Below are 57,671 nucleotides of genomic sequence, written 5' to 3'. Positions count from 1 at the left end.
AGGCTGCAGCATGGCTAAATCAAAGGTACCCAAAAGACCTACCAGAGATGAGTTTGTACTCGAAGAACTCGGAAATCAGCTTACAGAGGCGTATAACGAGAAGTCAAAGATTGTGCTTACAGTTTGGGGCTGGGAAGAAACCGTTACAGGGACGATCGTAACGATGGACCCAAGAACAGGCAGGGTACATATTCAAACTAATGAAGGATTGGTTAAAGTTCCGTTTATGGATATCATGGAAATGAATTATCCAAGGTATTAAACAAGCAAAACCCGCTCGCTGAGCGGGTTCCAGGTATAAAGGCGAGTCATGATATGATTGCTTTCACCCTGCATATTCGCTATTACTAACGTGTGGTTTTTGTTTGATTAGGACTTGTATTCGCTATAATAGGCAGCATTTTCTCGCTTTTCTCCATCAAGGCATTGCACTGGCCGCATACCGGTTGAACTAGAAACACAAAGTTATCTCTCATCCATCCGTTGCACTCTTCATTAGTGCATGACCATATCGTTGTCATTTCCTCAGGAAGATCCACCATCGGTCTTTTCCGCGAATAGTACAAGCAGCATCCCTCTTTCTCTTTTGGAGTCATGAAGTGAGTAAAAAAAAGCCCCAAAACTAGGTTTGGGACTTTCTAACCGTGATTTACAGTTTAACAACGTTCTCGGCTTGTGGGCCGCGGTTGCCTTGTACTACATTAAATTCTACACGCTGACCTTCGTCAAGCGATTTGAAGCCGTCGCCAGTAATGGCACTGAAGTGCACAAATACGTCGTCTCCGCCTTCTACCTCGATGAAACCAAAACCTTTGTCTGCATTAAACCACTTTACTGTTCCTTGCTGCATGATTCATTACCTCCATATATTTGATTTTTACAATTCCAAAAAAAAATCACATATTGTACAAGGTTATCATCAAAATCATAACCCTCTACAATATGTGAGTTCAGGTTGAAATTCTAACTATTTAAGATTATCACAGCTGTTATTAGAATGTCAAGCTTTAGTGTGTCTCTTTATTTAGAAACGGAGAGCATGGATTTAAGTCAGACAAGGAAGGACATAATGGTAACAAAAAAGAGGTGAACAAATGCAGCATCCTATTGAACAGCAAATACTATGGGGCTACGCAGCGGTGATGGCAGCAGGTGCCGTTATTTTCGCGGTATGGTCTTTTAACCGCAAGCAGGTTCCACGCTACGAATACCTGATAGCCTTTATCATTCCAGTGTGGTCCGGGGCCGCCTATCTGTCGATGGCTATGGGACAAGGTCATATCGTCAAAGACGGCCATCTGATTTACTTTGCACGGTATCTGGATTGGATCGTCACGACGCCTCTTTTGCTGGTTGCCCTTGCGACCACCGCTATGAGCACCGTTCCCAAGGACCGAGTCATCCTGTGGGGCCTTGTCGCTGCAGATGTATTTATGATCCTTACGGGATTAATTGCAGACCTGTCCCCGCGACCGGAGCAATACGTGTGGTACAGCCTGGGCTGCGCCGCGTTTCTGATCATTATGTATGTCATATGGGTGCATTTGCGCATCATTGCCCGAAGCCAAAACCCGAGTCTATACAAGCATTTTCTCATGACTGCTTCTTATCTGACTGTTCTGTGGTTTGGGTACCCCACCCTGTGGATCATTGGGCCTTCAGGCTTCGGATGGACCTCCCAGGTTACAGATACTCTGATGTTCTGCCTGCTGCCCATCTTCTCCAAGGTGGGATTCAGCTTATTAGATCTCAGCGGTTTGAGAAGATTACACGGCAGGCCAGCCGGGAAAAAAGGGAACAGCCGCAAGCAGTCAGCAGCCGTCCGTTAAGCCTTCCTTTTCTTCCGTGCCTTGTCTTTTCAGCGATCTGTCCGAGCGAATCAAGGCCGCCCGGGGCGGCCTTATTCGTGTTACCCTCTGTAGCTTGAATGCTTTATTTGCGGAACTTGTGCACGTTAAGTGCACCGAGCAGCCCTGTTACGCTAACGGTTGCTAGAGTGCTTATTGCGGCTAATTTGCTGATTACGTAACTCTAACGGTTGTGACAGAGCTTATGTGCCTGATTAGGTGCGGTTTGGTCCCCAATAGACTCAATTAGCGTGTCTCACAACCATTAGAATGGGGGCGCTCCCGAAAAGGACTAAATAGCACCTGTGACAACCGTTAGCTTGCGGCGCACCTCGGGCGCCCCTCGATCCGCACTTCGAGGCGCCCCTTATGCGCAAGCCCTAGATGGTTTATTCTGTAGTTGCCGCCTATTTTTACAGCTAAACGCTTTCAGATAGGGTATGATAGACAGGAATACTACACCTAGTCAAACCCAAAGGAGCGATAGCCGATGCTGGCATTGAAATGCACTCAAAAGCTGCTTAAAGATATGAAAACAGCTCCGGTGGAGCTCGAGCATATCTATCCATTCTTTAGCTGGCATGCGAATCTATTACAGCTGCAAAAAAAACATATCATTTTTGTCAATGACGCAACCCGGTTGGGCTTCCTCGTTGACGGAATTCGAAGCGGGCAAGTGGCAAAGCTGAAGGAGACATTCGTCACTGGAGTCAAAGAGTATTTACAGCTAGAGGGTGTGAGAAGAGGGCTGGTAGAGCAGTATTTTCTGGAGGCTGGAGAGATCAGCATGGGGAAAACGAATGACCGAAGCGTCCTCGGAACCTTGAATGAAATGAGCTTTTATAGCCAAACTATGAGATTTGATCACACCCATGACCTCAGTGCAATGTTAAACAGCATGATCTATAAACCGATTGATTATGAAGAGCCGATTCAAGTCTTTAAAAAAGAAATAATGAACAGGTACTCATAAGCTGTCAAATATGAACTTCATCTAACATAGAACTGCGGCAATTGGAATCAGATTCATACATAATGAAAGGAGTGTTGCCTAATGGGTAAAAGCAATCCTCAATCAGATTTTCAATCAGAAGCAGAGTCCCAAAAGACATTAATACACTTGCCGGGATCCGGGCGTAATTATGTGATGGGGCCGATGCGTAGTGTGTTTCTTGCCGATGGTTCTGAAACAAATGACCGCTACTGTGTGTCTGAATGGTGGCTGGATGCTCAAAGTGATGGCCCCGGTCCGCACTGTCATGAAGAGCACGAGGAGCTGTTCTATGTGATTGAAGGTGTAATGTCTTTTTTGGTAGGAGATGAGAGTCTGGACGCACCGAAAGGAACGTTCATCCGTATTCCACCGAATGTTATGCATGATTTTATGAATAAAAGTAAGGCGCGCGCAGGGGTGCTTAATTTTTATATGCCTGGCGGTTTCGAAGAGAAGATGCCCAGCCTGGTTCAGTGGTACGAGCAGCACAACCAGCAGAACAGGGATAGCCAATGAACCTGGCAGTTGATTAGACCGCTCTATATGATGCTTGATGTTACCATCCAAGGATAGGAGAAATGATACATGGCAAATCATAAAAGTATATACGATAATGAGTCGGACATGTATGAAGACATGATTGCTCGGCAGCCGGATATGTTGGAAATCATCAGGGACATTCGGTCTGTAGAAGGGCTGGACGTGCTGGATCTCGGTGCAGGTACAGGCAGACTGGCCGCGACCATCGCGCCCCGGGCACAATCGGTGGTCTGTACCGATGTATCTTCAGCAATGCTGGAGCGGCTGGACCAGAAACTAAACAATCTGTCTATCCCCAAAAACTGGAGCACGTGCGTAGCCGATCATCGCGAGCTTCCGTTAGCTGATGCCTCTGTAGACCTGGTCGTTTCCGGGTGGAGCATCTGCTATTTGACTCACTCCGGCATTGAGGACGGTCCGAAACAGTTAGAGCGGATTCTGCAAGAGATTGAGCGAGTGTTAAAACCGCAGGGCACCGTGATAATTATTGAAACGCTGGGCACAGGCACCACCACACCTGCTCCACCCGATTTCCTGAAGTCCTATTTTTCCTTACTAGAGAAGCACTACGAATTCTCACACCGCTGGATCCGTATGGATTACAGCTATGATCACCCGCAGCAGGCTGTGGAGATGATGACTTTCTTTTTCGGAGATGAGCTCGCAGCCCGGATCAAAGAGCATCAATGGTCGACCGTTCCAGAATGTGCAGGCATTTGGTACAAGCATTATAAATAGTCTGAGATACATCTCGCAAGAGAGGATGAGAGAAATGAATTTTGTTGTCATTGTTCTAATCATTGCCTTCGCCGGAGTAATTAGCAATCAGTACTCGGGACTCCAGCAGATGAGAAAGCTGCAGAGTTCGTTAGATTCGATCAACCGGAAGCTGGACAGGATCACGAAGGAGAAGCTTCATGATAACGATTAGAAGTGCAGAGATCGAGGACATTTCACAGATTCAGCGAATTGCCCGAGAGGCTTGGCTGCATACGTATAAAGAGCTTTACTCTCCAAGCTTTATCGATCATTTCCTGCGCCATGCTTACGCTGAAGACAGTCTGAGGAGATCTCTGGAGAAGGACAAGCAGCAGGAGCTTCCTGGATTTCTGGTGGCGGAATTGGATCACCAGCTTGCCGGCTTTGCACAGCGAAGGCAGCTTCAGGAGGGAGAGCATGAAATCCTGAGAATGTATGTGCTGCCCCGGTATCATCAGCGTGGGATTGGCCGGGCATTCCTGAGACAGTATACTCATGATCTGAAGTCAGGCGTGCTGATTGCCTGGGTGGCGAAAGAGAATCGTATAGCCATCCCTTTTTATGAAAAATCCGGCTTCTATGCTGCGGAGGAGAAACATGAAATGCTCGAAGGTCAAAGCAAAACACAAGTTAAATATGTGCTTAAGCTTTGAGAAGGCTCAGCCGCACGTTCAGATTAGTATTCTAGAGTGGGTGAATCACACAAGCAAGGAGGGTGGAAGCGATGGAGCTATCCACGGTCATGCAGGAGCTGTCGTCTCTTGGCAAAGAACGTACCCGAAATATCTATTTGTCCCAAGGCGCTCGCGAGCCGCTGTTCGGGGTGGCAACAGGTGCCATGAAGCCGCTGGCCAAACAAATCAAAATCCATCAGTCCCTGGCTGACGAGCTGTACGCTACAGGTAATTACGATGCGATGTATTTCGCTGGCATCATTGCTGATCCTGCTGTCATGACAGAAGCGGATTTCGAGACCTGGATAGAAGGAGCGTATTTTTATATGCTGTCGGATTATGTTGTTGCCGTCACGCTCGCCGAATCTGAGCGGGCTCAAACGGTCGCTGACCGCTGGATCCAGAGCGGAGAAGAATTGAAAATGTCTGCAGGCTGGAGCTGTTACTGCTGGCTGATGGGCAACCGTCCTGATGATGCCTTTGACCGGCTCAAGCTGGCAGGTCTGCTTCAGCAGGCTCAGGATTTCATCCACAGCTCGCCGGAGAGAACCAAAGCGGCAATGAACAATTTCATTTATACAGCAGGAATTTCGTATGTGCCGCTGCATGCTGAGGCTGTAGAAACAGCCCGGCAGGTGGGCGTCGTAGAGGTCAAACGTGGCAATTCCAAGACGAGCCGTCTTGATGCATATCACAGCATTCAGAAGGATGTTGAAAAAGGCAGGCTGGGCTTTAAACGCAAATATGTCCGTTGTTAGCTAATGAGCTATGGAGATTTTTCAGACAGTGCCGGAGGGGATCATAGCCGGTGCTGTTTTTATTTGCTAAAAAGATGGTATAATATATAGCTGGTTAACAACCCCGACTGTGTCTTATTTTTTCAAAAAGGCTGAATAAGAGCATCAGCCCTGTACATACTGTGAACACGGACAGCGGGAAGAACGGAGGACAGCTATGGTACTTACCATCACGATTATTATTGCAGTGCTGTTTGCATTGTGGGGAGCCATTGCTCCCGACCAGCTAGCTAGCGTAGCCGATCGGGCATACGGGTTCTCGATTCAGAACTTCGGCTGGTTTTATTTGATTGCCACCTTGTTTTTTCTCGTATTTGCATTGTATCTGGCGTTCAGCCGCTTCGGCAATATCAGGCTGGGCGATGATGACGACGAACCGGAATATTCCACGTTGTCCTGGCTATCCATGCTATTTAGCGCCGGGATGGGAATCGGGCTCGTATTCTGGGGCGTGGCTGAGCCCCTGTCTCACTATCTGGCTCCGCCGGAGGGCGCGGTTGGAGGGACGGTAGAGGCCGCCCGTTTAGCAATGAGATATTCCTTTTTCCACTGGGGTCTGCATCCGTGGGCCATTTATGCAGTCATTGCGCTCGCGCTGGCTTACTTTCAGTTCCGCAAGAATTATAAGGGTCTGGTCAGCTCCACGTTCATTCCTCTTCTGGGGGAGCGTGTCGTCAACGGCTGGGTCGGCAAAGCGATCGATATTCTCGCCGTTCTGGCTACCGTGTTTGGAGTTGCGACCTCGCTGGGTCTGGGCGCACTGCAAATTAACGGCGGCCTGAATCATCTGTTCGGAGTGGCCGATTCCACGCGGAATCAGGTGATCATCATTCTGATCGTAACGGTGCTGTTCCTGATCTCTGCGAGTACAGGCCTGAACAAGGGGATCAAGATTTTGAGTAACACCAATCTGGTCATTGCCGTGCTGCTCATGCTGTTTGTATGGATCGCGGGACCGACTGCGTTTATCTTCGACACCTTCACGACGACGCTCGGAAATTATGTCCAGAATATCATTGTCATGAGCCTGAGGCTGACCCCCTTCTCGCAGGGAGCCTGGGTCGGGATGTGGACGCTCTTCTACTGGGCATGGTGGATCGCCTGGGCACCCTTTGTGGGCACCTTTATTGCCAGAGTATCCAAAGGCCGCACGATTAAGGAGTTTGTTATTTATGTGATGCTGGTGCCAAGTGCCTTCGGCTTCATCTGGTTCTCGGTGTTTGGCGGAACCGGACTGCATCAGGAATTGTTTGATCTTGGGAACGTTGCCCAAGCCGTGAAAGAAAACACGACCACTGCTTTGTTCATTACACTGGAGCATCTGCCCCTCGGTGCAGTCATTGCCTTTATCGCAACGCTGCTCATCATGACCTTCTTCATTACCTCGGCAGATTCCGCGACCTTTGTGCTTGGAATGCTGACCTCGGACGGAACCTTGAATCCGACGCTGAAGGTAAAAATGACCTGGGGCATCCTGCAGTCCTTCATTGCGATCGTGCTGCTGCTAAGCGGCGGGCTAAGCGGTCTGCAGACCGCCTCTATTGTGGCCGCGCTTCCGTTTGCGCTCGTCTTGATCGGGATGTGCTTCTCCCTCCTGCGAGCCCTGCAAATGGAGGACAAGGAGCGGAGGCGTAAAGAGAAGCGTATACAGCAGAAGCTGCGCCGGATGATGGAAGCAGAAGAGAACGGACAAGCCTAATAGAGCATCAAGAGATCATTCGATGGGAAGAAGCCTGAGCTTGCTTGGCTTATCTTCCCTGGAATGGTCTTTTTTTGTTTATCATGACAAAGTGGGTTAGTATTATTCCTATCATAGCTTCAGAGGGAGTGAACATGCATGTTCAACACACGACCCAAAAAGATAGTCTGGGCACTTCTGGCAGTGTTCCTGGTGATTGTTAGTTTAAGCTTTTATGAATACGTAACCATAAAGGTATTTCAGCCTAATGCCAAACAATTCGACCAAGCGCTATTGACCGCTGTAGATCAAGGAGATACGTTCAACATGTCCGAGCTTGTTGCATTGGAGTGGGATACACTGTATGTCTTTCCTCCATATACGTCCAAGCAGCAGATGGAGGAGCTTGTGGGCACTTCATGGACAACCTCTTCCTATCTGGGCTATTATGTTGTGGATAAGAGCTCCTTGGGACAACATCCGCTTGATGATGAATCCTTCAATAACTTGGTGCTTGTACAGAAGGGGAACGTAGTGCTGGATCGGACGTTTACCCGAAGAGAGGTGGATTTGACGCATTTATCTTCCAGAATTTCTCGAGAATATGCGCGCTTCGAGGTGCAGGACCGGGTATTGAAGCAGGCAGACATTGAATCATGATAGGACTGGCTAGATACACATCTAACATAAGGGAGTGAGATGCTTGCAAAAAATCGCGATCATTACAGGCGCCAATTCAGGTATGGGCTTGGCGTCGTCGGTAGAGCTGGCAAGGAAGGGCGTTAAAGTAATCATGGCATGCCGCAGTCTGGAGAGGGGACAATCCGCGCTGAAAGAAGCGAAGGAGCGAAGCGGATCGAATGATCTGGAGCTGATGCTGTGTGATCTGGCGGATCTGAACAGCATCCGCGCTTTTGCTGCGCAGTTCCAGGAGAAATATCACGTGCTGGATGTGCTGCTCAACAATGCTGGCGTAGTAATGACCCGCCGGAAGGAAACGGCTCAAGGATTCGAGATGGATCTTGGAGTGAACCACCTGGGGCATTTTCTGTTGACGCATTTGCTCCTGAAATCGCTGCTGGCAGCAGAGCAGGGGCGGGTGGTTACAGTAGCCTCGGGTGCATATAAGGCGGGGAACATCCGTTTTGACGATCCATTTATGACCCGAAGATATCATCCAATCAAGGCGTATGCCCAATCCAAGCTGGCGAATGTTTTATTCACCAAAGAGCTGGCCGACCGACTGCAGGGCAGCCGGGTGACCGCGAATTGCGTTCACCCCGGCGCCGTAGCGACACAGATGGGGGTCAATCGTGAAACGGGATTCGGAAAGACGGTAATGAAGCTGTTGAAGCCATTTTTTCTCACGGCAGAGCAGGGAGCAGAAACGGCAATGTATCTCTCGCTCGCTCCCGAGCTTAGAGAGGTGTCAGGCCAATATTTCTACCAGAAGAAACCTCAGCAGCTGATATCCAAAGCCAGAAACAAGCAGGATGCGGTGCGTTTGTGGGAATGGAGCTGTGAACAGGTTGGCGTGGAATACGAGCTGCCGAGAGTGTGAGGCATTCCTGCAGCAGGGGGATGAGCAGGCTATGTCCGCTTCAGGCGCTGTCTGGCAGAATCCTTATTCGGAGTCATCGGCTCATGGCTGCCCGCTCTTGCCAGCCCGTATACAGGCATGTTACTATACATCGTTTCGTAGGAGCCATTGTCCACAAGATACGTTTCATGGTAGATGCCGACCGTATCACTGGCTCCTACCTTAAGGTTGAAATTTCTCCATGCCTTGAGATGAGATGCACCGTTCCGGGCATAATGCTCCAGCTGTTCGAACGACCGCCAATACTGAACAAGCATCACTTCCCGCCAAGACATGTAATAAGACGCGTGCAGGAAGCCGAGGCTTTTATTGCGGTACAGCTCCTGTAGCATGGGGCTCATTGCAAGTGTAACGGGCAGCCACTTATGAATAGCCCATGCTTTGTTAATCCGCACTCCAATAATAAAAACCACAAAAGGGCCTTCAATCTGTGCTGTAAACCGTCCGGGATAAATGGTTCCCATATTCTCACTCCTCTGATGAATGTTCGAGAAGCCGGAGATGAATTTCGTAGAAGCCGATAACATCTGCCGAAGCATACTGCTGAGCAGTCAAATAAGACCCATAAAATATAGTGAAAAGAATCTTGACCGCATCTTCTGCCGATACATCCTGCCTTAGAGTACCTTCTTCTTGAGCCTCGTTCATGCTGCGCAGAAAGAACCGGTACAGATCCGGTGTTGCACTTCCAATTTCTTCATTGCCAGGAAACAACAGCTTGATCTCAGCCTGACTTAATTCCTGCAAGTGAGGATGCATCTTCATTTCTGCCAGAAAAGAAATCAAGCTCGGCAAAATACCCGGCATGTGATGGGACTGCTCGGCGACCTTCTGCAGAAGATAGCGGATGGAAGCGAAGCCGCGTCTATGATCCCGCTCGATCTCAATGATACGTCCGGTCAGCCAAACACGCATGAAATAGACAAGCACGTCTTCTTTTTTAGGGTAAAATTTAAAAAACGTAACTCGTGACACTTCTGCCTTTCTGCAAATATCCTCCACCATCACCTCGTGAAACATTTTGTCTTCCATCAACGACAGACTAGCCTCATACAATGCAATCTTCGTACGGGCCTTCTTGATTTCTCTTAACGACGTATCTGTAAGCATCTGGGATGACCACCTCTTTTAGTTAACTCATGTTAATAACTTAACTCAAATTAACTAAAGTGTCAAGATGACCAATTGTGATTGATTATGCAGTTAATTATGCAGAGATTGATTTGCTCCATTTTACATAAAAACCAAGCTTTTTTAATAAAATTTACAAAGATAAATATATTTACTCAAGTACACTTTGTTGCATATAATGGAAGTGACTATTTATACAAAAAAATGCCAGAAAGGGGAAGTGTATGTCGAAGAGTCATGAGCTTCATGTCGTTGTCGGTACGGGACCGCTAGGTTTAGCTGTGATGGAGGAATTACTGCATCGGGGACATGTCGTTCGCATGGTTAACCGGAGCGGGCAGGCGACGGTGCCTGATGGCGTGCAGGTCGTCAAGGGTGATGCCACTAACGCGGTAAGTATTTCTCAAGCCTGCAAAGGGGCATCCGTTATCTACCATTGTGCCAAAGCTCCTTATACAGAATGGCCGGAAAAGTTTCCGCCTATTATGGAAGGCATAATCGGAGCAGCGGCGGCAGAACAAGCCAAATTGGTATATGGCGATAATTTGTACATGTACGGAGTGAAGCGCGAGCCATTGACGGAAAATTTACCGAATGCTGCAACAGGGCGCAAAGGCAGAACAAGAGCTCAGATGTCAGACCGATTAATGGCCGCGCACCGCGAGGGTGTGGTTCGAGCTGTCATTGGCCGCGGCTCCGACTTTTACGGTCCAGGTGTGCTGGATTCTGCATTGGGAGAGCGTGTTTTTAGGGCCGCACTTGAAGGCAAGCCGGCAGAGGTGCTCGGAGACATCGACACCCCCCATACCTATATTTATATCCGTGACTTCGCAAGAGGACTCGTGACGTTGGGCGAACGTGAGGAGGCACTCGGACAAATCTGGCATGTGCCCTCCGCAGAAGTGATCACAACCCGGGAGTTAATAACGATGGCCTACAAGTCAGCAGATCAGCAGCCAAAATTTCGAGTGGCACCTAAGGCCTTTGTATCGATGATGTCACTGTTTAATGCCAACATGAGGGAGCTAAAGGAGATGCTTTATTTGTATGAGCACCCCTTCGTCGTGGACAGCAGCAAGTATGAACGTGCTTTCGGCAAATTAACGACCCCTCACCATCAGGCTGTCCTCGAGACCATGAATTGGTTTAAGCTCACAAACGTTGTTGCAGGAGCAAGATAATATATATCTAGGGGTGAAAAATGATGGTAGAAGTCGGTCAGAGGATGAGCAGCGGTGACAGCGGTGACAGCAGTGAAGTCAGAGAGCCGATCGCAGTGATTGGCATGGGCTGCCGTTTTCCCGGTGGTGCGCGTAATCTTGAGGACTTTTGGAGCATGCTGTGCCAAGGGGTGGATGGCATTGGCGAGATCCCTGAAGATCGCTGGAATATTTCCAGCTATTATGATCCTGATCGGTCAAAGGCTGGAAAGACGAACACGCAATGGGGTGGGTTTCTAGAGCAGATTGATCAATTTGATGCGGCTTTTTTCGGGATTTCACCTCGTGAGGCATCGTTGATGGATCCACAGCAGCGGCTGCTGCTGGAGGTTTGCTGGGAGGCGCTGGAAAACGGCGGACAAGTGGCTGAACGATTGAAGGGGACGAAGACCGGAGTCTTTATGGGAGGCTTTACGCTGGACTATAAGCTGCTTCAATTTGCAGAGAGCAATCGGCATCTGGTTGACTCCCACACAGCCACAGGAGCGATGATGACACTGCTCGCGAACCGGATTTCTTACTTCTTCGACTTTCGGGGACCGAGCATCTCTTTAGATACGGCTTGTTCCTCATCGCTAGTTGCTGTTCATCTGGCCTGCCAAAGCATCTGGAGCGGTGAGAGCTTGCAGGCTCTTGCAGGCGGCGTGAACGTAATGCTAAAGCCAGATTATTTTATTGCCGAATCCAAGGCGGGGATGCTTTCACCGGACGGTCGCTCCAAAGCGTTCGACTCCAGAGCTAATGGTTATGTGCGAGGCGAAGGAGCCGGAGTCATCCTGCTGAAGCCCTTGACGCAGGCTTTGAAGGACGGAGATCCCATTCATGCACTTATTCAAGGAACCGGTGTAAACCAGGACGGTCACAGTTCTGGCATTACCGTTCCACGCGGGGAGTCTCAGCGACAGCTCATGCAAGATGTATACAGGGAGGCGAACATTGCTCCATGTAATGTACAGTATGTGGAGGCTCATGGCACAGGCACCCCTGTTGGCGACCCGATTGAGGCAAATGCACTGGGTTCTGTTTTATCCGAGGGCCGCGGTGAAGGAAATGTCTGCTACATAGGCTCTGTCAAAACAAACATTGGCCACACGGAGGCAGCTGCCGGTATTGCAGGGTTCATCAAAACTGTGCTGTGCCTGAAGCACCGACAAATTCCGCAGCATCTTCATTTGCGGAAGGGAAACCCGGATATTGAATTTGACAGGCTCAGGCTTCGTATTCCACAAGAGCTTACTCCGTGGCCAGAATCACAAGGACCGCGAATCGCTGGTGTCAATTCCTTTGGATTTGGCGGAACGAACGCCCATGTCATATTACAGGAGGCGCCGGAGGCATCCTCACTGTGCTCACGCCTTGTACAGAATCAGGGAGAGGTTATCGAGGACTATCTGATCCCGTTATCGGCACGGAGTGATACAGCGCTTCAAGCGTATGCCAGTCATCTCCTTGACAGCGTCCGAGATCAAGAGTCCCCGGCCTCTGTGAAGCAGCTGGGCTACGGACTGGCGCTGCGTCGTGAACACCATAGCTGCAGAACAGCTATCGTTTCAAGCTCTACGGAAGAATGTATTGCAAAGCTGAACGATTTGCAGTCCGAAGAGTTCCCGCTTGCGGCCTCAGCCTCCAGCTTAAATCGAGACGGATCCGCAGCATCCCCTCCGCGTATTGTGTTTGTATATACGGGGATGGGGCCGCAGTGGTGGGCTATGGGACGCCAGCTTTTTGAACAGGAATCCATATTCCGGGAAGCAGTCATCCATATTGATGACATCTTTAGGTCCTATTCCGGCTGGTCACTGCAGGATGCCATGCTGGCGGAGGAACAGGATTCACGGATGCAGGATACCGAGGTAGCCCAGCCTGCCAACTTTGCCGTGCAGATCGGCCTTACAGCGCTGTGGCGCTCATGGGGCATTGAGTCAGCAGCTATTGTGGGACACAGTGCCGGTGAAGTTGCGGCAGCTTATGCTGCAGGTGCAATGAGTCTTGAAGAAGCAGTCCGGGTTATCTATCACCGCAGCTCTTTACAGCAAACGACTACAGGACAAGGTCGGCTTGTGGCGGTCGGCCTTCCGCTTCAGCAGGCCAGATCCCGAATTCAAGGCATTTCTCAATCGGTATCCATTGCTGCGATCAATAGCCCGGGTTCAGTAACGCTAGTAGGCGACCCTGCGATGCTGCAGCCGTTGACTGAGGAGCTTGAAGCTGAAGGTGTTTTTTGCAAATATCTGCAAGTCAATGTTCCTTACCATAGTCACTATATGGACCCGCTGCAGACAGAGCTTATGGATGTGCTGCATGATCTGGAGCTGCGGCCTGAAAGCGTTCCTATGTACAGTACCGCAACGGGGCATAAAGTAGCAGGTAGCGATCTGGATGCCGAGTACTGGTGGCGAAATGTACGTGAGCCCGTTTATTTTGCTTCTGCTGTTCAGGATATTCTGGAAGACGGATATCGATGGTTTCTTGAGGTCGGTCCTCACCCTGTGCTGGGAAGCTCTATTAAAGAATGCTTACAGAAGCAAGGAGTGGAAGGATACGTATTGCCGTCTCTTAGACGCAGCACGCCGGAACGCAGAACCATGCTGGAATCACTGGGCCTGTTGTATGCACACGGCTGTCATGTCCGCTGGGATGTGCTTTATCCGGATCAGGTTCCATTCATTCCGTTTCCGTCCTATCCGTGGCAGCGGGAACGCCACTGGCAGGAGTCTGCTGCCTCAATTCAAGATCGGATTGAGAAGGAGGTTCATCCCTTATTAGGACGGCGTATTCCATCGCCTGATCCTACCTGGGAAGTGGAGCTGGATCTTTGGAGACTGTCTTACCTCAACGATCACCGGATCCAGAACGCTATAGTATTCCCTGGCGCAGGCTATGTAGAAATGGGTATGGCTGCCATGCGGGAATGGTACGGAAAAGCTGCACATGCCCTGTATACCGAGAATATCAGCTTTGTGAAAGCGTTATTTATCGACAACAAAAGCACCGTTAAACTCCGGATCATTGTGGATCCACAAGCGTCCTCCTTCAGCATATACAGTAATCCGCAAAACTCGGAATGGACTTTGCATGCAGAAGGGAAGGTAAGACCTTTCCGGGGCAAGAGAGATGCAGAACGCCTTCATATTACAGATTTGCAGCAACGCTGCCGTAAAGAAGTGGACAGTGACGTATGCTACGAGCATTTCAAGACGATGGGCTTGGAATACGGGAAATCATTTCAGGGTATACGCCAGCTGTGGCAGGGAGATGGAGAGGCACTGGCCAGCGTGAATGTCCCTCTCGACATAAGTAGTGACCTGACCTCTTATCGGATTCATCCGGCTGTGCTGGACGTGTGCTTCCAGGTGATGGCGGCCGCTTTGCCTATATCCACCCAATCCTCTTCAGTTTACATGCCGGTTCGTGTCGGTGAAGGCTTTGTTTTCGGTGATCTTACCCCTACGATGTGGATTTACGCTAAAATCACACAACAGAATGAGCAGGGTCTCGAAGGTGATATTCAGCTATTGGACGAAGCAGGGCATGTGATTCTGGAGATTCGTGGCTGTCACGCGGTATCACTTCGGGATGAGCAGGAGCCGGCTTCAAAAAAGCAAAGTCATTACGAGCTTCGATGGGAATTACAGCAGCGGGACAATGACATAACGCCTTTATCAGCCAACACAGGACGATGGATCGTACTGCAGGATCGTCAGGGTGCTGCGGATAAACTGGTAGCGGAGCTGGAGCAGAGAGGGCACTCGTGTATACGAGTATATTCAGATCCTGATATGCGTTATCGATCGGACCTTGCGCTCGGACGATATTGGGTCAACCCGCTTACCCCCAATGACTTCTCATCATTGTTACAAGATATTATGGATGCAGATGATGCCGATCCAGCCGGTATTGTCCACTTGTGGAGCCTGGACGCAGCATCGGCGGGTTCCCTTGATCTGGAAGGTCTCCAAAAGGCACAGGACGAAGGTGTTCTAGCAACGATGCATCTGGTGCAGGCAATGTCAAATCGTATCTGGCGGAAGAAGCCCAAGCTGTGGCTTGTGACGCGAAACTGTCAGCCAGTTCAAGATCACGGTCAGCCCTTAGAGATTGCCCAGTCCATGATATGGGGATTAGCACGTACTATTGGACATCAGGAGCACATGGATATGTGGGGAGGCATTGTTGATCTGGAGGATGTAGACGACGCAGGTCGGCTTGCTGACGAATTGTTATCCTCTGACGGAGAAGATCAAATCGCTTTTCGTGGCGGAGAGCGCTATATACTTCGGTTAACGGATCAGGCAGAATCCCCTTACCAAGTACCGGCAGCATTGCGTGCGGACAGCAGCTATCTCATCACAGGTGGTTTGGGAGGACTCGGTCTTCTTATCGCCCGCTGGATGGTTGAACGTGGTGCGCGCCGGCTCATTCTGCTGGGCCGCGAGTCGCTGCCGCCACGTTCCAGGTGGTCTGATCCAATAGACAACCACACACTGGCTCACAGAATTAAAGCTGTACAGGAGCTTGAGCGGATGGGAGCTTCGGTTCATGTGGCAGGATTTGATATTGCAGATGAAGAAGAGCTTGCCCGATTCGTCGCGGACTACGAACGGGAGCACTGGCCTGCTATTCGAGGCATCGTTCATACAGCCGGAGTAGCCCAGCCTCAGCTTCTGATCCAGATGGACCAGCAGCAGTTTCGTAATGTTTTGAGGCCGAAGGTGATGGGGGCCTGGAATTTACATTCTCAGTTTGCGGACAAGCCCCTGGACTTCTTTGTCCTGTTTTCATCCATCGCCTCCGTCGTCGTATCGCCGGGACAGTCGAATTATTCGGCGGGCAACGCTTTCTTGGACGCCGTAGCACATCATCGCCAAAGGCTTGGCTTACCCGCACTCAGCATTAACTGGGGACCGTGGGGCGAGGTCGGAATGGCGACACAGCTTGACCTAATTACATTTTTTAGTCATCGCGGCCTGTATCCGATGAGTAATGAACAGGGTCTAAAGGCGATGGAGATTCTGCTCGGTCAGCAGTCGGTACAAGCAACAGTCGTTGCTGCAGATTGGCCGGTCGTCGCCGAGAAGAATTTCCCGATGGGGATTGCGCCAATCATGCTGGAGCAGCTGGTGGTTCAGCAGGGAGATACTCAAGCTCAGCAGGGACCTTCCAATCACTCCGTCGACATCCTTAGCCAATTACAGCGTCTTCCGGACATGGAGGCACGAAAGCATCTACTGGAGCAATATATAACAGAGGTAGCTTCTTCCATCCTGCGGATTCAGAGTTCGCAGCTGCTGCCGGATCATCCCATTCATGCTTGGGGGTTGGATTCTATGATGGCGATTGAACTGAAGAATGTGATTGAATCCAGTTTAGGTACGAATGTGGCTGTCGTTGAACTGCTAAAAGGCTCCAGCGTGGCGCAATTGGTGGCACTTTTGCTGCCGCAGCTGCCGGTGCCAGGTGAGCAGAATGACAGCGATGAGGTACAGGCATTGCTGTCAGAGGCGGAGTCACTGAGTCTTGAAGAAGTCGAAGCGCTGCTGCAGGAAGCGGCTGCCGGCAGGGGGAACGAGCATGCATGAGACCTTAAAGGACAAGCTGGCCGCACTGACTGCTGACCAACGAATGGAATTCTTAAAAGGAATCAAAAAAAAGCTGCAGGAGTCCCCCGCTGACGAAAAGCCTGTCACCGCCGGGAAATCCAAGGAGAGATACCCTCTCTCCTTTACCCAGCAGCGGCTCTGGTTCTTGCAGGAGCTTGATCCACAGAGCCCGTTTTACAACATTCCATCGGGGTTTCAACTGCGTGGCGATTGGGATGAGAAGCTGCTCAAGCGCAGCATGGAGGAGCTGGCACGCCGGCATGATGTGCTGCGTACGACATTTGCTTCGGACCAGGAAGGTGCGGCTGTTCAGATCGTGGCAGACCTTCCCCGCCTGTCATGGCAATCTGTAGATCTTCAAGCTCTGCCGGACCAGCTGCAATCACTAGAAATGATGCGGGTTCAGAATGAAGATGTCCAGAGACCGTGTGATTTACGAAACGGACCCGTGTGGTGGGCTACGCTCGTCAGGCTAAAGAGTGACGAATATCGTCTCATTGTAACGATGCATCATATCATATTCGATGGGTGGTCGCTGAGCGTTTTCATTAAAGAGCTGGCAGCCATCTACCAGACTTTAGCTTCCGGTGCTGAGGTATCTTCACTCCCGGTTCCAGCACTCCAATATTCAGACTATGTGGCCATGCAACGAGAAAAAGTGAATGAAATGGTGTTGGACAAGCAGCTTCGTTATTGGACCGGGCATCTCCAGGGTCAACTGCCGGTGCTTGAGCTGCCAACAGATCGGCCGCGACCACCGGTTCAGACGTTTAAAGGGGCTGCGTATACTGTGCTGCTGCCTCAGGCGCTGTATGACGACTTGAAAACATTTAGTCGAAAACAGGAAGCTACGTTGTTTATGACTCTGCTCACTCTCTTCAAGGTACTCCTCTACCGTTATTCAGGACAGACTGACATTACGGTAGGTTTTCCGATCTCCGGCCGTCATCTGCCTAACACTGAGCAGGCCATCGGCGTGTTCGTGAACACACTGCCCATGCGAACAGATCTATCCGGCGAACCCTCTTTTGCGGATCTGCTTGGTAAGGTTCGCCAGACGGCACTGGAGGCCTATGAGCATCAGGATATTCCATTTGATCGACTGGTAGATGCAGTGAATCCTGAACGGAGCTTGAGTCATAACCCATTGTTTCAGGTGCTGTTTACCTATCAGAATGCGCTGCCTGAAATGATGCTCGGCGAACGCTCCATTGTATATGAAGCCGTGGACGGCGGGACGGCGAAATTTGATGTTTCACTGGACATTTACGAAGGTCCTGAAGGTCCTACATGCATATTTGAATACAATACAGATCTGTTTGACCGTCAGCGTATTGTCCGAATGGCTGATCATTTCTGCACTCTTGCGGAATCCGTTGTACGTATGGAGGATTGCCCCATTTCTGCATTGCCGATGCTATCTGAGACAGAGCGGCATACCATTCTTTACGAATGGAGCGGAGAATCCTTGGCATATGAACGTGAACTGCAGATCCATCAATGGTTCGAGCGGCAGGCTGACGCAACGCCTGAACGGCCTGCTTTAGTGCATAACAAACAAGTATGGACCTACGATGAGCTGAATGCGAGAGCAAATCAGATCGCACGTTCACTGCAGCAAGCAGGTGTTGAGCACGGCAGCCGTGTAGGCATTTGTCTGGAACGTTCCATGGATATGGTCGCCGCCGTGCTGGCCGTTCTGAAAGCAGGGGGTGCATACGTGCCCATTGATCCCAGCTACCCGGCTGACAGGATAGAATTTATGCTTGAGGACGCGCAGATTTCTATTCTCCTGACACATATGCAGACCACAGATCATTTTAAAGACTGCTCCATCAATCAGATCTCTCTTGATGGTGAGACATTGTTAAATTTTGCAGGGGAGAAAGGCAATCTTCCCGTTTCCGGTACGGAGAACAGCTTGGCTTATCTCATTTATACCTCGGGTACAACGGGGAAGCCCAAAGGCACAATGGTACGCCATTCCAGCTTGGTGAACGCCCTTGTTGGCTGGGAGAAAGCATACCGGCTTTCATCGGAGACCCGCTCGCATTTGCAGCTGGCCAGCTTTTCGTTTGATGTGTTCACGGGCGATTGGATTAGAGCGCTCTGTTCCGGAGCCAAGCTTGTGCTGGTGGATAAGGATGTAGTCCTCAGTGCGGAGCAATTGTACGAGACCATGGTGCATGAGCAGGTGGATTGCGCGGAATTTGTGCCGGCTGTTTTCCGAAATCTTGTTCAGTTTCTGAAGGAAACAGGTCGAACTCTTGATTTTATGCGTGTGCTGTGCATTGGATCTGATCGGTGGTATGTGCATGAATACGAGATGTATAAAATGTTGTGCGGTCCTCAAACCACATTGATTAACTCTTATGGTTTGACCGAGGCCACGATCGACACTACGTACTGTGACTCAGGCGTTGAAGACCTATCACCACATCAGCTCATGCCGATCGGTCGTCCGTTTCCCAACCAATATGTCTATGTGTTAGACGCTTCACAACAGCCGGTTCCTGCTGGCATCGAGGGTGAATTGTATATTGGCGGGAGAGGGCTGGCTGCAGGCTATTGGAACCGGCCGGACCTAACTGCAGAGCGATTTGTACAGCATCCATTCAGTGACGAGGAAGGCGCGCTGCTCTACCGAACAGGTGACAGGGCTCGTTTTCTATGGGATGGCAGGCTGGAACTGATAGGGCGGATGGACAATCAGATCAAGCTGAGAGGATATCGGATTGAGCTCGGGGAGATTGAGACCTCCATTACTTCTTATCCAGGGGTACAGGCATGTGCTGTAAAGGTTTGGGAGGATTCTATCCTGGCGGCTTGGATTATCCCTGAAGACAGCAGTGAGGTGAACATTGAAAGGCTGCGCCAAGCCCTCAAGAATATTTTGCCGGATTACATGGTGCCTGCTGCCTATATCATCGTGGATACACTGCCTCTTACGGTTAACGGAAAAATAGATCTGAACGCGCTGCCAGCGCCGGAAATATTCATGGACCTGAACAATGCTTATGTATCACCACGAACGCTGACCGAGGAGATGCTGTGCGAAATCTGGACTGAAGCTTTTAGAGTGCCCAGAATGGGGATTCATACTGACTTCTTTGTCAGTGGAGGCCACTCTTTGTTAGCGATTCAGATTCTCGCCCAGATCCGCAAGATTTTTAAGGTAGATCTGTCCATACAGGTACTGTTTAAAGCTCCGACCATTGCAGAGCTCGCTGCTGTAATTGCGCAAGAGAAGGGTGAGCTTGAACACTATAAAGAAGCCATTCATGAAATACCGGAATGTATACCCGACGCCGAAAATCGCTACGAGAAGTTTCCGCTAACCGATGTACAGCAAGCCTACTGGATCGGAAGAAACGATGCATTTGAAATGGGCAATGTTTCGACCCATAGCTACGATGAACTGGATGTGGAGGATTTCGATGCCGATCGTTTCGAGTCGGCCTGGAACAGACTCATTGTTCGCCATGACATGCTACGGGCTATTGTTACGGATGATGGGATGCAGCAGGTGCTGAAGGAGGTTCCTTTCTATCAGATTCCATTTATACAGCTTCAAGAGCTGGAACCGGAAGAAGTCGAGCTGAAGCTCGCATCACTGAGGCAGGAGATGTCGCATCAGATGCTTGCAACGAACAAGTGGCCCGTGTTCGATCTTCGAGTCAGCCTGCTTCATAACGGCAGAGCCCGGATACATCTGAGCTCGGATGCGCTGATGTTTGACGCCTGGAGCTACGTCGTTCTTCTGCGGGAGCTGGCCGAACTGCACCACAATCCGGATGCCGAGCTGCCGGAGCTGAAGATTACGTTTCGGGACTATGTCCAGGCCGAGGAACGGATGAAAGCGTCAAGTGCATACCAACGCTCCTTGGAGTATTGGAAATCGCGTGTGCCTGAATTGCCTCCGGCTCCGGAGCTTCCAATGGCCAAATCCCCGGATTCTTTGAAAAACCCATACTTCACACGCCTGCATAACCGCTTAGAAGGAGATCATTGGAGCCGTTTAAAAACTAAAGCAACGTCCATGGGTCTGACGGCATCGGGTGTGCTGCTTGCTGCCTTTGCCGAAGTGCTTGCTGTCTGGAGCAAGCATCCGCGGTTTTGTCTGAATCTGACCTTTCTGAACCGGATGCAGCTGCATCCGCAGGTTAATGAAATGGTTGGGGAATTTACGTCACTCACTTTGCTGGAAATCGATGGATCGGGCTCCGATCGTTTTGTAGAACGCGCGGCAATGACACAGACAAATCTATGGAATGATCTTGAACATCATCACGTCAGCGGTGTGCAGGTGTTGCGCGAGCTGAGCCGAATGCACGGTCAATACCAAAGTGCGCTTATGCCGGTCGTATTTACGAGTGCATTGACGTTGCCTATCCCCGATCGCAAGCTAACAGGATTCGACTTGAAGCCGGTGTATAGTATTACGCAAACCTCGCAGGTATGGCTGGATTGCGGGGTGTGGGAAGACGAAAAAGTACTTTACTGTAATTGGGACGTCGTTCGGGAGCTGTTTCCGGAGGGCATGCTGGAGGAGATGTTTACCGCTTTTTTCGACCTGCTGTACCGGCTTGCTAATGAAGACGCCATCTGGCATGAACAAAACGTCATTCGTCATCCTCACAGCTCTCTGCTTGATTCAGCCGGCGAAAGGAAAGAACAGGAAGAATCTGCGGGTTTAATGCTACATGAGCTGTTTAGCCAAAAAGCCAGACAATTTCCTATGCACACTGCCGTTTCCATGCTGCAGCGTTCTATGACTTATGAAGAGCTGGAGCGGCTGACGAATCGGCTGGGCCGCAAGCTGCGTCAATCCGGTGCAGGGGCGAATCAGCTTGTTGCTGTGATGATGGAGAAAGGCTGGGAGCAGATCGCAGCCGTTGTCAGCATCTTGAAGTCCGGCGCAGCGTATCTGCCGATTGATCCGGAGCTGCCTCAGGAACGCATTGACTATTTGTTAGAGCAGGGCGAGGTAAGTATTGTGCTTACCCAGCCACGGATTGAGGAGGTGATGAACCGGCAAGACAAGTCCATCACCTGGCTCATTGTCGACGATGGAGTTGCTGAAGGCGTTGAGGATGAACCGCTGGAATCAGCCCAGCAGTTGAAGGATTTGGCGTATGTTATTTTTACGTCGGGATCGACAGGTAAGCCTAAGGGCGTCATGATTGACCACTTGGGCGCAGTCAACAGTATTTTAGATGTGAATGATACTTTTAATATTACTGAAAAGGATCGGGTGCTGGCTTTATCCTCGCTTAGCTTTGACCTGTCTGTTTATGATATTTTCGGTGTTCTGGCTGCAGGTGGGACGATCGTTTTGCCGGAGGCTGCGAGCAGAAAAGATCCTGCACACTGGATGTCATTAATGCAAAAAGAGCGTGTAACCTTGTGGAACTCGGTTCCGGCTTTAATGGGGATGCTGGTTGAATACGCTGCAAGCAGGCTTGTAGATGTGCCGGAATCGCTGCGTCTCATTCTCCTTAGCGGGGACTGGATTCCGCTCAAACTTCCAGAGAATATTCGTTCCTTGTCAAAAGGTGCAGAAATTGTGAGCTTGGGAGGAGCGACGGAAGCTTCCATCTGGTCCATTTTATATGTAATCAAAGAGGTGAACCCTGGCTGGTCCAGTATTCCTTATGGGCGTGCGATGCGAAATCAAGGCTTCCACGTGTTGAATAGTGCTTCATTGGAGCCATGCCCTGTGTGGGTGACGGGACATCTGTATATTAGCGGAGTTGGATTAGCCAAAGGATATTATCGTGATGATGAAAAAACGGCGTCGAGCTTCATCATTCATCCCCGCACGGGAGAACGTTTATACCGGACAGGCGATCTGGGACGGTATTTGCCTGATGGAAACATTGAATTTTTAGGCCGTGAAGACTTTCAAGTCAAGGTCCAGGGGTATCGTATTGAATTGGGCGAAATCGAGGTCGCACTTACTCAACATCCAGAGGTTCGGGAAGCGGCTGCTGCTGTCGTGGTTGCGGAAGATCAGAAGCCAAGGCTCGCTGCGTATTGGACAGGACGCGAAGCTTCTGCCGAGATTACGCAGGAAGAACTGCGGAGCTACCTTTCCAGCAAGCTGCCTCACTATATGCTTCCGGCGGTTTTCTTGAGATTGGAGTCGATGCCGCTCACAAGTAATGGAAAAGTAGATCGGAAGGCACTGCCAGTCATTAAGCTAAATGTATCCTCACCGCCAATGGATACCGTTCTCCCTCGAACAGATCTGGAGGAAAGACTGGCGGAATTATGGCGGGATGTTCTGAAGCTAAACATTGTTGGTGTACATGACAATTTCTTTGAATTAGGCGGAGATTCACTGCTTGCCGTTCGATTCATGATTAGGCTGCAGCATGAGATGGGAGAGAGTCATCCGCTGCGAGTCTTATTCGAGAAACCGACGATCGCAGAGCTTGCAGTATATCTGGAAAGCCTTGTATTTGCTAGTTATGCTCTGGAATAGATGTTGGTGCGAGAAAGGAGTACAGCTCAATGAACAATACATTAGCGGCCGGCCATCCGTGGATTCACATTCCTGAACCCCGTCCCCATGCTCAATTACGCCTTGTTTGCTTGCCATATGCGGGAGGAAATCATTTGATCTACCAGCATTGGCCCCAGAAGCTTTCCACACAGATTGAAGTGCTTGCTGTGAAGCTGCCGGGGAGAGGCGAGCGTTTTATGGAACAGCCGCTGGTTCACCTTGATGAAATGATTGATCGTTTACTCCATGAAATCATGCCATATACGGACAAGCCATTGGCGCTGTTCGGTCACAGCATGGGTGCCATGATCGCATTTGAGCTGGCGCGTAAACTCAGTGCTTCCCGCACTGGACAGTTGTCGCATTTATTCGTCTCCGCCTTTAGTGCCGTTCACCTTCCCCGCCCCAAGAAGGGCCGTCATTTATTATCGGATGAGGAACTAAAGCATGAGCTGCGCCAGTTAAACGGCACGAATGAGGAGCTGCTGAATCATGCGGAGCTGATGGAGCTGTACATGCCTGTGATCCGGGCAGATCTTGAACTGTGTGATACGTATCAATTTCGACCGGGCGAGCCTTTAGACTGTGGTATTACCGCTATCGGTGGAAGGAAGGATGTGGATATCCATGAAGATGATCTGGACGCCTGGCGCATCCACACTAGTCGTGGCTTTGAGATGCATATGCTGCAGGGTGACCACTTCTTCCTCCATCCTGAAGCGGATCTACTGCTTCGCATCCTTGAACATTCACTAGGAAAGCAATAGAGGTCAGCAGCCATCTGTAATGAATTGTTATTAGTACAGGAGAGCCTCTCGGGCTTTCCTTTTTCTTTACGCCCGGCGCACGATATGCAGCAATTTTGAAGATTTATGTTACATTAAAAGCGGTATAGAGAAGAAATCTCAATCCAACAAGAACAGTGAGGACACAGCGATGACACAAAAGCTATATTACAGCTCTGCTTACATCCGGGAGTGGAGTACAGAAATAACAAATACTGTTGAGCGGGAGGATGGCATCTATATTACGCTGGAGGAAAGTGCCTTCTACCCGGAGGGAGGCGGGCAGCCGAGTGATTACGGCTGGATCGGCAACGTTAAGGTGCTGGGTGTACAGTCAGAGAGGGGTCAATTGCTCCATCAGGTGGATCAGCTGCCGGCGGGCGGCGACGTGAACTGCCGTCTGGATTGGCACCGAAGGTTTGATCATATGCAGCATCACAGCGCTCAGCATTTATTGTCGGCAGTTTGTCTGCAGGAGCTTTCAGCATCCACGTTAAGCTTTCATCTCGGTCAGGATTATTGCACGATTGATATTGAAAGATCACAGCTTTCTCAGCAAGAGCTGCGGGATTTGGAGCTGGCCGTTCAGCAAGAGATTTATGAAAATCACTCTATCAAGAGCTACTGGGTCAGCTTGGAGCAAGCGGAGGCGCTGCCAGTCGTCAAGCCTCCGGCTGTAACTGGAGACATCCGCATCGTAGAGATTGAAGGGATTGAATATAATCCATGCGGCGGGACTCATGTCTCGGCTACGGGAGAGATCGGGATGATCAAGCTGCTGAAGTGTGAGAAGCAGAAGGGACATACCCGGATTTATTTTAAAAGCGGGTATCGAGCGCTGCAGGAATTCAATCAGAGTGCAGACATTCTCGCCAAGCTGTCAGTCCGGTTCCATGCGCCGAAGGAAGAGATGATGAACCGCGTGGCCAAATGGGAACAGGAGCAGAGGCAGCTGCTGGTACAGGTTCAAGCATTAAAAGCCGAGAATGACGCCTATCTCGGAGAGCGCCTGCTGGCGCAGCGTGACGGAGGCGTAGTTCACTCATCCTTTGCAGACAGGTCGCTCAAGGATTTGCAAAGCCTGGCCCTTAGGATGATCCAACAGGAGGATGTGGTCACCGTGCTGAAGTCCGACCCCGATCTTAAAGTGCTTATCGCACATCGGGGTGACCAACACCCCGGCTGTGGTGCCTATGTGAAACAGCAGCTTCATAGCGGAGCCAAGGGCGGGGGCAGCGACAGCATGGCTCAGGCGAGCTTTACCACGGCAGAGGATGCTAACGTGTTTTATGAAGCGGCTGTGAAGGCTTTCGCGTCCTTAACGCGGCAAGATGCAGCGGAGCAAGCCTGAGCCATCTGGATGGGAAAAAGAACCATCCCTGCACAAGCCATCTATTCCGTGATAAACTAACGCTACACCTCGCTACAGCGTTATGGTATTCCATCGGCGTAGCCAAGTGACTTACCTATGAACCGGAGGAATACGATGAAATCAGTATTTGGGGCATGGAGCCGAATCAGTCTTGTCAAACGAATCGGTTGGGGAATCCTGGCCGGCGTAATTCTTGCCTTGGTGCTTCCGGATGCGGCAGTCATTAGTATCCTGGGCTCTCTATTTGTATCTGCATTAAAGGCCGTTGCTCCGCTGCTGGTGCTGCTGCTGGTTATGTCGGCTATTGCCAATCATAAGCCAGGAGGCAGGACGAACATGAAGCGGATCTTGATGCTCTACGGCATCAGTACGTTTATGGCAGGCTTGATCGCGGTAGGGGCGAGCTTCCTGTTTCCCGTTTCCCTATCGCTGGTAACAGGCACGGAGGACCTCGCTCCTCCTGAAGGAATTGCTGAAGTGCTGCAGACACTGTTGTTTAATATTGTGGATAACCCGGTCCATGCTCTGATGAATGCGAATTTTATCGGGATTTTGGCTTGGGCGATTCTGCTTGGGGCAGCTCTCCGGAATGCCGGTGAAACGATGAAAAATGTGCTGGCTCAAGGCGCCGATGCCGTTTCGCTCATCGTTCGGTGGATCATTCAGTTTGCACCCCTCGGCATTTTAGGACTGATTTTTGAATCCATTACTTCTAATGGACTGGAGTCCTTGCTGGATTATGGTCAGCTGATTCTGGTGCTCTTAGGCTGCATGCTGTTTGTGGCTCTGGTGATGAATCCCTTGATTGTGTTTCTTCACCTTCGCAGAAATCCGTATCCGCTTGTGGTTCAGTGTCTGAAGGAAAGCGGACTTACAGCGTTCTTCACCCGCAGCTCGGCAGCCAATATTCCGGTTAATATGAGACTGTGCGAGAAGCTCGGGCTGGACAAGGATACGTACGCGGTTTCCATCCCTTTGGGTGCGACCATCAATATGGCGGGAGCGGCGGTCACGATTTCTGTTCTGACGCTCGCAGCAGTTCACACCTTGGGCATTGAGGTGGACTTCGGCACGGCGCTGATTCTCAGCCTGTTATCGGCTGTATCCGCGACCGGGGCCTCGGGGGTAGCAGGGGGCTCACTGCTGCTGATTCCGCTGGCTTCCAGTCTGTTCGGCATTCCCGGCGACATTGCCATGCAGGTGGTAGGTGTGGGCTTTATCATCGGCGTACTGCAGGATTCCTGTGAGACCGCATTGAACTCTTCATCGGATGTGCTGTTTACAGCTACAGCTGAATATGCCGGTCAGCGCAAGGAGTTTGGCGCAAACTAGCCGCCGTTGAAGGACTTTAGGCGGGCTGGTACTCATATACTGTGGTAGACCTGATTGACAAATACCTGAAAAGGCATAGATCCTTATCAGGTATTTGTTATGTACAAGGAGGGATTTAACGATGCTGGTACAGATTTGTGGAGCTGTGTTTTCTTTTATTGTTGCCATCGTGATATCGTTTCAGATCGCTCTTGCGCTCGGCATGCCTTGGGGGAGTTACACTATGGGAGGCAAGTTTCCCGGTAAGCTTCCGGTGTTCATGAGGTTCATCTGTTTGCTTCAAATTGGCATTCTCGGTGGCTTCGCCGTCCTGGTTATGAGTCAATCTGGCCTTATCCCAGGTGCAGAAGCGCCTTCTGTCTCCAGTAAGTGGATCTGGGCTGCGGTTGCTTTTTCAGCGGTAGCGGTGATTCTCAATCTGATCACTCCGAGCGTTCAGGAACGCAGAATCTGGGCGCCGGTGTCAGGCGTTTTACTCATAACGAGCTTAGCGGTAGCCGTTCTATAGATTTTGGGTATCTGATCAAAGCCTCCGCTTGAGGTGAGTCGAAAAATGTAACTGTAAAAATTAAGCTCCTGAAATCTCTCTGAAAAAACAGGATTGACAACCTCTTTGATAATGGTTATCATTTATCTATGTTGACGATAATGATAATCGTTATCAATCGGTATCATCAACCATACATAACGAGAGATAAAGGAGAGAAATACATTGCGTAATATGAAAGGCTTGTTCTTATTGTTCGTCATGTTCAGTGTACTGTTAGCAGGCTGCGGGGGCTCTGGCACAGCTTCAAACCAAAGTGGGGGCAGTGAATCCGCACCTGCAGGCGAAAGCGCCAGTCAGGGCACAAGTGGTGCACAAAGTGAGGCACAGACCCGGACCATTGAGCACGTGCTGGGAACTACAACAATTACAGGTGTACCAGAGAGAGTGGTAGCATTGGAATGGCTGTATGCCGAGGATGTGCTGGCTCTGGGCATTCAGCCTGTTGGCATCGCGGATATTGAGAATATGAATAAATGGGTGAACATTCCCGTGGAGATTGGAGCAGACGTTATGGATGTCGGTTCCCGTCAGGAACCAAACCTTGAGCTGATTGCTTCCTTGAAGCCGGACCTGATTATCGGTCTGAAGGGAAATCTTGAAGCAAACTATGCGGCGTTTGAGAGCATTGCCCCGACGCTTGTATTCGATCCTTATCCTGCAGAAGGCAATGGTGATCAATATGAGGAGATGATCAGTACGTTTAATACGATTGCGGACGTTCTGGGTAAGCAAGAAGAAGCAGCCAAGGTGCTGGACGGCCTGGATCAGACCTACGCTGATGCTAAAGCCAAGCTGGATGCTGCCGGAATGACAGAGCGTCCGTTCACGCTTGCTATGGGCTACAGCAATCAGAATGCCGTTACGTTCCGAATCTCGACGAATAATTCCTTGGCCATTAAGATTTTGGAGCACATCGGTCTTCAAAATGCTTATGAGCCGAAGCAATTTGAAGTGTACGGCTTTACAACAGCAGACGTTGAAGCGCTGCCTCCTTTGCAGGATTCGAACTTCCTGCACATCATTCAGGAAAGCGATAACGTCATCGACAATCAGCTGAAGGACAATCCTGTCTGGAACGGATTGAACTTTGTTAAAGAGAACCGGGTGTATGCCCTGGGCGGTGATATGTGGCCATACGGCGGGCCGCTGTCTGCTCAGGTTATGGCTGAGAAGACAGCGAATCTGCTCACTCAATGAGCCTGATGTCCTCTCATTCCCATTCCAGCCCGGCCAGTGCTCCTCCAGCTCCTACCGCTTCCCGCGGCAGGAGCTGGAAGCCGTTATGGATGCTGGCTGGCGGAATTACCGCGCTGCTGGTGCTAACCTTCCTCAGCCTGACTCAAGGTCTGGCTGACATCTCCGTTCAGACTGTAGTTCAGGCACTGCTAAATCCTCAGGATCTTGCAGACCATCATATGATTCGCAGTGTCCGGCTGCCGCGCACCGTGATGGGACTGCTGGCTGGAGGAGCGCTGGCTGTATCTGGCGTCCTCATGCAGACGGTCACCCGCAATCCGCTAGCCTCGGAGACGACGCTTGGCGTGAATGCCGGCGCTTACCTGGCTGTCGTAGCCGGGATGATTTTCTGGCCAGGTCTTCTGCACCAATATGCCATGCCTTTGGCGGTGCTGGGCGGAACGCTCGCAGCGCTGGCCGTCTTTGCCCTCGCTGGCCGATCGGAAGGGGCGCCGCTCCGCATTGCACTGTCAGGTATGATTGTGACCCTGGTCCTGTCCTCCGTAACCAGTGCGCTGGTGCTGCTCAATCAGCAGACGACCCAGGGTATCTTTCTATGGGGCTCCGGGTCGCTGATTCAGAACGACTGGGACGGTGTCGCCTTTTCGTGGCCATGGATCATTGCCGGTCTGATCGCGCTGTGTCTGTCTGCCCGCCACTGGGACGTGCTTACCTTAAATGAGGAAAGCGCACGTTCACTCGGTCAACGAGTGGGCACAGCCCGCTTTGTGGCTATGGGCGCAGCGATCGTACTGGCTGGTGTCACGGTGAGTGTGGTTGGACCCATTGGTTTTATCGGTCTGATGGCACCGCATCTGGTCCGTCTGTCCGGTGTCATCCGCCATGCGGGTCTCATCCCGCTTGCTGCGTTATGGGGGGCGGCGCTTCTTGTTGGCGCAGACACGATTGCCCGCATGTTCGTGGATGCCTATGGCGAGCTACCGGTAGGCGCAATTACTGCCATGCTGGGAGCCCCCTGCCTGATCTGGCTGTCGCTGCGCGTCTCACGCTCTATGATTGGCAGAAGTGGCAGCGGCGGCGGCTCGATGATCACCGGCGGCCGTCTTCGAAGGGTGCCATATCCGGTCATGATATTACTGTGCAGTATGCTGCTCCTTCTGGTGTGGGTATTTAGCCTGATGAGCGGAAGCCTGAAGATCCCACTGGCAGAGGTCATAGCCGTTCTTAGTGGTGGAGGAGACCCCCTGTATCGCCAGATTTTGCTGGATTTCCGGCTTCCCCGGCTACTTACTGCGGGCTTGTCCGGCATGGCTATTGCGATCAGCGGCAGCCTGCTGCAGCATGCGGTTCGGAACCCGCTGGGTGATCCTCAGGTGATCGGCGTTACGAGTGGTGCTGGCGCTGGTGCGCTGCTGCTCATGGTCGCTTTTCCTCAGCTGTCTGCAGCCTGGGTGCCTGCCGGAGCTGTACTGGGAGGGATGCTGGCCGCAGCACTCGTCTACGCCGTTTCATGGAGAAGGGGCCTCCATCCAACAATTCTTACTTTGGTAGGGATTGCCGTGGCCGCTTTGGGCTCGGCCATCATTAACCTCATGATTATTTATGCAGAGGTGGATGTCGCCCCGGCCTTGTCCTGGATGGCTGGCAGCACGTACAATCGAAGCTGGACCGAGGTACAGCGAATCGTTCCGGCGATTCTAATACTGGTGCCGATTGCTGTCTGGCTGGGACGCCGGGTAGACCTGTTGAATTTTAATGAAGAAAGCTCCATTGGGCTTGGACTTCATGTGCGGAATACCCGCATGGGTGTCGCCGTTATCGCGGTACTGCTGGCGTCGATCGCGGCGGCCAATGTGGGCTCGGTCGGCTTCATCGGTCTGCTGGCACCGCATGCAGCCCGGATGCTGACCGGCGCCAGCCACCGGAGATCCATGATTCTTGCAGCTCTGCTTGGAGGCATATTGCTAGCCGGGGCAGACTGGATCGGTCGTGTGGTCATCATTCCGAAGGAGCTGCCCTCCGGCATTGTTACCGCTCTGCTCGGAGCACCCTATCTGCTGTATTTGATGTGGAGAAGCAATAAAGTAAAGGTGAAATGACCGCTGACTGTCTCAGTCAGCTTGCCGGCTCGTGCGTAATGACACGGGTCGGTTTTTTTGCGTTATAGGGAAGCTGATGCCCGCAAGCTCTAACCCTATACAAAAGAGGCTGAAGGTGAGACAATATTCTAGTTTGCATTTTCTAACGTTAAAGCATCGGAGAGGAAATTTCAGCTTGGATATTTTATGGATAACAGGAATGCTCGTCATTGTGCTGGCTGGCTTTATTCAAGGCCTGACGAGCTTCGGCTTTGCATTGATTACACTGCCTTTTTTGGCCCAGCTGGTGCCGCTTACGGAGGCTGTACCGCTTGTGGTTATTTTAAGCCTGTGTACAAACCTGGTCATATTTACACAAACACGCGATTTTATCGATTTGAGATCCATCTGGCTTCTGATTCTTTGCAGCGTACTGGCTGCCCCTTTAGGAACCAAGCTGCTGCTGGTTGTGGAGGCTGGCCTGCTGAAGGCGGTAAGCGGTGCAGTCATCGTCGTGGCCGCCGGTTTATTGCTGGCCGGACGTTCATATCCCATCCGGAGAGAGCGGCTAGGGATGGTGCCGGTAGGGATTCTGACCGGACTCTTGAACGGCAGCATCTCCATGAGCGGACCGCCGGTCGTATTGTTTTTGTCCAATCAAGGGGTAGACAAGCAGGTTTTTCGAGCCAATCTCAATGTATACGGAATTCTATTAAATCTGGTCACCATCAGCACCTTTATATATAGCGGATTAATTACAGAAGCGGTGCTGCTCCAAACGGCATGGTATATCCCTTGCCTGCTGATTGGCGTACTGATCGGGCTAAAGGCAGTCCGAAGATTAAACGAGCAGCGGTTTAAACGATTTGCGCTCGGATTCATTCTGATTTCGGGAGGCTGGCTGCTGATCCAGTCCTTATTCTGATGGCGACAGGAATCGCCTTTTTGGTACTTTTTGAGGCCTCTTTTTTTCATGCTTGCGCATATAGGTTTGTCTGAGCTGTTTCAGTTTCGCTATAGGAGCTTATAGATATAATGTAGAAGGTCTATTCTATGGTGTACATATTAAGAATGATTGGCAGCACGATGTCCTCAGACGATCGAATAAACCCCCTATAAACAGGCAGATCTCGGCACCCCATGTATCCCTCCAATTAGCGAAGGATCATTCTTTATACAAGCATAATGGCAGTAGTCGGAAGGAGTCTGGGTTCAATGAACATACAGCAGGAATATGAGTGGTCTGGGATTTGGCTGTCCCATGTGAAGGAGCTGGTCATTTTTTACCGGCAGGATGGGACCATTGCTTATGTTTCACCATCTTGTCTGAGAATCCTCGGGTATGCTCAGGAGGACATGATTGACAGACATCGAAGTGAGTTTGAGCTAAAAAGGGATGTGCCTTATTGCTCCTACGCTCATCATTTTGGAGAAATCGAGTCTGAGGAGCTGCATTTGCGCACCATGTCTCATCAAGACGGCCGGATCCTCTGGTTCGAGGCGGAAGAGCGAGAGATCGACAGGCTGCCGAACGGCGAACCTGGAACGATGTCAACCGCCAAGATCATGACGGAGCAGAGAAGAAAGATGCTGATGTGGTCGTATGCCCGCTCGATGGTACAGGTCGGCTATTGGGATTGGGACTTTGAGAGCGGCAAAATATATTTCTCCCCGGAGATTCGCGACATGGTCGCTGGAAAGGTACAGGCTCTGGAGCAATCCCCGCAGCCCTTCTATGACATTATTCACCCTTCAGACGTGGATACTGTAATCAAGACGCTGAATACTAGCACGAAGACCGGACAAGGCGGCGATATCCGGTTTCGCATCCTGCTGCCCGGGGAGACCTGGCGCATGCTCCGCTCTGTTTGGGGCGTCTTTAAGACGGAGGATGGTCAATTAAGCCGGATATTCGGCGTTATTCAGGACATTACGGAATCGATTGAAATGGAAGAGAAAATGCTGGAGAGCGAGCGCATGTACCGTCTGATTGCGGAGACCTCCGGCGACTGGATTACGCTTCACAAACCGGATGAAGCGGCTACAGTCCTGTATTCCTCTCCGGTCTGTAAATCCATGCTGAATTATGAACCGGAGGAGCTCGTCGGGATCCCTGCATTTGATATTATTCATCCGGATGACCGGGAGCCGGTTGCCGAGTTTTTGGGCCGGGAAGGGATCCATGAGGACGACCGAATTACTCTTAGAGCGTTACATAAAGATGGACATTATATCTGGATTGAAACCTCCAGCCGCAGACAATATAACGAGAAGGGTGAAATTACCTCTTTTATCTCCGTGTCGAGAGATATTACAGAACGGAGAAAGGCGGAGCAAATGCTGAAGGAGAATCAGCAGCGCTATAAATCCTTATTCGATCATAATCCGTTCGCCGTCTATTCCATGAACCTGAATGGCGACTATTTAACAGCCAATTCTAATCTCCAAAAAATCACAGGCTACACCCTCGAGGACTTGATCGGCATGTACTGGGGACCGCTCGTGCATCCGAAGGATCTGGACAAAACCAACTATCATTTCAATCTGGCCAAGCAGGGAGAGCCGCAAAGCTATGATCTGACAATCATTCATAAAGACGGTCATCTCGTTGAAATTAACTCGACGAATATACCGATTGTGGTCGATGGAGAGATCGTTGGAGTGTACGGCATCACCTATGATATTACAGACCGCAAGCGGCATCTGGAGCAGATCGAGAAGCTGAGTAATCAATATAACCTGATCTTGAACAGTGTCAATGAAGGTATTATCGGCTTCGATGAGGAGGCCCGGCCAATCTTCATTAATCCTGCTGGAGCCGGCATGCTTCAAATGGATCCAGGCGAGATTAGCGGCTACAGCTATGATGAGTTTATGAAGCAGTTCCAGACCAATGTGGCTCTCCAGTCTGAGAATGCGGGGATTTACCGCGCCATTCAGGATGGCAGAAGATATGCCGTCAGTGAAGCTGTACTGCTTCGAAAGGATGGCTCAAGCTTCCTGGCAGACTATCAGGTGACTCCGATCTGGGATAAAGGCGTGCAGAAGGGTGCCGTTGTCGTCTTTCGGGATATTACGTCCGAGAAGGAAATTCTGAAAGCCAAGGAGATGGCAGAGAAAGCAGACCGGGCCAAATCAGAATATCTGGCGATTATGAGTCATGAGATAAGGACCCCGATGAATGGCATCATGGGGATGGCCGATCTGCTGGATGAGACACTGTTATCCGAGGAACAGCGAAGCTATCTGAATACGATACAAACGAGCTGCAACGCTTTGCTGCGCATTCTGAATGAAATTTTGGATTTCAGCAAGCTGGAAGCCGGAAAGATGGAGCTGAGCCACGAGCAGTTCTCTCTACACTCTGTAGTTGGCAGTGTGGTAGATTTGTTCCTTCCGCGCGCAAATGAGAAAGGAATCTCTCTTGAGGCAGACATTGAGGACAAGGTCCCGGTCCTTGTGGAAGGAGACGAGGGCCGCTTCCGGCAGGTGCTGGTGAACCTTGTCGGCAATGCGGTGAAATTTACGGAGGAGGGAAGCATCCGAATTCACGTTAAATATGAATATGCCTCCTCCATACACTCAGGCGGATGGTTTACAGTCTCCGTGACGGACACCGGAATCGGTATCCCGGAAGAGCGGCGCGACCAGCTCTTTCAATCCTTCTCCCAGCTGCATCCGTCGATTAATTTGAAATATGGCGGCACAGGGCTGGGGCTGGCTATTTGCAAAAAACTGGTTGAGCTGATGGGTGGAACGATCGGAATGCAGAGCAGGGACGGGACAGGGTCAAGCTTTTATTTTAGCCTGCCGTTTATGGGTCGTAACAAAGACAGTGAGCTGGCGGCAACGCCCTCCAGTCAGCCTCGGCTTCCAGAGCCCGAATCCGACTCCTCTGCACGGAGCTCTTACGCCTTGCGGGCCTTGATTGCGGATGACAATCTGATTAACCGGACCTTGCTGTCCAAAATGCTTGGGAAATTCGGGCTGCACACGGATCAGGCAGAGAATGGAAGGGAAGCCGTTAAGGCTTATGAAGAACAGCGGTATGATATCATCTTTATGGACATTCAGATGCCGGAAATGAACGGCTTCGAGGCCGCGCAGGCGATTCTCCAGCAGAGCAAGGACGGCCGCTCGCCGATTATCGTTGCGGTTACCGCCTTTGCGCAGCAGAACGACCGGGAAGCTTGCCTGGATTGCGGGATGCATGATTTTATTAGCAAGCCTGTCTACGTATCAGAGATCAAGCGCGTATTAAACCGATGGTTTCATTAAAAGCTCTTACCATCATCATTCGCAAGGGAGGCTACAGCCTCTACGTATAATAAACATGATAAACCGCGTAGCTCGGGTAAACCAGGCTATGCGGTTTTTTTAGGTGCGCCTGGAGAGGGAAGCACCAATCACATCGAAGGCTGGGAAAATGACTAAACCCGTAAAAAGCTCGCACAGGCAGGGACCAAAGCTTCCCTGCGCAGTGCGAGCTTCTGCGGAGCATGTACCTATGGAATTAAAGCGCTGTAACCCGAACAAGCTCCTGATGAATCCCTTATCGCTTACGGATGAACATGTGTGAGCGAGAAGAAGGTGGCCTTTACATGGTCGGACTTGTCGCTTGTAGTATCCGTATTGTTTTGGTTATAGACGCCAGCCTTGTAATACAAATATTTGTTGTTATAGCCTGACGGCAGATTATAGTTGACGGTTGTTGTTGATCCACCCTCCGGAGTTACTTTGACCGTCATTTTCAAGCCGACAACCTTGATTTCATAGCTCCATTTCTGGCCCAGTGCAATGCCATTGGAAGGATTGAGGCTGGATGGTCCTCCGAGAACATTGACCCATGTGTTGTTATTGTTCAGATCGTCCGTGCCAAAGTAAATGGCACCCTTGCTGTCGCTGGGACGCTTGTGGAAATACAAGCGAATCGGCTCTGTATCCGGTCCATGAATCTGGCCTACAACGACACGGCCGAGCTTGGAGGTATCTCCACTGGTTGAGACGCGGTCTACTCGCAGCGTAGCTTTCATGGTGCCGTCTACTCCGCCGGCCTGAGCCTTAATTGAAGAAGAGGAGGTAGAGGTCACCCAGTTGTTACCATACGAGGTGGTGCCCGCCGAAGCGTTCAGCATTTCCCGAAGCTCGGAACGGGTGTAGCTGCTGTTGGTCGTCGTACTGCCCAGGTTCGGAGCCACAAATACCATGCCGCCTGTCGCGGAATCGGTATAGAACCATTTGGCGTTGCTGTAATTACTGAGGTTAGTAATCTCCGAAGCGTCAGGCAGCGTAAGCTTCCATTTCGTAAGATTAAAATTCTGAGAAGGCGGCTGGCTTGGAGAAAGCGCATTCATAGAATGAGATGATGGAGCAGCCTGGGCAGATGGGATTTCTCCTTCGGCAGCTAAAGCTCCAGTGCTTAAGCCCGCGGAGCCGAGCAGCAAGGCCGATCCCAATACAGCGATTCCTGTCTTCCGAGCGATACGGTAGTTCATCATTACAATTCCTCCTTTTTAATGGTGAAGAATGATTTCACAAGAGTAGCAAAATCTGCGAGCCGCACTCCTTTCTCTACAACAGTGCGCCATTGCTCCTGCGCCTACCTATAAAATATCAGATACTGGAAGAACATACTGTTGTTTTCCATAGATGGTATATGGAATATTTTAGAATGAATTCGTAACTAGTTCCACATTACGATACCCTAAAAAAAACACCAATTCACAAAAAGGGAGACCCTAGATAGAGGAAACGAAAGTGCTTACAATAAATTGCAGGACAGATTATTTATCCAAGAAAGGAGTTTACCAGCATGCCACAAATCACCATAAAAATGTACGAGGGTCGAAGCCAGAGTCAGAAGGAAGAGATTGTTGAAACGTTTACCCGGGAGCTGTCTCGCATTATCGACAGAGAACCGGAATTCATCTCGATCACCTTCGACGAAATTCCAGTAGACGAAAATGCACCGGAGCATCTTAGGAAGCAGAAGGAGCTTGAAGGAGGCAGCCGTGGCTAAGTCCTTGACAGCACAAGATACGAGAACCCTTCGGCCGGAGGAGAGATCGATTTTCTCCTACATGTGGAAGTATAAAACCTTATACATTCTGGCTCTGCCAGGCGTCCTATATTTCATCCTGTTCAAATATGTACCGTTATTCGGATCGGTAATCGCGTTCCAGGACTACAACATTTTCAAAGGCATGTGGGACAGTGAGTGGGTAGGACTGGAGCATTTTCGCACCATGTTTGAGCATTATGACTTCATGCGTATTCTGGGCAACACCTTGTTAATCGGCTTGTATGATACGCTGCTTGCATTCCCGGCGCCTATTATTTTGGCACTGCTGCTGAATGAGCTGCGGCTGATTTTTTACAAAAGAGTACTGCAAACCGTTGTGTATATGCCCCATTTTCTTTCCTGGGTCGTTGTCAGCGGGGTTGCGGTCGGTATCCTGTCTCCCTCCACCGGGGTGGTCAACACCTTCCTGGGCTGGTTCGGAATCGACCCGATTTACTTCCTGGGTGAAGAATCCTACATTCGCTCCATTCTGATTACGTCCGGAATTTGGCGGGACAGCGGCTATGGCACCATTATTTATCTCGCAGCGCTTGCCGGTATCAATCCGGATCTGTATGAAGCAGCGGAGGTCGATGGAGCAGGACGCTGGAAACAGACCTTATCGATTACATTGCCGGCTTTGCTGCCGACGATTATGATTTTGTTCCTGCTGCATATCGGTAAATTTATGGACTTCGGCTTTGAACGCGTTATTGTATTCCTGAATCCGCTGAACACGGAGAACGGTGAAATTCTTGATACTTATATTTATAAAGCCGGTTTACTGCAGCAGCAGTACAGCTATACGACAGCCATGGGATTGTTCAAATCCGTAGTCGGCTTGATGCTGGTCTATATTGGGAATCTTATCAGTAAAAAAACAACCGGCGAGAGCTTGTACTAGGAGGTGAAGGACAATGAATCATGCAACTCAAGGACAGAAGATATTTAACGTTTTCAATATTATTCTGCTTACTGCCATCGCGCTCTGTATGTTTCTGCCATTTGTAAACGTATTGGCCCAATCCTTCAGCTCTTCGCTGGCGGTTACGACGGGCAGGGTTACCTTTTTTCCGGTAGAGTTCACCTTTACGAACTATCTGTACGTATTCAGTGATGCTTCCATCTGGCGTTCCTTCGCGGTCACCATTTATATTACCGTGCTTGGTACGCTAATTAATCTGGCGGCTACTGCTTCGCTGGCCTATCCCGTTTCCCGGCAGGAATTCGTCGGCAGAAAATACGTGGTTATGCTGGTGTTGATCACAATGGTATTCAGTGCACCGCTCATTCCTAACTTTATCCTGATCAAGGAACTGGGAATGATGAACTCCTTGTGGTCCTTGATGATTCCGGGAGCGATATCTGCTTTTAACTTCTTCGTCATGAGATCTTTCTTCATGCAGATTCCAAGCGAGCTCATTGATGCTTCCCGGATTGACGGCTGTGGAGAGCTCCGGATCCTGTGGAACATCGTGCTGCCGCTCTCGAAGCCAGTTATGGCGTCTCTTGGTATCTTTTATGCAGTAGGACACTGGAATACCTTCCAGTCGGCCCTGTACTATATTAACAAGCCAAGCCTGTGGCCGCTGCAGGTCAAGCTGCGTCAGATGATTACCACGGACGATATTTCGATCGATCCGTCGGCATCGCAGTTTAGTGATCTGGCCCATTCATCTCCGGAAGGAATCAAGATGGCGGTTATTATCGTCGCAACGATTCCAATCATCATGATCTATCCTTTCCTGCAGCGTCATTTCGTAAAAGGCCTGATGCTGGGTTCCGTTAAATCCTGATCCTGATTTCTAAAATGGCACCTAAAGAAAACACGAGACCATCTCAAACTCTCCATGGCGCCATGATTTGGAAAAAAGATAGAATGAAATCAACTCGTTGAAAGCGCTATCTTAATAGTCGCTTATGACGTATAATCAATTTAAGGAAAAGAGGGGTAACGGACATGAAAAAATGGGGATCATTCACACTCGCAGCATTGTTAGCGCTCGGTACGCTGACAGGCTGCGCACAAGAAGCGGCAACGCCAGAGAAGCCCGCCACCAATAGTGAAGGCAAGGCAGCAGAGGGCACCGATCAAGGTAAAGCAGAATTCTCGATCTCGATGCGTACACTGGCATTCAACCACGTAGAGAAGTCACCTAATATCAATGAAGATAAATGGGTGAAGAAGCTGGAGGAGATTACGAAAACGGACCTGGATATCGTGCTGGTTCCCCATAAGGATTATGAGCAGAAGATGCTCCAAATGTTTGCGACTAATGACATTCCTGATGTCGTTCAGGGCAGCGGCGGCGTAAACGGCAAGGAAATGGGCGGATCTGTACAAGCCGGCGTGTTCCAGCCTCTAGATGATTTGCTACAGGAGCACGGTCAGAACCTGCTGAAGGTTATTCCGAAGGACGTGTGGGCTAACGTTTCCTACGAAGGCAAGATTTATGGCATTCCGGAGTGGCTGTCCAATCCATCCCGGAGAGCAACCTGGATCCGTATGGATCTGCTGGAGAAGTCAGGGCTTCCAGTTCCTGTAACGGTAGACGATTACATGAACGTCATGAGAAAGTTTAAAGAAATGGGCGTTGAGAATCCGTACATGGGAAGAGAAAACTTCCGTTATTCCGATACGTTCTTCGGAGCCTACGATGTATTCCCGTATCAATCCATGTTCGAGAAGCAAGGCGATCAGATCGTGCCGAAATTCATGGACAACGAAAACATGATGCAAGCACTGACCACATATAAGACAATGTATGACGAAGGCTTGATCAATAAGGAATTCGCAACGATTAACCCGACGAAGTTTAAAGAGACGATTTTGTCCGGTAAAGCAGGGATCTGGACGATGAATGCTAATGAGCTTCTCCAATGGGAGCAGCAGCTGAAGGCAGCGGTTCCTGATGCAAAGGTAGCCATCATCCCATCTCCGGTAGGACCTGACGGCTCCGGCGGACATTATCTGTATGGTTCGGTATCTAGAGCCTACTTCATTAATCAGAAAGTTGAGAATCCAGAAAAGATCATTCAGTTCTTTGACTGGATGGTGAGTGAGGAAGCAGAGAAGTTTTTCAGCTTCGGGATCGAGGGAGAGAATTACACGGTTGAGAATGGAAAGATCAATTACAAGGCACCAGTAACACCGCAGGAAGTAGACGAAGAGCGCTACCGTCAAGCCTTCTTGTGGATGGTACAGGACACCACGTACAACAAAGGTACGCTGGAGCTGTCTGAACAAGGACAGAAGCTAATAAAGGTATATGACGATGTCCTGGCGAAAGAAGGACGTGATGGAATCTCCTTCGAGCCGCGTTTGGACGCATTCCAGAAAAATCCGGATATTTCCCCAATCTCTGATCAGGCTCCACCGGTCATTCTGAACCACATGGTCAAGATTGTATACGGCAAAGAGCCGGTAAGTGACTGGCCGAAGGCGGTAGAAGAGTGGAAATCCAAAGGCGGCGACGAGGTCATCAAGGAAGCAACTGAGAAATACAACAATCAACAAGGGGTGCTTGAGCCGCGCCGCTAAACCCCTGACTGAATGAACTGAAGGAGGCCCAATAACATGTACCGAGTGCTGATAGTTGATGATGAGCCGATGATCAGGCAAAGTCTGTCCGTATTAATCTCTGAGAGGAAGGATCTCATTGTGGACGTCAAGACTGCCGAGAACGGAGCCGCAGCGCTTGGGATATTGGAGGAGGGCCTTCCTGATTTTATATTTACGGATATTCGGATGCCCAAGATGAATGGAATTGAGCTGTGCCGACATTTGTTCCAACAGGATTCAAGTGTTCAGATTGCTGTTGTATCCGGTTATGGTGATTTTGAATATGCTCAGCAGTGCATGTCTCTAGGCGTGAAGGAATACCTGCTTAAACCCGTTTCCCGAGACAAGGTCCATCATGTTCTGGAGAAAATGGCTGCAGCGGCACGTAAAAAAAAGAAATCCACCTATATTTCTCCGGTTCGCCTGGAGGAGGTTGCCCACGCGATGGAGCAGGCAATCTGGTCCCTCAGCAAGGAGCAGCTGAACAAGCTGCTTAAGGATTGTGAACAAGAATTTATGGGATATGGATTAGGAGAGAAGCAACAACAGGAGCTGCTTCAGGCCTTGTACGGATTGGTTCTGAAAAAGCTAAACGCAAGAGATATTTATGCATTCCAGGTCAATACAGAGCTCATGTTTCATGAAGGACGAGAGCTGTACCCTAGACTTCAAGACGCGCTGAATCTGTTTATAGATCAGCTGCAAAGTAAGCGTCGCGGTCATGTCAAGGACCCGGTGGAAGAATCCAAGCGGTATATTGAAGCTCATCTCGCCAGGGAATCCTCGCTGGAGGAAGTGGCGGACATTCTGGGACTCAACCCGTCTTATTTCTCGCAGATGTTTAAGCAGTCGACAGGAGAAACCTTTGTGCAGTACCGGATCCGGCGGCGGATGGAGAGAGCCAAAAAGCTGCTTCAGCAGCCGCACTACCGGATCACGGATATTGCCTATGACATTGGCTACGCTGATCATTCACATTTTACTAAGACGTTTAAGAAATATACCGGTGTTTCACCTTCCGAATTCCGGCAGAGCCTGGGGATGAATGGATGAAAGCTTCACTTGCCCGCCAGGTGTTTCTTTACTTCCTTATTGTGATCATACTTTCCTTGACAAGCCTGGGATTGTTCTCTTATTTTAAAGCCTCACGAGCGCTTGACCGCCAAATGGAGAAGTATATTTCCCAAATGACTACGAATATGGCTTATCAGACGGATATTTTTTTGGATCGCTATAAGGATGTTAGCAGCTCTATGCTGTCCAGCTGGGATATCAAGTATTTCCTGGATATGGACTATACAGACAGCTACTCCTACTTTTATTATTCCTCCCAGATTCGGCGCCACGCCCTGGAGCCTTTATTTGTTCAATATCCACAGATTCATCAGATTTATCTGATTGGAAAAAATGGGCGGGCTGTCGTTAATGACAGCTCCATCCATGTGGAAAAACGGCTGGAATGGCTATGGGAGCGCACGCCTGCTGAGGGAGGCATTGTCGTTCTGAATGACCGAATTGCTTCAAACAAGACCAATATCGTTACACTTGCGAGAAGAGTTCGAGGCTTCTCTAGTTATGAGCCCACAGGGGTCCTGGCGGTGGAGCTGAATGTGCAGGAGCTGACACAAATGTGGCAGCAGAAGGATTTGGGGAAGGACAGTTATTTCTTTGTCCTGGATGAGCTTGGACGATATGTATATCATCCGGAATCTTCCTTGATTGGACAGAAGGCGGACGAAGAATTAAAGTCCAAGGTGCTGCATGGGGAAGAGGAAAGCTTTATTTCAGGTAATGGTGATGATCATCGTTTATTCGTTACCCGATCATCCTTGGAATCAGGATGGAAGCTGACCGTTTCCATTCCGGTAAAGGAGCTGCGGGAGCCTGTAAACTCCATCCGTTCCACAACCATCACTGTAGGACTGATTACATTGGCACTGGCAGCCTGGCTGGCTTTCCGGTTCGGACATTCTATCGTTTCTCCGATCCGCCGGTTAAACAGCAGTATGCGCCAGACTGAGAAAGGAAATTGGCAGCAAATCCAAGGGGTTCATCGGACTGATGAGATCGGCGGTTTGATGCACAGCTACAATATCATGGTTTCCAGATTGTCAGAAATGATCGAGAAGGTTTATGAAACGGAGCTGGCCAATCAGAAGGCTGAACTTGAGCTGCAGGAATCCTCGCTAGAACGTCAAAAAGCGGAATTCCAAGCCCTTCAGCTGCAGATTAATCCACACTTTTTATACAATACGCTGGCTACTGTAAACGGTTATGCTATCGTGCAGCACTCCGGTGAGATTTCTGAAATTGTGGAAGCGATGTCCTATATGCTGCGATATTCCATCCAGACGAATCTGGAAGAGATTACAATCGCAAATGAGCTGAACCATGTCCGTAATTATTTAATTATTCTAAAGCACCGCAGCGGGAGGGAAATCGAGATCGATGTAGATATAGATCCCGAGCTGCTGCTGGAGAAATGCGTCCGGCTTACCTTACAGCCATTGGTGGAAAATATTTTCCAACACGCATTTCCTGACGGGATGGAGGATTACCACCGTATTCGGATTGATGCCAAAATTGAGAATCAATGCTTCTACGTCATGGTAGAGGATAATGGTGTCGGTATGACTCCGGAGCAGCTGCAAAAGCTGCAGGAGCGCCTGCGCCAAAACCGTTTGGCTGAGGCGCCGAAGGATACGGTGTATCATCACGGCGGGATCGGGCTGATGAATGTGCATCGGCGGATTCAGCTGGTGTTTGGGGATGAGTACGGACTGTTTGTAGAAAGTGAAGAAGGCAAGGGGACCCGGTTTGTGATGAAAATGCCGGAACAACAAAAAAAGAGGAGGATTTCTACATGATTAACTTGGATTTGACAGGAAAAATTGCATTGGTAACAGGGGCGAGCGGCGGGATCGGCAGAGCCTGTGCGTTAATGCTGAGCCAAGCGGGTGCGAAGGTAGCCATCAATTACAGAAGCAGTGCAGAGGATGCCGAGCAGGTTGCAGCCCAGATTCGGGAGGCTGGCGGTGAGGCTGCGCTATTTCAGGCAGATGTGACTCAAATTAACCAGGTTGAAGCAATGATTCAGGGCATTCAGGAGCAACTGGGTGGAACTGTAGACATTCTGATTAACAATGCCGGTCATCTGGTAAAGCGGGTTGCCAACGATGTCATGACAGAGGAGCATTACAATCAGGTCATGGACGTCAATATGAAGAGCACGGTCTTTGTAACCCGGGCTGTGCTTGCCGGCATGAAGGAGAAGAAATCCGGAAGAATTGTTAATATGACCTCTGTAGCCGCCCACAACGGCGGCGGTGCTGGAGCCAGTATCTATGCGGCAAGTAAAGCAGCCGTGATCTCTTACTCCAAGGGCTTGGCCAAGGAACTGGGTCCGGATGGTATTACTGTTAACTGTATTTCTCCGGGCTTTATCGGAAACACCGCCTTCCATGCAACGTTTACACCGGATAGTGCGAGACAGGCGACAATTAACAGCATCCCGCTTGGACGTGAAGGACATCCGGATGATGTGGCTTCTGCGGTCATCTATTTCGTCTCTGATCTCGGTTCATACATTACCGGCGAGACGCTTGAGGTTAACGGCGGAATGTTCATGCGTTAAAAAGAAACCATCAATGAGCACGCAATTCTAAGGAGGTAATCTGTAATGATTTCAGGTAACAGTGCATTGTACCAACCCAAATCCGGTAAGCTGACCGTTCAATATAAGCCGGATCAGGAGACCAAGCTGGTCGAGAATCCGCCGAGATTCACCTGGATGGCGGCCCGCCTTGAGGATGATCAATACATCCTGCAAATTTCTTCATCGCGTGAATTTAAGGATCAGGATACACTGACCTACAGTCCGATTCCTTACAATTTCTTCACACCGGATGAAGTGCTTGCCCCGGGCACCTATTACTGGAGATATGCCCTGCTGGGAGATTCCCATGCATCCTCCAGCACACTGGCTACGGACTGGAGTGAAACTCGGGAATTCCAGGTTCTGCCCGACCTGCCGGAAACGCCATTGCCGGCGAGAGCAGATCGCTATGCTCATGTGAAGACAGAGCATCCTCGCTTGTGGCTGAACCGGGAGCGGTTGAACACATATCAGCAGCAGGTTCAGGAGGATCCACAGTCTGCGGGCTGGGATGAATTCTACGAGAAATCCGTGAAGCCATGGATTGACAGACCGCTTATTGCCGAGCCTGCACCTTATCCGGACAATAAGAGAGTCGCAGTCCTGTGGAGAAAAATGTACATGGATTCGCAGGAAGTGCTGTATGCAATTCGGCACCTGAGTGTGGCCGGTGTTGTGCTGAAGCAAGAAGACCTGATTCAACGGGCTGTAGAGTGGCTGGTGCATGCTGCTTCCTGGGATACTGAGGGCACAACCTCCCGGGATTACAACGATGAGGTGGCATTCCGTATTGCCGGTGCACTGGCCTGGGGCTATGACTGGCTATACGAATACTTGTCAGACGATCAGAAGGATCTTGTCCGGAAAAGTCTGTTCCGTCGCACCGAGCAGGTAGCCTTCCACGTGATTGAACGCTCCAAGATTCATCATGTGCCTTACGACAGCCATGCCGTCCGCTCGCTGTCTTCAGTCTTGGTCCCATGCTGTATCGCTTTGCTGGGCGAGGAGCCGAAAGCACAGGAATGGCTGGATTACACGGTTGAGTACTACTCCACCCTGTACAGTCCTTGGGGCGGGGAAGACGGCGGCTGGGCTGAGGGTCCAATGTACTGGACGACCGGTATGGCCTACCTGATTGACGCTTTGAACCTGCTCAAAAATTATACGGGTATCAATATTTATTCCCGTCCATTCTTCGACAAGACCGGGGATTTCCCGCTCTATGTATTTCCGCCGCATACGGCTCGTGCTAGCTTCGGAGATATGTCGAATCTGGGTGAGCCGCCAAGCTTGAAGACGGGAGTGAACATCCGTCAATTTGCAGGCATTACTGGCAACCCATACTACCAATGGTATTATGAGCAGCTGAAAGAGAAAGACACCGATGCAGACAGCAAATTCTATAATTACGGCTGGTGGGATTTCCGTTTTGACGAGCTGATCTACCGTTCAGATTATCCGCAGGTTCAGGCGGAGGCTCCAAAGGACGCTGCTCCGCTGAAGTGGTTCCGTGATGTAGGCTGGGTAGCTATGCATTCCCGCATGGATGATCCTGAAGAGCATGTATTCCTCTTGACCAAGAGCTCTTCCTATGGCTCCCTGTCTCATAGCCATGGAGATCAAAATGCGTTTATCCTGCATGCTTACGGCGAGCCGCTGGCGATCCAAAGTGGATACTACGGAGCCTTCGGCAGTACGCTTCACCGCAACTGGCGCAGACATACCCTCTCCAAGAATGCGCTGCTCATTGATGGTAAGGGACAATATGCCGACAATGACAAGGTGAAGAACATGGAAGCTTACGGTAAAGTGGTTACCGCAGAAGACCGGGGTGCATACCTCTACACGAGACTGGATGCTACCGAAGCTTATCGCAGTGAGGTTCCTTACCTGAAGCGTTATGAGCGCGAAATTTATTTCATCGGCGGATCCTATGCCGTGATTGTGGATCAGGTTGATCTGGAGCAGTCCGGCCGGGTAGATTGGCTGTTCCACACGCTGCATGAAATGAAGCTGAAGAATCAGGCGTTCCGAGTTGAGGGCACTAAAGCAGATATGGATGTTCAATTTGTGTACTGCTCATCCGGGGAATTGGAGCTATCTCAAAGTAATGCCTTTGCCAATGTAGATCCGGCAGAGCTGGAAGGTCTCGACATTCACTGGAATTTGAAGGCGACTACGCGTTCAGCGTCAGCGCACCGCATCGTATCCGTACTGGTGCCGATGAAGAAGTCGGAGCCGAAATACGTTTCACATTTTATGGATGATCAAGACCACGGTATTCATTTGTACTTCACGCTGGACGGCCAGACACAGCAGGTTCAGGTTCCTAAAGTCTATTAATTTCTCGTTAGTCAGGGTTCTCTAAGGTTTCTTCCATATTGAAGACCTTTGCGGAAAATTTCCGCAAAGGTCCTTTTTTTTTTTTTTTGAATAGCGTATTTGAAATGGCAAAGACAGGGTATAAATGTTTATACGTTGACAACCTGTATATACAGGTATATGATGTGAATCTGAAAACTTGTATATACATGATTGAAGGAGGCAGGCCTATATGAACGGAGATGACAAGCGGGGGAAGGACTGGTGGAGAACCTCCACCGTATATCAGGTTTACCCCAAGAGCTTTAATGATACAACAGGCAGCGGTACCGGAGATATTAAAGGACTAACGGAGAAGCTGGATTATATCAGAGGGCTGGGCATTGACATTGTGTGGCTGCAGCCGGTATATATTTCTCCTCAGAATGATAACGGTTACGATGTTGCCGATTATACCTCCATTGATCCCGTATACGGTACGATGGAGGATTTTGACGAGCTGGTCTTTCAGCTAAAGCGCCGGGATATGCACCTGATGATTGATATTGTCGTCAACCATTCCTCCACAGAGCATCGCTGGTTTAAGGAAGCGAGATCCTCTAAAGATAACCCGTATCGTGATTATTATATCTGGAAGGATCCTGCCGAGGATGGAGGACCACCCAATAACTGGCAGTCAAAATTCGGCGGTCCTGCGTGGCAATACGATGAAGGAACAGGACAGTATTTTCTCACGCTGTTTGATAAAACCCAGGCGGATCTGAATTGGGAGAATCAGAAGGTTCGGCAGGAGGTTATGGATATTCTTACCTTCTGGGCGGAAAAGGGAGTGGACGGCTTCCGGATGGATGTCATTAATCTGATTTCGAAGGATCCCCGCTTTCCTGATGATGACGGCTCGACCTCCCCGGGGGATGGGCGCAAATTTTACACAGATGGGCCAAAGGTTCATGAATATATCAAGGAAATGAATCAAAAGGTATTTCGTCCTTACAATCTCGTGACGGTCGGCGAGATGTCCTCGACCACGCTGGAGCATTGCATCCGCTATTCCAGGCCGGAGGAGAATGAATTCTCGATGACGTTCAGCTTTCATCATCTGAAAGTAGATTACCCGAACGGACAGAAATGGGAGCTGAAGCCTTATGATTTTGAAGAGCTGAAGAGAATATTGTCCTATTGGCAGATTGGTATGCAGGAAGGCGGGGGCTGGAACGCACTGTTCTGGAATAACCATGATCAGCCGAGGGCACTGAGCCGGTTCACGGATGACACCAGATATCGGCAAGAAAGCGCGAAGCTGCTGGCGACGACGCTTCACGGGCTGCAGGGTACTCCGTACGTCTATCAGGGTGAGGAAATCGGACTGCCAGACCCGAAATGGAACTCCATGGACGAATTTCGGGACATCGAGTCCAGGAATATGTACGATATTTTGCTGCAAAAGGGGAAATCTCCGGAAGAAGCAGAGCATATTATTCAGGTTCGTTCCCGGGACAATTCCCGGCTGCCAATGCCCTGGGAGAATCAGGAGCAGGCTGGATTTACAAAAGGCACTCCATGGATCAAGGTCGATGAGCGGTATCGTGACATCAATGCACGCCTCGCGGTGGAGGACCCGGAGTCCATTTACCATCATTATCGCAAGCTGATTGAGCTTCGCAAGAGCCTGCCAGTGTTAACAGATGGTGCTTATATCCGGCTCGATGAAGGGCATCCGCAAATTTATGCTTATGCAAGGCGAAATGCTGGAGAAATGCTCGTCGTGATTTCCAATTTCAGTGATCAGGAGATTTCCTTCCGCCTGCCGGAGTCTTTAAAGGCCTCAGGCTATGCGTTCGAGAATGCCAAGCTGCTGATCGGCAATGTGAAGGAAGCTCCGCGCTTGGATGTCATTGTGCGGCTTGCGCCGTATGGCTCTTTTATGTGGCTGCTGACATAGGCCATCTATATATTCTGACAGGACAGGAGAGAGGACAATGGTCAAAATCGACCGTGCTAAAGTAGAGCAGATCGTTCAAGCGGTCGGCGGCAGGGACAATATTGAAGCCGCTTCGCACTGTGTCACCCGTCTGCGGTTTGCGTTGGCAGATGAAAGCAAAGTGGACGCAAAGGCTTTGGATCAGAACGACTTAGTGAAAGGGCAGTTCTCATCGCAAGGCCAGTTCCAGGTCGTCATTGGACCGGGCCTTGTGGATCAGGTGTATGAAGAGATGATTCAAATCACCGGAGGCACCCGTGCCTCGAAGGATGATGTCAAGGATTTAGCGGGCAAAAAGCAAAATCCGATTCAGCGTGCAATCAAGACGCTTGCTGATATATTCATCCCGATTCTTCCGGCCATCGTTATGGCAGGCTTGCTGCTCGGCGTGAACAATATCCTGACGGGCGCAGATATTTTCTATGAAGGGCAATCTCTGATTGAAGTACATCCGCAGTGGACGGACGTCGCTTCCATGATCAATCTGATTGCCAGCACGGCGTTCACCTTTCTGCCGGTCCTGATCGGCTGGTCGGCTGCCCGGCAGTTTGGCGGCAGTCCATTGCTCGGTATCGTGCTCGGTCTTATCCTGGTCAATCCCGGCCTGATGAGTGCCTACGATTATGCCAAAGCGAAGCTGGAAGGAAGCGTCCCGGTCTGGAATTTGTTCGGATTGGAGGTGCAGAGCATTGGCTATCAGGGACAGGTGCTGCCGGTACTCGTGTCGGCATACATTCTAGCCAAATTAGAGCGATTACTGAACAAGCGGGTTCACGATTCGATCAAGCTGCTGGTGGTAGCTCCGGTTGCGCTGCTTGTCACCGGGTTTCTGGCCTTCATTCTGGTGGGGCCAGTTACATTTGCGATCGGCAACATGCTGACCTCGGGTCTTGTAAGTATTTTTAATTCCTTTGCCGCGCTTGGCGGTCTCATCTATGGCGGCTTGTACGCCGTATTGGTCATCACCGGCATGCACCATACGTTCCTCGCTGTGGACGTGCAGCTGATCGGCAGTGAAGGGGGCACCTTCCTGTGGCCGATGCTGGCGCTGTCTAACATTGCGCAAGGTGCGGCGGCACTGGCCATGCTGTTCGTGTATCAGGAACAGAAATCGAAGGGCTTGGCCGTGACCTCATCGGTATCGGCGTTCCTCGGCGTGACCGAGCCCGCCATTTTCGGGGTTAATCTGCGCCTGCGTTATCCTTTCGTTTTTGGCCTGATTGGCTCCGGAATCGCGGGCATCCTGCTTGCCGTCAATCATGTACTCGCCTCTTCCATCGGGGTGGGCGGTATTCCCGGATTCTTATCCATATTCCCGAACCAATGGGGGGTCTTCTTCCTGGGGATGGCTATTGTGCTCATCGTGCCGTTCACGGGTACCCTGCTCTATGGCCGGGTGCAGATGGCAAGATTGCGGAAAAAGGCCGCCGCCGAGGACTGCGAGCCTCAGGAGGCGGTATTGATGAACACAGACGGGAAGCAGGACGAGGAGAGGGCCTCTGCTTCAGGGACTTCAGCTCCGCCGGTCACTCATCCAGATGATGCAGAGACGGCAGGGGACAATTCGTTCATGCTGGAAATGACGTCCCCGCTGAGCGGAAGGGCAGTCAATTTGTCTCAGGTGCCGGACCCGGCCTTTGCGGAGAAGCAGATGGGACAAGGCATTGCGATCATTCCTGCAGAGGGTAAGGTGTATGCACCATTTGATGGTACAGTAGCCCATCTGATCAAGAGCAAGCATGCGTTAATTTTGCAAAATGAAGAAGGGCTTCAGGTGCTGATTCACGTCGGAATTAATACCGTCTCCCTGAAAGGAAGCGCCTTTACTGCCCATGTGGAAACCGGGGCTAGCATATCGAAGGGCCAGCTGCTGCTGGAGTTTGATATGGATGTCATTCAATCAGCAGGCTTGCCAATCATCACGCCGATTATTATACCGGACGGCCAGGAGCAGATTAACAATGTGGAGGAGCTTCCTGGCGAAGCCATACAGGGCGAGAGCACCATTCTCCGTATTGCCTACACTCAAGGCACGTAAGCCATTGACAGGGATTCAGGCTGAAAGCTGATCGTTAAACATGTTATAATAACCGATGGTGATTAACATGAGAAACAGTAATATTTTTCTAAGTCTATATAAGGACTACGTGCAGTACATTGAATCCGGTTTGCTGCCTCCGGGCAGCAAGCTGCCTTCAGAGCATGAGCTGTCCGCCGTGTATGAAACAACCCGTGAAACCGTCCGGAAGGGACTAAATCTGCTGGCCCAGAACGGCTACATCCATAAGGTGAAGGGCAAAGGCTCTTTTGTTCTGGAGAAAAGCCGGCTGAAATTCCCGATCTCAGGCCTTGTTAGCTACAAAGAGCTTTCCAAGGCGCTGGGCAAGCCAAGCCGGACTCTTGTCTACGCTGTTGAACAGATCCCGGCTGGAGAAGTGATCGGAAAAGAGCTGAAGTGCCGTCCGGATCAGCGGGTATGGAAGGTCATCCGGGCTCGTGAAATCGACGGAGAACGCGTCATTCTGGATATTGACTATCTGAACGCTAAGGTCGTCGATCATCTGAATTCAGAGATTGCCGCAGATTCGATTTATGCCTATCTGGAGCAGGAGCTGCAGCTGAAAATCAGCTATGCCGAGAAGGTCATTACGGTAGAGAGCGTGAATGAACGGGATGCTGCCTATATGGATTTGGGAGATGATCGTCATGTGGTGGCCGTTCGAGGATATGTCCATTTGGAGGATACAACGCTCTTCCAGTACAGTGAGTCACGGCACCGGCTGGATAAATTCCAGTTTGTTGATTTTGCGAGAAGGACCTCGTTAACAGATTGATGAATTCGTGAGCTTTATCATGATATTTGTTAACACAATGTAAGCCAGGCTTAGAGTGGTGTGCAAAAGAAAAGCGGTGGACGAGAGGGGTAACCCTGGCGGCCTGCCGCTTTTTTGGCGTTTTCATCGTTTTCATAAAAATGATCAGTTTCGACATCAGTTTACAATCTTCGCATCCAAGTTTAACCAAGACCTCATCCTGCCCTTACACTAACCCTGTATATTTAGCTTAAATATGTTATGAAACCATGGGAGTGTGAACAGCTTGAAGAAAAGCAAGAGGAACAACGTTATGACCAGGTGGAGCTCCGCTCTGCTCGCAGGCACCCTGTTCATGGGACTGGCTGTGCCGCCAGGATACGGCAATGCAGAGGAAGATCTTACTCAAGGCGTACCAACAGAATCGGTTCAAAGCGAAGCCGTGACGGTACAGGATGCGACGTACTCGCCGGATCCGCAGGACGACACCGACACCCGGCCACAGAGCCCATTTCCGGAGCTGTTAATAACAGAAGTTGTTCCGGATACGGCTAATCTGTCCGGCTCGGATGCGTACGAGTTTATTGAAATTTACAATAACATTGATCAGGAGCTCAACTGGAGAAATTACAAGCTCTTGTATCAAGGCGATGAATGGGACACGCTTCATGGGAATGACATTCTAATTCCAGCCGGTGAAGCGATCGTGCTGTGGGTGATGAACGCTGTAAATGGTGCCCTAACTCAAGATGATTTCAATCAGAACTTCGGCACCCAGCTGACAGAGGATATCAATTTGTTCCGCGTTTCTGGCGGAGGCGGGATGTCAAACTCGGCTGCAAGAACCTTGAAGATTGTCCATATCAGCGGCGAGGAGGTTATTGAGGCTTCCTATCAGAATGATGATCAGACCAAGCCGGACATGGGGATTTTCTATGCCCATCCGAGCTGGGACAGCAAGGATATGATCATGATCGATGGTACCGGAACCGTCCGTGCTACCCCGGGACAGGTTGACAGCAGCCAGACCGTGAAGCCGGAGCCGCCCGTTGGTCCTGAGCCGCCGGCTGAGACCTTCGTGCTGAATCATGAAGCTATTCCTTCGGTCTCAAGAAACGAGGACCTTGTCTTCTCGGCTTCTATCTCCTCTCATCAGCAGGGAGGAGCTGTGCCGGATCGAGTCAATGTCAGTCTGCTGTACAGAACGGCGTCTCAGAGCCGATTCACGGTAGCTCCAATGAATTTGCAGGACGGGAAGTATACAACGACGCTGTCTGCGGACATTTTGACGGAATCTGAGCTGGAGTACCGGATTGTAGCCAAAAGCGACAATCATACCGAGCAGAGTGATCTTCATACGATTGTGGTTACGGGCATCCCGCCCTTGGATCTTCAGCAGATTCCGCCACTGCTCGTGACGGAGCTTGTCGTCAATTCCAAGAATGTTGGCAGCTCGGACGGGTATGAATTTATTGAAATTTACAACAACACCGACCGCGAGCAAAGCTTCGAAAATTACAAGCTGTACTATCGCTATACCGACACAGGTCCGGAGGGAGATGTCGTTTGGGCACCGGATGTGCAGGATTTGGTCATCCCGCCGCAGGAAACGGTTGTGTTCTGGATCATCAATGCAGCGAATCAAGACTCCACCGCAGCTGATTTCAATGCTCACTACGGAACCAGTCTGCAGCACAATGTGAATCTCTTCCGTGTGAACAGTGCAGGTATGGCCAACGGATCACGCCGGGCCATTGTGCTGAAGATGAATACGGGACGTGAGGTTGCCAGCGCGTATTATGATCCGACCCTCAAGTATGAACAGGATGAGAGCTCCACGGAAACGAAGGAAGATACCGCGCTTCTTTACAAATATCCGCTGGATGGTACATCCCGGATGATCAAGATCAGTGCGGGCACTGTATTCCCGACTCCGGGAACTCATGATCCCGCGCAGGTTCCTGCGCAGCCGGTTCATATTGAAGACGATCTCAACCCGCCAACCATTGAGGATCGTACGAACGTAACGGAGATCGATCAAGGTCAAGGTTTTTCTATTCGAGCCTGGGCAGAGGATGACAAGCTGGTTACCTCGGTGACGCTGCATATCAGATCCGACAAGCAAGCCGCATACACCTCGTTCAGATTACTGGAGGACTATGGAGACAAGCATTATTATTATGAAATTTCTCCAGCGGACCTGATTGGAAAGAGCTATTTAGAATATTATTTTACCGTTTCAGACGGGTACAACAAAGAGAACTCTTCACCCTATCAGGTTCAAATCACAGGGGGAGAAGACCGCTCGGAACTGAGACTGAACGTAAATAATGAACAGGTAATCAGCGGCAGCTTCATGCTGAAGGGAACCGCCGAGCAGGCTTCGCCGGATACCGTCAAGCTGTCTGTCAATAATAACGAGATAACAGCAGGCCTGTTCAATGCGTTGGAACGTGACGCTTATTTTGCCTTTGATGCCAAGAATGTGAACTACTATTTTAAGAATGCCATTACCATGGGGCCAGAGCAATTAAAGGATGAAACCATCCTGTATACGTTTATGGATCCGATTCCTTCCTACAAAACGCTGACGTTTCCGATTGAGGCAGGGCGTTTAACCGAAGGAGATGACAATGTGATCTACATTCGTCCCGGCTCCAAGTCCGGTCCTTTCGACGATCGGATCGAGGAGAACAAGGACGATTTCGAAATCCGCAATATTCGTCTGATTCTTGCCAATGGTACTGTGCTGCGTGACCCGGCCTTTGCCGATGTCGAGCAAGAGATCAAGATGGGCGATGCTGCGGGGAAATATGAGGTTCTGGGAGCTTCCTTTCATATTCCTGCAGATCAGTTTATTTCCAGAGCATATCTTTGGGATACGACTAAGGTGCCGGATGGCGTCTACCAAGTTGCCGCCGAAACCGGAACATATAGCAAGAGTGCGTATGTCACTGTAGATAATACAGCTCCCGTGATTCAAACCGGTCTGCAGGAAGGAATGCTCTACCGGGGAGCATTCAGCATTGAGGCACAGGTCACCGATCAGTATGCCGGTGTGAAGCAGGTCACTGCGCTGCTGGACGGCGAGGAAATTCAGCTTCCTTATGCCACCTCCTCATCCAAGCTGGGCGGCGGTGAGCATGAGCTGGTCATTACAGCTCTGGATCATGCTGACAATAAAGCCGAGTACAGCGTAACCTTTCAGGTTCCGAATGAAAATCCACTCCAGCCGGAGTTAATTAGTCCATCCAACGGACAATCTCTGTCTGGAACCTCCGCTGAGCTGAAGGTGAATGTTCAGGATGAGAGCGGCGATCCCATGAAGGTATCCTTCTACCGTGGCTTTCTGCACGACGGAACGCGGATGCAGAGCTTTACCGGCTACCAGAGCGCTTCTGTTACCGAGCCGCCGAAGCAGCTGGCTCCTGCTGGAGAGCAATCCTTGTCTGCAGCAGATTACGCAGCGATCCAGGCCAAGGATGGACAGTATTTGACAACGGATTCTGAGGAGCAGTTCCCATATCAGCGTTATGAAGTGAAGCTGGATGCTTCCGTTCAGCCTGATGATGTCGTCGATATTGTTTGGGAGGGCAAATCACTTCCAGATCGGAAGGTCAGCCTGTACGCCTGGAATACAGCCGCAGCAAGGTGGGACATGCTGGATACCGTCATAGCCGGTTTGGAGGATTTTGAATTGAACTCCTCAGTACGTGCCGGGGATTATAATGCTGGCGGCAGCATCACGGTGCTCATTCAGGATGAAATTGCCGAAAGCTGGAGCGCGCCAGATTCCAGTAGCCCGGTAACGCAGGATCCTTATGACTTCTCGTTCATCTGGATGTCTGATACCCAGTATTACTCGGAATCTTATCCCTACATTTACCGAAGCATTGTACAGTGGATGGCAGAGAAAAAGGACGACCTCAAGCTGAAATATGTAATTCATACCGGTGATTTGGTGGACAAGGCCGAGCAGGAATACCAGTGGGAAGAAGCAGACCGTAACATGAAGGTGCTGGAGGCAGCACAAATTCCTTACGGTGTTCTCGCAGGCAATCATGATGTAGGACATCAGACGGGAGATTATGCCCAGTATAAAAAGTACTTTGGGGCATCGAGATTTAAGGACAGCCCGGTTTATGGCGGATCGTATGACGATAATATGGGGCATTATGATCTGGTTTCCTCTAACGGAAATGATTTTATTATTGTATATATGGGCTGGGGCTTGAAGGAAAAGGAAATTGAGTGGATGAATAAGGTGGTTGCGCAATATCCGGAGCGTAAAGCGATCCTCGCCCTGCATGAGTATTTGCTCGTTTCCGGTAACCGTGCACCGATCGCTGATGAAATTTTTGAAAAGGTCGTGAAGCCGAACCCGAATGTTATCGCTACCTTATCCGGACATTATCACGATGCCGAGCTGAATACGGAAGAGCTGGACGATAACGGAGACAGCATCCCTGACCGTAAGGTATATCAGATGCTGGCCGACTATCAGGGGGCTCCAGAGGGTGGGTTAGGTTACATTCGCTTAATGCAGTTTGATATGACCAACAACAAGCTGCACATGAAGACCTACTCGCCTTACCTGGATGATTACAATATGTATGACGGGATCCCAGGCAAGGATGAGTTCTCGCTGGATCTTGATCTGCAGCCAAGGCTGAAGCGCGTGGCTACCGACTATATTGGCGTCAAGGTGTATACCAATCAGCTGATTGGCCAAACCATGAACGTTGCCAGTGGTGACACTACAGCAATGCAGTGGAATGGGCTGAAGGCTAATGAGTATTACCAATGGTATGTCAAAGTGGAGGATGATTTCAGCGGAGCTGCCTGGTCTGATGTGTGGGGCTTTGCTCTCGGCAATCCTGTAGTTAGCCCGCCTACTGGCGGAGGCAGTGTAGAGCCGGGCACACCTGCAGCTCCACCTGCAATTCCTCAGCCTCCAGTCGTGGCGGTTCCTGCCGATGGGGTTGTGGAGATACAAGGAAATGCATCAGGTCAATATCAGGTGAATGAAAATGCCGTGAAACAGGCAGCCGCTGCAGCTGCTGCAGCCGGGTTGAAGCAGCTCAGGCTGAAGCTGCAGCCAGCCATTGACCCTACGAGCTCTGTGCTTCCACAGGTTCAGCTGGATGTCGCTGCAATGTCAGGGGCGGCACAAAGCAAGCTGTCCCTGATGGTGGAGTCCAGTGACAGCAAGATCACGCTGCCTGCGGCAGCTTTGGATCAGCTGAGCTCACGCGGTTCGACCTCGATCATTTTGAAATTCGGGGCACAGGCTGTCCAAGCAGGCCCTAGTCTACAGCGTGATATGACATCCTTAGGAATGCGTTTTGACATCGCAGTCACTGAGAATGATGGCAGTGCATCAACAGCCGTGGAGGGATTTGCAGCACCGATCCAAGTAGAGTGGAAGCTCACTAAAGATCAATTAAACAGGCTGGATGCTGATTATGCAGGCATATATGAGAACGTAAATGGACAGCTTCGTTATGTGGGCGGCACCTTTGCAGGAGATATGGTTTCCTTCCAGAGTGAACGTGCAGGACAATATGAGCTGCTTGAGCTTCGGAAGCAATTCAGCGATATGAGCGGCAGCTGGGCGGAGGAGTACGTGCAGAAGCTGGCCGCAAAGCATATCATCAAGGGGATCGATCATGAGCGGTACGCTCCTTCTGTATCCGTGACCCGTGCTGATTTTGCTGTGCTGGCCATGAGAGCGCTGGGGGATGAAGGTACTGATTCACCTGCTGTTCTCTTCAATGATGTAGCGGAGGGCGCGTATTACGCGTCCGAGGTCAGCAAGGCAGCAGCTCTTGGATTGATTCAAGGCTATGAAGGCAGCTTCAGGCCGAAGGATTCCATAACGCGTGAGGAAGCAGCCGTGCTGCTGCAGCGGATGCTCCGGCAGCTTGGCATTCCAGCAGCAGGCTCCAGCAGCGCTGCAGCCTTTGCGGATGCGGATCAGATTTCTCCATGGGCACTCCGTGCTGTGACGGAGCTGCAGGAGCTTGGTATTTTGAACGGAAAAGGACAGGGCGTGTTCGCGCCTGATGCTCCGGTTACCCGTGCCGAGCTGGCCAAGATGATTTACGAGGTGCGAAACCAACATAATTAATAGATTCGTTAATTGGGGGCTGTCCCCCAAGTAGATTCTTGTTTAACGAGTCAGCTCACTTGAGTGAGATCTGAAGCAAAAAATAAAGACGTGGTGGAGTCAGGGAGGTGATCCCAGCACCGCCACGTCTTTATTATTGAATGTACAAATGAAACCGCTCCTTTTTAGATGGTTGCTAGACACATCCATTCTACCAAAGGGCGGTTTCTTTGTATTACCTGTGTTTTGGGGGATGGATATGCACGAAGCAGCGGAAAGGACGAAACGATTCCGGACCAGCGACAGCGAGGAGAGGAACGTTTTGTACGCGGAGCAGCTCGCAACAACAAACGAGGCCATCCCGCAAGACCCTAGATCTTTGAACTGCACCCCGTCAAGTAGACAGTACAAATAAATAAAATTAATTAGGCGGCCTTAGATCTGAATTCCATTGGACTAAGGCCGTTTAATTTAGCTTGTAATCGTTCATAGTTATAAAAATGAAT

The 57,671-nt window shown here is 50.4% G+C and carries 40 protein-coding genes; 34 read left to right on the top strand and 6 right to left on the bottom strand.

Features of this window, described 5'->3' with window-relative positions; all coding sequences use genetic code 11:
• Window positions 1–10: 10 nt before the first annotated feature.
• On the top strand, window positions 11–262 hold the full coding sequence (locus ACH6EH_RS18155) for a YolD-like family protein (protein ID WP_397333321.1): 252 nt from the start codon (window positions 11–13) through the stop codon (window positions 260–262).
• Between the two features lie 85 nt (window positions 263–347).
• On the opposite strand, the gene ACH6EH_RS18150 is transcribed toward ACH6EH_RS18155, so the two are convergent.
• Together ACH6EH_RS18150 and ACH6EH_RS18145 are read right to left on the bottom strand one after the other, a co-directional pair.
• A complete protein-coding gene (locus ACH6EH_RS18150) occupies window positions 348–596 on the bottom strand; it encodes a cold-shock protein (RefSeq protein ID WP_397333320.1) in 249 nt (82 codons plus the stop codon).
• A gap of 53 nt (window positions 597–649) precedes the next feature.
• The gene (locus tag ACH6EH_RS18145) at window positions 650–850 is read right to left on the bottom strand and encodes a cold-shock protein (RefSeq protein ID WP_138226292.1); all 201 of its coding nucleotides are present in this window, start codon (window positions 848–850) and stop codon (window positions 650–652) included.
• Window positions 851–1,094: 244 nt separating this feature from the next.
• On the opposite strand from ACH6EH_RS18145, the gene ACH6EH_RS18140 reads away from it, so the two are divergent.
• The 10 genes from ACH6EH_RS18140 (at window position 1,095) to ACH6EH_RS18095 (ending at window position 8,850) form a co-directional block, all read left to right on the top strand.
• Window positions 1,095–1,829, top strand: coding sequence for a bacteriorhodopsin (locus ACH6EH_RS18140; protein WP_397333319.1), 735 nt, complete (start codon window positions 1,095–1,097; stop codon window positions 1,827–1,829).
• Between the two features lie 508 nt (window positions 1,830–2,337).
• Complete coding sequence (locus ACH6EH_RS18135) at window positions 2,338–2,820, top strand: DUF6933 domain-containing protein (protein ID WP_397333318.1); 483 nt, start codon at window positions 2,338–2,340, stop codon at window positions 2,818–2,820.
• An 81-nt stretch (window positions 2,821–2,901) separates the two neighbouring features.
• The gene (locus ACH6EH_RS18130; RefSeq protein WP_397333317.1) at window positions 2,902–3,357 is read left to right on the top strand and encodes a cupin domain-containing protein; all 456 of its coding nucleotides are present in this window, start codon (window positions 2,902–2,904) and stop codon (window positions 3,355–3,357) included.
• Between the two features lie 69 nt (window positions 3,358–3,426).
• Complete coding sequence (locus ACH6EH_RS18125; RefSeq protein WP_397333316.1) at window positions 3,427–4,119, top strand: class I SAM-dependent methyltransferase; 693 nt, start codon at window positions 3,427–3,429, stop codon at window positions 4,117–4,119.
• A 34-nt stretch (window positions 4,120–4,153) separates the two neighbouring features.
• Complete coding sequence (locus tag ACH6EH_RS18120) at window positions 4,154–4,312, top strand: hypothetical protein (protein WP_397333315.1); 159 nt, start codon at window positions 4,154–4,156, stop codon at window positions 4,310–4,312.
• Window positions 4,299–4,793 (top strand): GNAT family N-acetyltransferase, encoded by a 495-nt coding sequence (locus tag ACH6EH_RS18115; RefSeq protein WP_397333314.1) that lies wholly within the window; start codon window positions 4,299–4,301, stop codon window positions 4,791–4,793. Before ACH6EH_RS18120 ends, ACH6EH_RS18115 begins: the two co-directional genes overlap by 14 nt.
• Before the next feature lie 71 nt (window positions 4,794–4,864).
• Window positions 4,865–5,572, top strand: a complete 708-nt coding sequence (locus ACH6EH_RS18110; protein ID WP_397333313.1) for a DNA alkylation repair protein — start codon at window positions 4,865–4,867, stop codon at window positions 5,570–5,572.
• 196 nt (window positions 5,573–5,768) lie between these two features.
• A complete protein-coding gene (locus ACH6EH_RS18105) occupies window positions 5,769–7,310 on the top strand; it encodes a glycine betaine uptake BCCT transporter (protein ID WP_138226280.1) in 1,542 nt (513 codons plus the stop codon).
• A gap of 138 nt (window positions 7,311–7,448) precedes the next feature.
• Entirely contained in the window at window positions 7,449–7,949 is a 501-nt protein-coding gene (locus ACH6EH_RS18100) for a hypothetical protein (protein ID WP_397333312.1), read from the top strand.
• A 43-nt stretch (window positions 7,950–7,992) separates the two neighbouring features.
• Complete coding sequence (locus ACH6EH_RS18095) at window positions 7,993–8,850, top strand: SDR family oxidoreductase (protein WP_279591674.1); 858 nt, start codon at window positions 7,993–7,995, stop codon at window positions 8,848–8,850.
• Window positions 8,851–8,879: 29 nt separating this feature from the next.
• Here the strand turns inward: ACH6EH_RS18095 and ACH6EH_RS18090 are convergent, their stop codons facing one another.
• Window positions 8,880–9,353, bottom strand: coding sequence for a DUF4188 domain-containing protein (locus ACH6EH_RS18090; protein WP_138226278.1), 474 nt, complete (start codon window positions 9,351–9,353; stop codon window positions 8,880–8,882).
• Window positions 9,354–9,357: 4 nt separating this feature from the next.
• On the bottom strand, window positions 9,358–9,999 hold the full coding sequence (locus ACH6EH_RS18085; RefSeq protein WP_397333311.1) for a TetR/AcrR family transcriptional regulator: 642 nt from the start codon (window positions 9,997–9,999) through the stop codon (window positions 9,358–9,360).
• Window positions 10,000–10,244: 245 nt separating this feature from the next.
• On the opposite strand from ACH6EH_RS18085, the gene ACH6EH_RS18080 reads away from it, so the two are divergent.
• The 11 genes from ACH6EH_RS18080 (at window position 10,245) to ACH6EH_RS18030 (ending at window position 34,940) form a co-directional block, all read left to right on the top strand.
• Window positions 10,245–11,201: an SDR family oxidoreductase gene (locus ACH6EH_RS18080; RefSeq protein WP_397333310.1), complete on the top strand. Its 957-nt coding sequence runs from the start codon at window positions 10,245–10,247 to the stop codon at window positions 11,199–11,201.
• A 20-nt stretch (window positions 11,202–11,221) separates the two neighbouring features.
• Window positions 11,222–16,819, top strand: coding sequence for a type I polyketide synthase (locus ACH6EH_RS18075; protein WP_397333309.1), 5,598 nt, complete (start codon window positions 11,222–11,224; stop codon window positions 16,817–16,819).
• Entirely contained in the window at window positions 16,812–23,327 is a 6,516-nt protein-coding gene (locus ACH6EH_RS18070) for an amino acid adenylation domain-containing protein (protein WP_397333308.1), read from the top strand. Before ACH6EH_RS18075 ends, ACH6EH_RS18070 begins: the two co-directional genes overlap by 8 nt.
• A gap of 29 nt (window positions 23,328–23,356) precedes the next feature.
• On the top strand, window positions 23,357–24,115 hold the full coding sequence (locus ACH6EH_RS18065; protein ID WP_397333307.1) for a thioesterase II family protein: 759 nt from the start codon (window positions 23,357–23,359) through the stop codon (window positions 24,113–24,115).
• A 169-nt stretch (window positions 24,116–24,284) separates the two neighbouring features.
• Window positions 24,285–25,484, top strand: a complete 1,200-nt coding sequence (locus tag ACH6EH_RS18060) for an alanyl-tRNA editing protein (protein WP_397333306.1) — start codon at window positions 24,285–24,287, stop codon at window positions 25,482–25,484.
• 135 nt (window positions 25,485–25,619) lie between these two features.
• Window positions 25,620–26,837 carry a serine/threonine transporter SstT gene (gene sstT / locus ACH6EH_RS18055; protein WP_397333305.1) on the top strand — a complete coding sequence of 406 codons (1,218 nt, stop codon included), beginning with the start codon at window positions 25,620–25,622 and terminating at the stop codon, window positions 26,835–26,837.
• 121 nt (window positions 26,838–26,958) lie between these two features.
• The gene (locus ACH6EH_RS18050) at window positions 26,959–27,345 is read left to right on the top strand and encodes a hypothetical protein (protein ID WP_397333304.1); all 387 of its coding nucleotides are present in this window, start codon (window positions 26,959–26,961) and stop codon (window positions 27,343–27,345) included.
• 204 nt (window positions 27,346–27,549) lie between these two features.
• Entirely contained in the window at window positions 27,550–28,584 is a 1,035-nt protein-coding gene (locus ACH6EH_RS18045) for an ABC transporter substrate-binding protein (RefSeq protein WP_175415295.1), read from the top strand.
• Window positions 28,581–30,683, top strand: coding sequence for a Fe(3+)-hydroxamate ABC transporter permease FhuB (gene fhuB / locus ACH6EH_RS18040; protein ID WP_397333303.1), 2,103 nt, complete (start codon window positions 28,581–28,583; stop codon window positions 30,681–30,683). Before ACH6EH_RS18045 ends, fhuB begins: the two co-directional genes overlap by 4 nt.
• 175 nt (window positions 30,684–30,858) lie before the next feature.
• Entirely contained in the window at window positions 30,859–31,587 is a 729-nt protein-coding gene (locus tag ACH6EH_RS18035; protein WP_397333302.1) for a sulfite exporter TauE/SafE family protein, read from the top strand.
• A 290-nt stretch (window positions 31,588–31,877) separates the two neighbouring features.
• Window positions 31,878–34,940, top strand: coding sequence for a PAS domain S-box protein (locus tag ACH6EH_RS18030; protein WP_397333301.1), 3,063 nt, complete (start codon window positions 31,878–31,880; stop codon window positions 34,938–34,940).
• 281 nt (window positions 34,941–35,221) lie between these two features.
• Here ACH6EH_RS18030 and ACH6EH_RS18025 read toward each other — a convergent pair whose 3' ends face one another.
• Window positions 35,222–36,160, bottom strand: coding sequence for a polysaccharide lyase family 7 protein (locus ACH6EH_RS18025; RefSeq protein ID WP_138226268.1), 939 nt, complete (start codon window positions 36,158–36,160; stop codon window positions 35,222–35,224).
• Between the two features lie 314 nt (window positions 36,161–36,474).
• Here ACH6EH_RS18025 and ACH6EH_RS18020 point away from each other — a divergent pair, with 314 nt between their 5' ends.
• From ACH6EH_RS18020 to ACH6EH_RS17965, 12 genes are all read left to right on the top strand, one after another.
• Entirely contained in the window at window positions 36,475–36,681 is a 207-nt protein-coding gene (locus ACH6EH_RS18020; RefSeq protein ID WP_138226267.1) for a tautomerase family protein, read from the top strand.
• A complete protein-coding gene (locus ACH6EH_RS18015) occupies window positions 36,674–37,627 on the top strand; it encodes an ABC transporter permease (protein ID WP_233281003.1) in 954 nt (317 codons plus the stop codon). The genes ACH6EH_RS18020 and ACH6EH_RS18015 overlap by 8 nt, the downstream gene beginning before the upstream one ends.
• A gap of 13 nt (window positions 37,628–37,640) precedes the next feature.
• Window positions 37,641–38,519, top strand: coding sequence for a carbohydrate ABC transporter permease (locus ACH6EH_RS18010; RefSeq protein ID WP_138226266.1), 879 nt, complete (start codon window positions 37,641–37,643; stop codon window positions 38,517–38,519).
• 164 nt (window positions 38,520–38,683) lie between these two features.
• On the top strand, window positions 38,684–40,264 hold the full coding sequence (locus tag ACH6EH_RS18005; protein WP_397333300.1) for an extracellular solute-binding protein: 1,581 nt from the start codon (window positions 38,684–38,686) through the stop codon (window positions 40,262–40,264).
• 36 nt (window positions 40,265–40,300) lie between these two features.
• Window positions 40,301–41,338 (top strand): response regulator transcription factor, encoded by a 1,038-nt coding sequence (locus tag ACH6EH_RS18000; protein ID WP_138226264.1) that lies wholly within the window; start codon window positions 40,301–40,303, stop codon window positions 41,336–41,338.
• Window positions 41,335–43,152 (top strand): cache domain-containing sensor histidine kinase, encoded by a 1,818-nt coding sequence (locus ACH6EH_RS17995; protein ID WP_397333299.1) that lies wholly within the window; start codon window positions 41,335–41,337, stop codon window positions 43,150–43,152. Before ACH6EH_RS18000 ends, ACH6EH_RS17995 begins: the two co-directional genes overlap by 4 nt.
• Entirely contained in the window at window positions 43,152–43,919 is a 768-nt protein-coding gene (locus tag ACH6EH_RS17990; protein ID WP_397333329.1) for an SDR family NAD(P)-dependent oxidoreductase, read from the top strand. Before ACH6EH_RS17995 ends, ACH6EH_RS17990 begins: the two co-directional genes overlap by 1 nt.
• A gap of 45 nt (window positions 43,920–43,964) precedes the next feature.
• A complete protein-coding gene (locus ACH6EH_RS17985) occupies window positions 43,965–46,283 on the top strand; it encodes a DUF4962 domain-containing protein (RefSeq protein ID WP_138226262.1) in 2,319 nt (772 codons plus the stop codon).
• A gap of 211 nt (window positions 46,284–46,494) precedes the next feature.
• Window positions 46,495–48,204: an alpha,alpha-phosphotrehalase gene (gene treC / locus ACH6EH_RS17980; RefSeq protein ID WP_208202509.1), complete on the top strand. Its 1,710-nt coding sequence runs from the start codon at window positions 46,495–46,497 to the stop codon at window positions 48,202–48,204.
• 37 nt (window positions 48,205–48,241) lie between these two features.
• Window positions 48,242–50,281, top strand: coding sequence for a PTS system trehalose-specific EIIBC component (treP, locus tag ACH6EH_RS17975; protein ID WP_397333298.1), 2,040 nt, complete (start codon window positions 48,242–48,244; stop codon window positions 50,279–50,281).
• Between the two features lie 67 nt (window positions 50,282–50,348).
• On the top strand, window positions 50,349–51,077 hold the full coding sequence (gene treR / locus ACH6EH_RS17970; protein WP_397333297.1) for a trehalose operon repressor: 729 nt from the start codon (window positions 50,349–50,351) through the stop codon (window positions 51,075–51,077).
• Window positions 51,078–51,369: 292 nt separating this feature from the next.
• Window positions 51,370–57,186: an S-layer homology domain-containing protein gene (locus ACH6EH_RS17965; protein ID WP_397333296.1), complete on the top strand. Its 5,817-nt coding sequence runs from the start codon at window positions 51,370–51,372 to the stop codon at window positions 57,184–57,186.
• 404 nt (window positions 57,187–57,590) lie between these two features.
• On the opposite strand, the gene ACH6EH_RS17960 is transcribed toward ACH6EH_RS17965, so the two are convergent.
• Complete coding sequence (locus ACH6EH_RS17960; RefSeq protein WP_397333146.1) at window positions 57,591–57,671, bottom strand: IS3 family transposase; 81 nt, start codon at window positions 57,669–57,671, stop codon at window positions 57,591–57,593.

Source organism: Paenibacillus sp. JSM ZJ436, assembly GCF_044383795.1.
GTDB lineage: Bacteria > Bacillota > Bacilli > Paenibacillales > Paenibacillaceae > Paenibacillus_AQ > Paenibacillus_AQ algicola.
The sequence above is the reverse complement of the archived record's forward strand: the minus strand, read 5'-3'. Positions and strand labels throughout refer to the sequence as shown.

Coding starts and splice junctions, on each gene's coding strand:
- ACH6EH_RS18155 (WP_397333321.1), top strand. CDS start 11: ATGGCTAAATCAAAGGTACCCAAAAGACCTACCAGAGATGAGTTTGTA.
- ACH6EH_RS18150 (WP_397333320.1), bottom strand. CDS start 596: ATGACTCCAAAAGAGAAAGAGGGATGCTGCTTGTACTATTCGCGGAAA.
- ACH6EH_RS18145 (WP_138226292.1), bottom strand. CDS start 850: ATGCAGCAAGGAACAGTAAAGTGGTTTAATGCAGACAAAGGTTTTGGT.
- ACH6EH_RS18140 (WP_397333319.1), top strand. CDS start 1,095: ATGCAGCATCCTATTGAACAGCAAATACTATGGGGCTACGCAGCGGTG.
- ACH6EH_RS18135 (WP_397333318.1), top strand. CDS start 2,338: ATGCTGGCATTGAAATGCACTCAAAAGCTGCTTAAAGATATGAAAACA.
- ACH6EH_RS18130 (WP_397333317.1), top strand. CDS start 2,902: ATGGGTAAAAGCAATCCTCAATCAGATTTTCAATCAGAAGCAGAGTCC.
- ACH6EH_RS18125 (WP_397333316.1), top strand. CDS start 3,427: ATGGCAAATCATAAAAGTATATACGATAATGAGTCGGACATGTATGAA.
- ACH6EH_RS18120 (WP_397333315.1), top strand. CDS start 4,154: ATGAATTTTGTTGTCATTGTTCTAATCATTGCCTTCGCCGGAGTAATT.
- ACH6EH_RS18115 (WP_397333314.1), top strand. CDS start 4,299: ATGATAACGATTAGAAGTGCAGAGATCGAGGACATTTCACAGATTCAG.
- ACH6EH_RS18110 (WP_397333313.1), top strand. CDS start 4,865: ATGGAGCTATCCACGGTCATGCAGGAGCTGTCGTCTCTTGGCAAAGAA.
- ACH6EH_RS18105 (WP_138226280.1), top strand. CDS start 5,769: ATGGTACTTACCATCACGATTATTATTGCAGTGCTGTTTGCATTGTGG.
- ACH6EH_RS18100 (WP_397333312.1), top strand. CDS start 7,449: ATGTTCAACACACGACCCAAAAAGATAGTCTGGGCACTTCTGGCAGTG.
- ACH6EH_RS18090 (WP_138226278.1), bottom strand. CDS start 9,353: ATGGGAACCATTTATCCCGGACGGTTTACAGCACAGATTGAAGGCCCT.
- ACH6EH_RS18085 (WP_397333311.1), bottom strand. CDS start 9,999: ATGCTTACAGATACGTCGTTAAGAGAAATCAAGAAGGCCCGTACGAAG.
- ACH6EH_RS18080 (WP_397333310.1), top strand. CDS start 10,245: ATGTCGAAGAGTCATGAGCTTCATGTCGTTGTCGGTACGGGACCGCTA.
- ACH6EH_RS18075 (WP_397333309.1), top strand. CDS start 11,222: ATGATGGTAGAAGTCGGTCAGAGGATGAGCAGCGGTGACAGCGGTGAC.
- ACH6EH_RS18070 (WP_397333308.1), top strand. CDS start 16,812: ATGCATGAGACCTTAAAGGACAAGCTGGCCGCACTGACTGCTGACCAA.
- ACH6EH_RS18065 (WP_397333307.1), top strand. CDS start 23,357: ATGAACAATACATTAGCGGCCGGCCATCCGTGGATTCACATTCCTGAA.
- ACH6EH_RS18060 (WP_397333306.1), top strand. CDS start 24,285: ATGACACAAAAGCTATATTACAGCTCTGCTTACATCCGGGAGTGGAGT.
- sstT (WP_397333305.1), top strand. CDS start 25,620: ATGAAATCAGTATTTGGGGCATGGAGCCGAATCAGTCTTGTCAAACGA.
- ACH6EH_RS18050 (WP_397333304.1), top strand. CDS start 26,959: ATGCTGGTACAGATTTGTGGAGCTGTGTTTTCTTTTATTGTTGCCATC.
- fhuB (WP_397333303.1), top strand. CDS start 28,581: ATGAGCCTGATGTCCTCTCATTCCCATTCCAGCCCGGCCAGTGCTCCT.
- ACH6EH_RS18030 (WP_397333301.1), top strand. CDS start 31,878: ATGAACATACAGCAGGAATATGAGTGGTCTGGGATTTGGCTGTCCCAT.
- ACH6EH_RS18025 (WP_138226268.1), bottom strand. CDS start 36,160: ATGATGAACTACCGTATCGCTCGGAAGACAGGAATCGCTGTATTGGGA.
- ACH6EH_RS18020 (WP_138226267.1), top strand. CDS start 36,475: ATGCCACAAATCACCATAAAAATGTACGAGGGTCGAAGCCAGAGTCAG.
- ACH6EH_RS18010 (WP_138226266.1), top strand. CDS start 37,641: ATGAATCATGCAACTCAAGGACAGAAGATATTTAACGTTTTCAATATT.
- ACH6EH_RS18005 (WP_397333300.1), top strand. CDS start 38,684: ATGAAAAAATGGGGATCATTCACACTCGCAGCATTGTTAGCGCTCGGT.
- ACH6EH_RS18000 (WP_138226264.1), top strand. CDS start 40,301: ATGTACCGAGTGCTGATAGTTGATGATGAGCCGATGATCAGGCAAAGT.
- ACH6EH_RS17995 (WP_397333299.1), top strand. CDS start 41,335: ATGAAAGCTTCACTTGCCCGCCAGGTGTTTCTTTACTTCCTTATTGTG.
- ACH6EH_RS17985 (WP_138226262.1), top strand. CDS start 43,965: ATGATTTCAGGTAACAGTGCATTGTACCAACCCAAATCCGGTAAGCTG.
- treC (WP_208202509.1), top strand. CDS start 46,495: ATGAACGGAGATGACAAGCGGGGGAAGGACTGGTGGAGAACCTCCACC.
- treP (WP_397333298.1), top strand. CDS start 48,242: ATGGTCAAAATCGACCGTGCTAAAGTAGAGCAGATCGTTCAAGCGGTC.
- treR (WP_397333297.1), top strand. CDS start 50,349: ATGAGAAACAGTAATATTTTTCTAAGTCTATATAAGGACTACGTGCAG.
- ACH6EH_RS17965 (WP_397333296.1), top strand. CDS start 51,370: ATGACCAGGTGGAGCTCCGCTCTGCTCGCAGGCACCCTGTTCATGGGA.